The organism is Sphingopyxis sp. MC1, from assembly GCF_000371385.1.
GTDB classification, from domain to species: Bacteria; Pseudomonadota; Alphaproteobacteria; order Sphingomonadales; family Sphingomonadaceae; genus Sphingopyxis; species Sphingopyxis terrae.
This window is the reverse complement of sequence record NZ_AOUN01000008.1, coordinates 115,344-168,795: the sequence shown is the minus strand read 5'-3', so window position 1 is coordinate 168,795 and position 53,452 is coordinate 115,344. Positions and strand designations below refer to the sequence as shown.

At 66.1% G+C, this 53,452-nt stretch carries 60 protein-coding genes, 1 tRNA gene and 1 pseudogene (2 of these 62 only partly in view); 34 read left to right on the top strand and 28 right to left on the bottom strand.

Going from position 1 to position 53,452, the window contains the following annotated elements:
• The 4 genes from ribD to EBMC1_RS11805 form a co-directional block, all read right to left on the bottom strand.
• A protein-coding gene (ribD, locus tag EBMC1_RS11820) for a bifunctional diaminohydroxyphosphoribosylaminopyrimidine deaminase/5-amino-6-(5-phosphoribosylamino)uracil reductase RibD (RefSeq protein ID WP_040590257.1) crosses the window boundary here: on the bottom strand, window positions 1–505 show its 5' portion. The gene continues 446 nt to the left of window position 1, outside the view; only the first 505 of its 951 coding nucleotides appear in the window; it begins with the start codon at window positions 503–505; the stop codon falls past the left edge of the window.
• A gap of 26 nt (window positions 506–531) precedes the next feature.
• A complete protein-coding gene (locus EBMC1_RS11815; RefSeq protein WP_156001182.1) occupies window positions 532–996 on the bottom strand; it encodes a hypothetical protein in 465 nt (154 codons plus the stop codon).
• A 276-nt stretch (window positions 997–1,272) separates the two neighbouring features.
• Window positions 1,273–1,734, bottom strand: coding sequence for an acyl-CoA thioesterase (locus tag EBMC1_RS11810; RefSeq protein WP_003046807.1), 462 nt, complete (start codon window positions 1,732–1,734; stop codon window positions 1,273–1,275).
• A 10-nt stretch (window positions 1,735–1,744) separates the two neighbouring features.
• Window positions 1,745–3,571: an aminopeptidase P family protein gene (locus EBMC1_RS11805; protein WP_003046804.1), complete on the bottom strand. Its 1,827-nt coding sequence runs from the start codon at window positions 3,569–3,571 to the stop codon at window positions 1,745–1,747.
• Between the two features lie 70 nt (window positions 3,572–3,641).
• Here EBMC1_RS11805 and EBMC1_RS11800 point away from each other — a divergent pair, with 70 nt between their 5' ends.
• Window positions 3,642–5,798: a S9 family peptidase gene (locus EBMC1_RS11800; RefSeq protein WP_231292911.1), complete on the top strand. Its 2,157-nt coding sequence runs from the start codon at window positions 3,642–3,644 to the stop codon at window positions 5,796–5,798.
• A gap of 88 nt (window positions 5,799–5,886) precedes the next feature.
• On the opposite strand, the gene EBMC1_RS11795 is transcribed toward EBMC1_RS11800, so the two are convergent.
• From EBMC1_RS11795 to EBMC1_RS11770, 6 genes are all read right to left on the bottom strand, one after another.
• The gene (locus tag EBMC1_RS11795; RefSeq protein WP_003046799.1) at window positions 5,887–6,495 is read right to left on the bottom strand and encodes an HAD family hydrolase; all 609 of its coding nucleotides are present in this window, start codon (window positions 6,493–6,495) and stop codon (window positions 5,887–5,889) included.
• 94 nt (window positions 6,496–6,589) lie between these two features.
• Window positions 6,590–6,715, bottom strand: a complete 126-nt coding sequence (gene ykgO / locus EBMC1_RS11790; protein ID WP_003046794.1) for a type B 50S ribosomal protein L36 — start codon at window positions 6,713–6,715, stop codon at window positions 6,590–6,592.
• Window positions 6,716–6,907: 192 nt separating this feature from the next.
• Entirely contained in the window at window positions 6,908–8,362 is a 1,455-nt protein-coding gene (rpoN, locus tag EBMC1_RS11785) for an RNA polymerase factor sigma-54 (RefSeq protein ID WP_003046764.1), read from the bottom strand.
• Window positions 8,363–8,376: 14 nt separating this feature from the next.
• Entirely contained in the window at window positions 8,377–9,189 is an 813-nt protein-coding gene (gene lptB, locus EBMC1_RS11780) for an LPS export ABC transporter ATP-binding protein (RefSeq protein WP_003046761.1), read from the bottom strand.
• Window positions 9,190–9,433: 244 nt separating this feature from the next.
• Complete coding sequence (gene pgmG, locus EBMC1_RS11775; protein ID WP_040590214.1) at window positions 9,434–10,828, bottom strand: phosphoglucomutase/phosphomannomutase PgmG; 1,395 nt, start codon at window positions 10,826–10,828, stop codon at window positions 9,434–9,436.
• A 25-nt stretch (window positions 10,829–10,853) separates the two neighbouring features.
• Window positions 10,854–11,663, bottom strand: coding sequence for a division plane positioning ATPase MipZ (locus EBMC1_RS11770; RefSeq protein WP_003046756.1), 810 nt, complete (start codon window positions 11,661–11,663; stop codon window positions 10,854–10,856).
• Window positions 11,664–11,747: 84 nt separating this feature from the next.
• Here EBMC1_RS11770 and panC point away from each other — a divergent pair, with 84 nt between their 5' ends.
• Window positions 11,748–12,587, top strand: a complete 840-nt coding sequence (gene panC, locus EBMC1_RS11765; protein WP_003046753.1) for a pantoate--beta-alanine ligase — start codon at window positions 11,748–11,750, stop codon at window positions 12,585–12,587.
• Window positions 12,588–12,729: 142 nt separating this feature from the next.
• Entirely contained in the window at window positions 12,730–13,044 is a 315-nt protein-coding gene (locus tag EBMC1_RS11760) for a sel1 repeat family protein (protein ID WP_003046750.1), read from the top strand.
• Window positions 13,045–13,048: 4 nt separating this feature from the next.
• Here EBMC1_RS11760 and EBMC1_RS11755 read toward each other — a convergent pair whose 3' ends face one another.
• The 4 genes from EBMC1_RS11755 to EBMC1_RS11740 are packed head-to-tail and all read right to left on the bottom strand — an operon-like array spanning window position 13,049 to window position 15,608.
• Window positions 13,049–14,197, bottom strand: coding sequence for a GNAT family N-acetyltransferase (locus EBMC1_RS11755; RefSeq protein WP_003046747.1), 1,149 nt, complete (start codon window positions 14,195–14,197; stop codon window positions 13,049–13,051).
• A gap of 7 nt (window positions 14,198–14,204) precedes the next feature.
• Window positions 14,205–14,669, bottom strand: coding sequence for a RidA family protein (locus tag EBMC1_RS11750; protein ID WP_003046743.1), 465 nt, complete (start codon window positions 14,667–14,669; stop codon window positions 14,205–14,207).
• A 28-nt stretch (window positions 14,670–14,697) separates the two neighbouring features.
• Complete coding sequence (locus tag EBMC1_RS11745; RefSeq protein WP_003046740.1) at window positions 14,698–15,339, bottom strand: hypothetical protein; 642 nt, start codon at window positions 15,337–15,339, stop codon at window positions 14,698–14,700.
• Window positions 15,336–15,608, bottom strand: a complete 273-nt coding sequence (locus EBMC1_RS11740; protein ID WP_003046737.1) for a DUF3572 family protein — start codon at window positions 15,606–15,608, stop codon at window positions 15,336–15,338. The genes EBMC1_RS11745 and EBMC1_RS11740 overlap by 4 nt, the downstream gene beginning before the upstream one ends.
• 89 nt (window positions 15,609–15,697) lie before the next feature.
• Here EBMC1_RS11740 and EBMC1_RS11735 point away from each other — a divergent pair, with 89 nt between their 5' ends.
• Window positions 15,698–16,060 (top strand): response regulator, encoded by a 363-nt coding sequence (locus tag EBMC1_RS11735; protein WP_003046733.1) that lies wholly within the window; start codon window positions 15,698–15,700, stop codon window positions 16,058–16,060.
• A 2-nt stretch (window positions 16,061–16,062) separates the two neighbouring features.
• Here EBMC1_RS11735 and EBMC1_RS11730 read toward each other — a convergent pair whose 3' ends face one another.
• Window positions 16,063–17,571 carry a YifB family Mg chelatase-like AAA ATPase gene (locus EBMC1_RS11730; RefSeq protein ID WP_003046729.1) on the bottom strand — a complete coding sequence of 503 codons (1,509 nt, stop codon included), beginning with the start codon at window positions 17,569–17,571 and terminating at the stop codon, window positions 16,063–16,065.
• A 150-nt stretch (window positions 17,572–17,721) separates the two neighbouring features.
• On the opposite strand from EBMC1_RS11730, the gene EBMC1_RS11725 reads away from it, so the two are divergent.
• The 19 genes and pseudogenes from EBMC1_RS11725 to EBMC1_RS11640 all read left to right on the top strand — a co-directional run bounded on the left by EBMC1_RS11725 (window position 17,722) and on the right by EBMC1_RS11640 (window position 28,962).
• A complete protein-coding gene (locus EBMC1_RS11725) occupies window positions 17,722–18,363 on the top strand; it encodes a TetR/AcrR family transcriptional regulator (RefSeq protein WP_003046725.1) in 642 nt (213 codons plus the stop codon).
• A gap of 33 nt (window positions 18,364–18,396) precedes the next feature.
• Window positions 18,397–18,828: a VOC family protein gene (locus EBMC1_RS11720; RefSeq protein ID WP_003046723.1), complete on the top strand. Its 432-nt coding sequence runs from the start codon at window positions 18,397–18,399 to the stop codon at window positions 18,826–18,828.
• Window positions 18,825–19,043 (top strand): DUF4287 domain-containing protein, encoded by a 219-nt coding sequence (locus tag EBMC1_RS11715; protein ID WP_003046720.1) that lies wholly within the window; start codon window positions 18,825–18,827, stop codon window positions 19,041–19,043. The genes EBMC1_RS11720 and EBMC1_RS11715 overlap by 4 nt, the downstream gene beginning before the upstream one ends.
• Before the next feature lie 4 nt (window positions 19,044–19,047).
• The gene (locus tag EBMC1_RS11710) at window positions 19,048–19,716 is read left to right on the top strand and encodes a glutathione S-transferase family protein (RefSeq protein ID WP_003046717.1); all 669 of its coding nucleotides are present in this window, start codon (window positions 19,048–19,050) and stop codon (window positions 19,714–19,716) included.
• Between the two features lie 35 nt (window positions 19,717–19,751).
• Window positions 19,752–20,048 (top strand): annotated as a pseudogene (locus EBMC1_RS18815) (DUF1428 domain-containing protein); the annotation flags it as partial.
• A gap of 69 nt (window positions 20,049–20,117) precedes the next feature.
• Complete coding sequence (locus EBMC1_RS18810; RefSeq protein WP_231292920.1) at window positions 20,118–20,471, top strand: DUF1428 domain-containing protein; 354 nt, start codon at window positions 20,118–20,120, stop codon at window positions 20,469–20,471.
• A 43-nt stretch (window positions 20,472–20,514) separates the two neighbouring features.
• Entirely contained in the window at window positions 20,515–21,315 is an 801-nt protein-coding gene (locus tag EBMC1_RS11700; RefSeq protein WP_040590255.1) for a VOC family protein, read from the top strand.
• 22 nt (window positions 21,316–21,337) lie between these two features.
• Complete coding sequence (locus EBMC1_RS11695; protein WP_003046708.1) at window positions 21,338–21,751, top strand: VOC family protein; 414 nt, start codon at window positions 21,338–21,340, stop codon at window positions 21,749–21,751.
• Window positions 21,748–22,251 (top strand): VOC family protein, encoded by a 504-nt coding sequence (locus EBMC1_RS11690; RefSeq protein WP_040590212.1) that lies wholly within the window; start codon window positions 21,748–21,750, stop codon window positions 22,249–22,251. Before EBMC1_RS11695 ends, EBMC1_RS11690 begins: the two co-directional genes overlap by 4 nt.
• Window positions 22,229–22,693 (top strand): hypothetical protein, encoded by a 465-nt coding sequence (locus EBMC1_RS11685; protein WP_003046703.1) that lies wholly within the window; start codon window positions 22,229–22,231, stop codon window positions 22,691–22,693. The genes EBMC1_RS11690 and EBMC1_RS11685 overlap by 23 nt, the downstream gene beginning before the upstream one ends.
• Window positions 22,660–23,349, top strand: a complete 690-nt coding sequence (locus EBMC1_RS11680) for a glutathione S-transferase family protein (protein ID WP_231292910.1) — start codon at window positions 22,660–22,662, stop codon at window positions 23,347–23,349. The genes EBMC1_RS11685 and EBMC1_RS11680 overlap by 34 nt, the downstream gene beginning before the upstream one ends.
• A 105-nt stretch (window positions 23,350–23,454) precedes the next feature.
• Window positions 23,455–24,285 (top strand): hypothetical protein, encoded by an 831-nt coding sequence (locus tag EBMC1_RS11675; RefSeq protein ID WP_003046698.1) that lies wholly within the window; start codon window positions 23,455–23,457, stop codon window positions 24,283–24,285.
• Window positions 24,286–24,443: 158 nt separating this feature from the next.
• Window positions 24,444–24,752 (top strand): PGPGW domain-containing protein, encoded by a 309-nt coding sequence (locus EBMC1_RS11670; RefSeq protein ID WP_051066415.1) that lies wholly within the window; start codon window positions 24,444–24,446, stop codon window positions 24,750–24,752.
• 128 nt (window positions 24,753–24,880) lie between these two features.
• A complete protein-coding gene (gene rpmH, locus EBMC1_RS11665) occupies window positions 24,881–25,015 on the top strand; it encodes a 50S ribosomal protein L34 (protein WP_003046693.1) in 135 nt (44 codons plus the stop codon).
• A 41-nt stretch (window positions 25,016–25,056) separates the two neighbouring features.
• Window positions 25,057–25,395 (top strand): ribonuclease P protein component, encoded by a 339-nt coding sequence (gene rnpA, locus EBMC1_RS11660; protein ID WP_003046690.1) that lies wholly within the window; start codon window positions 25,057–25,059, stop codon window positions 25,393–25,395.
• 195 nt (window positions 25,396–25,590) lie between these two features.
• Window positions 25,591–25,803: a membrane protein insertion efficiency factor YidD gene (gene yidD / locus EBMC1_RS11655; protein ID WP_003046687.1), complete on the top strand. Its 213-nt coding sequence runs from the start codon at window positions 25,591–25,593 to the stop codon at window positions 25,801–25,803.
• 42 nt (window positions 25,804–25,845) lie between these two features.
• A complete protein-coding gene (gene yidC, locus EBMC1_RS11650; RefSeq protein ID WP_003046684.1) occupies window positions 25,846–27,597 on the top strand; it encodes a membrane protein insertase YidC in 1,752 nt (583 codons plus the stop codon).
• A complete protein-coding gene (gene yihA / locus EBMC1_RS11645) occupies window positions 27,594–28,244 on the top strand; it encodes a ribosome biogenesis GTP-binding protein YihA/YsxC (RefSeq protein ID WP_003046680.1) in 651 nt (216 codons plus the stop codon). The genes yidC and yihA overlap by 4 nt, the downstream gene beginning before the upstream one ends.
• A 46-nt stretch (window positions 28,245–28,290) precedes the next feature.
• Entirely contained in the window at window positions 28,291–28,962 is a 672-nt protein-coding gene (locus tag EBMC1_RS11640) for a glutathione S-transferase family protein (protein ID WP_003046677.1), read from the top strand.
• 21 nt (window positions 28,963–28,983) lie between these two features.
• On the opposite strand, the gene EBMC1_RS11635 is transcribed toward EBMC1_RS11640, so the two are convergent.
• The 3 genes from EBMC1_RS11635 to EBMC1_RS11625 form a co-directional block, all read right to left on the bottom strand.
• A complete protein-coding gene (locus EBMC1_RS11635; RefSeq protein ID WP_003046674.1) occupies window positions 28,984–30,357 on the bottom strand; it encodes a glutamate--cysteine ligase in 1,374 nt (457 codons plus the stop codon).
• A gap of 40 nt (window positions 30,358–30,397) precedes the next feature.
• Window positions 30,398–32,317 carry a proprotein convertase P-domain-containing protein gene (locus EBMC1_RS11630; protein WP_003046671.1) on the bottom strand — a complete coding sequence of 640 codons (1,920 nt, stop codon included), beginning with the start codon at window positions 32,315–32,317 and terminating at the stop codon, window positions 30,398–30,400.
• Between the two features lie 156 nt (window positions 32,318–32,473).
• Window positions 32,474–33,220, bottom strand: coding sequence for a 16S rRNA (uracil(1498)-N(3))-methyltransferase (locus EBMC1_RS11625; RefSeq protein WP_003046668.1), 747 nt, complete (start codon window positions 33,218–33,220; stop codon window positions 32,474–32,476).
• A 204-nt stretch (window positions 33,221–33,424) separates the two neighbouring features.
• Here EBMC1_RS11625 and EBMC1_RS11620 point away from each other — a divergent pair, with 204 nt between their 5' ends.
• The 4 genes from EBMC1_RS11620 to ubiA all read left to right on the top strand — a co-directional run bounded on the left by EBMC1_RS11620 (window position 33,425) and on the right by ubiA (window position 37,670).
• A complete protein-coding gene (locus tag EBMC1_RS11620; RefSeq protein WP_003046665.1) occupies window positions 33,425–35,401 on the top strand; it encodes a TadE/TadG family type IV pilus assembly protein in 1,977 nt (658 codons plus the stop codon).
• A complete protein-coding gene (locus tag EBMC1_RS11615; RefSeq protein WP_003046663.1) occupies window positions 35,398–35,994 on the top strand; it encodes a TadE/TadG family type IV pilus assembly protein in 597 nt (198 codons plus the stop codon). The genes EBMC1_RS11620 and EBMC1_RS11615 overlap by 4 nt, the downstream gene beginning before the upstream one ends.
• Window positions 35,985–36,677: a TadE/TadG family type IV pilus assembly protein gene (locus tag EBMC1_RS11610; RefSeq protein ID WP_003046660.1), complete on the top strand. Its 693-nt coding sequence runs from the start codon at window positions 35,985–35,987 to the stop codon at window positions 36,675–36,677. The genes EBMC1_RS11615 and EBMC1_RS11610 overlap by 10 nt, the downstream gene beginning before the upstream one ends.
• Before the next feature lie 72 nt (window positions 36,678–36,749).
• A complete protein-coding gene (gene ubiA / locus EBMC1_RS11605) occupies window positions 36,750–37,670 on the top strand; it encodes a 4-hydroxybenzoate octaprenyltransferase (protein WP_003046657.1) in 921 nt (306 codons plus the stop codon).
• Between the two features lie 9 nt (window positions 37,671–37,679).
• Here the strand turns inward: ubiA and smc are convergent, their stop codons facing one another.
• The 4 genes from smc to EBMC1_RS11585 all read right to left on the bottom strand — a co-directional run bounded on the left by smc (window position 37,680) and on the right by EBMC1_RS11585 (window position 43,360).
• Window positions 37,680–41,123, bottom strand: a complete 3,444-nt coding sequence (gene smc / locus EBMC1_RS11600; protein WP_003046654.1) for a chromosome segregation protein SMC — start codon at window positions 41,121–41,123, stop codon at window positions 37,680–37,682.
• A gap of 143 nt (window positions 41,124–41,266) precedes the next feature.
• Window positions 41,267–42,013, bottom strand: coding sequence for a thioredoxin domain-containing protein (locus EBMC1_RS11595; RefSeq protein ID WP_003046652.1), 747 nt, complete (start codon window positions 42,011–42,013; stop codon window positions 41,267–41,269).
• Between the two features lie 37 nt (window positions 42,014–42,050).
• A complete protein-coding gene (locus EBMC1_RS11590; RefSeq protein WP_003046649.1) occupies window positions 42,051–42,770 on the bottom strand; it encodes a DsbA family protein in 720 nt (239 codons plus the stop codon).
• Between the two features lie 17 nt (window positions 42,771–42,787).
• Window positions 42,788–43,360: a DUF721 domain-containing protein gene (locus EBMC1_RS11585; RefSeq protein ID WP_003046645.1), complete on the bottom strand. Its 573-nt coding sequence runs from the start codon at window positions 43,358–43,360 to the stop codon at window positions 42,788–42,790.
• Window positions 43,361–43,398: 38 nt separating this feature from the next.
• On the opposite strand from EBMC1_RS11585, the gene EBMC1_RS11580 reads away from it, so the two are divergent.
• Genes EBMC1_RS11580 through nudC form a run of 3 tightly spaced genes read left to right on the top strand, consistent with a single transcriptional unit; the run spans window position 43,399 to window position 46,576 of the window.
• Window positions 43,399–44,427: an A/G-specific adenine glycosylase gene (locus EBMC1_RS11580; protein ID WP_003046643.1), complete on the top strand. Its 1,029-nt coding sequence runs from the start codon at window positions 43,399–43,401 to the stop codon at window positions 44,425–44,427.
• On the top strand, window positions 44,424–45,707 hold the full coding sequence (locus EBMC1_RS11575; protein WP_003046640.1) for a serine hydrolase domain-containing protein: 1,284 nt from the start codon (window positions 44,424–44,426) through the stop codon (window positions 45,705–45,707). The genes EBMC1_RS11580 and EBMC1_RS11575 overlap by 4 nt, the downstream gene beginning before the upstream one ends.
• Entirely contained in the window at window positions 45,707–46,576 is an 870-nt protein-coding gene (nudC, locus tag EBMC1_RS11570; protein ID WP_003046637.1) for an NAD(+) diphosphatase, read from the top strand. Before EBMC1_RS11575 ends, nudC begins: the two co-directional genes overlap by 1 nt.
• 3 nt (window positions 46,577–46,579) lie before the next feature.
• Here nudC and EBMC1_RS11565 read toward each other — a convergent pair whose 3' ends face one another.
• The 3 genes from EBMC1_RS11565 to EBMC1_RS11555 form a co-directional block, all read right to left on the bottom strand.
• The gene (locus EBMC1_RS11565; protein ID WP_003046634.1) at window positions 46,580–47,023 is read right to left on the bottom strand and encodes a DUF2497 domain-containing protein; all 444 of its coding nucleotides are present in this window, start codon (window positions 47,021–47,023) and stop codon (window positions 46,580–46,582) included.
• A 74-nt stretch (window positions 47,024–47,097) separates the two neighbouring features.
• Complete coding sequence (locus tag EBMC1_RS11560) at window positions 47,098–48,582, bottom strand: TolC family outer membrane protein (protein WP_003046631.1); 1,485 nt, start codon at window positions 48,580–48,582, stop codon at window positions 47,098–47,100.
• 32 nt (window positions 48,583–48,614) lie between these two features.
• Window positions 48,615–49,277 carry a protein-L-isoaspartate O-methyltransferase family protein gene (locus tag EBMC1_RS11555; protein ID WP_003046629.1) on the bottom strand — a complete coding sequence of 221 codons (663 nt, stop codon included), beginning with the start codon at window positions 49,275–49,277 and terminating at the stop codon, window positions 48,615–48,617.
• 267 nt (window positions 49,278–49,544) lie between these two features.
• Here EBMC1_RS11555 and EBMC1_RS11550 point away from each other — a divergent pair.
• Both EBMC1_RS11550 and EBMC1_RS11545 read left to right on the top strand, forming a co-directional pair.
• Window positions 49,545–49,618: transfer RNA gene (locus tag EBMC1_RS11550), tRNA-Cys, on the top strand.
• A gap of 87 nt (window positions 49,619–49,705) precedes the next feature.
• Complete coding sequence (locus tag EBMC1_RS11545; RefSeq protein ID WP_156001174.1) at window positions 49,706–51,109, top strand: DUF4189 domain-containing protein; 1,404 nt, start codon at window positions 49,706–49,708, stop codon at window positions 51,107–51,109.
• Window positions 51,110–51,156: 47 nt separating this feature from the next.
• On the opposite strand, the gene EBMC1_RS11540 is transcribed toward EBMC1_RS11545, so the two are convergent.
• On the bottom strand, window positions 51,157–51,540 hold the full coding sequence (locus tag EBMC1_RS11540) for a DUF4189 domain-containing protein (RefSeq protein ID WP_003046623.1): 384 nt from the start codon (window positions 51,538–51,540) through the stop codon (window positions 51,157–51,159).
• Between the two features lie 181 nt (window positions 51,541–51,721).
• On the opposite strand from EBMC1_RS11540, the gene EBMC1_RS17885 reads away from it, so the two are divergent.
• Window positions 51,722–52,273 carry an ankyrin repeat domain-containing protein gene (locus EBMC1_RS17885; RefSeq protein ID WP_081611196.1) on the top strand — a complete coding sequence of 184 codons (552 nt, stop codon included), beginning with the start codon at window positions 51,722–51,724 and terminating at the stop codon, window positions 52,271–52,273.
• Window positions 52,274–52,360: 87 nt separating this feature from the next.
• On the opposite strand, the gene EBMC1_RS11530 is transcribed toward EBMC1_RS17885, so the two are convergent.
• Window positions 52,361–52,621, bottom strand: a complete 261-nt coding sequence (locus tag EBMC1_RS11530; RefSeq protein WP_003046618.1) for a hypothetical protein — start codon at window positions 52,619–52,621, stop codon at window positions 52,361–52,363.
• The gene (locus EBMC1_RS11525; RefSeq protein ID WP_156001172.1) at window positions 52,618–53,277 is read right to left on the bottom strand and encodes a hypothetical protein; all 660 of its coding nucleotides are present in this window, start codon (window positions 53,275–53,277) and stop codon (window positions 52,618–52,620) included. Before EBMC1_RS11525 ends, EBMC1_RS11530 begins: the two co-directional genes overlap by 4 nt.
• Here EBMC1_RS11525 and EBMC1_RS11520 point away from each other — a divergent pair.
• A protein-coding gene (locus EBMC1_RS11520; RefSeq protein WP_040590210.1) for a hypothetical protein crosses the window boundary here: on the top strand, window positions 53,276–53,452 show its 5' portion. It continues 567 nt past the right edge of the window; 177 of the gene's 744 nt are visible here — the first part of the coding sequence; it begins with the start codon at window positions 53,276–53,278; the stop codon falls past the right edge of the window. The two genes, EBMC1_RS11525 and EBMC1_RS11520, sit on opposite strands and share 2 nt — an antisense overlap.

The window sequence follows — 53,452 nt, the reverse complement described above, 5'->3', positions numbered from 1 at the left end:
CGCCGGTGATCCAGCGGCTCGACCCGTCGGCCATCGCGATGCAGCCGTCGAGCGAGGTCGCGAGTTTCAGCGTGACGAACGGCTGGCCGCGCGTCGCGCGTGACCACCAGGGGGCCATCGCCGCCTGCGCTTCGCCGGAAAGCAGGCCGGTCTCGACCGCTATTCCGGCCGCACGCAGCCGGGCGATGCCCTGTCCGTCGGTGCGCGGATCGGGATCCTGCGCGGCGACAACGACGCGTGCGACGCCCGCGGCGATCAGCAGATCGGCGCAGCACGGGCCGCGGGTGCTCGCATGGGCGCAGGGTTCCAGACTGACATAGGCGGTTGCGCCGTGCGCGGCGTCGCCCGCCGCCGCCAGTGCCATCGCTTCGGCGTGCGGCCGGCCCCCCGCCTGCGTCCAGCCGCGCGCGACGACGCGGCCGTCCTTGACGATCAGGCAGCCGACATTGGGGTTGGGGGCGGCCTCGGGGCGCCCGCGCTGCGACAGCGCGATCGCCGCGGCCATCCAGTCGGCGTCGGCGCGCACCGGGGTCAGGGCTTGGTCGCGGGTGCCGCCGCGCCGCGCGCTGCCCGCTCGGCGAGCGTCGAGCGCTTCGGCGGCTCGGGCTTCTTTTCGATGGCGTCGGCTTCCTTGCCCAGCGTCTCGCGCGTCACCTTCTCGGCTTCGCTGGCGTCATACTCGACCCCCATCATGTCGGCGAGCCGCTGGAATTCGGCGCGGCGCTTGGCGTTGGCGCGCGTCGTTTCCTTGGCGCGCGCCACCCAGTCGGCGCGTATCTCCGCTTCGCTGCGGTCGGCCTTCCAGTTTTCGAAATAGATGATCTGCGGCTTGGGCCTTTCATAGGGCACAAGATATTTGGAAAAGCCGTAGAAGATCAGCAGCGGCAGCACGATCGCGAGGCCCCACACCGTCCAGCGGTGCGGGCGCGGTTCGCGGATATAGGCCCAGAAATCCGACAGGCCGCCGCCGACATCCCAATTTTTGAGCATAGACATGGCGCCAATCTAGGCGATGTCGCGCCCATTTGCGAGGGGGGTGCGTGCGGGAGTGGGATTGCATGCTTTGCATGCTATCGATGCCAATGATTGCAATTTTTGCAATGCCGGATGCTTATTTCGCAGTTGCACAATCAATTGTGCAGTGCAATATCACACTTGCCTTTTAGGCATCCTCTCCCAAAAACTTTCAAGGGTCGCCCTCGGGCGGCCCTTTTTTTCGACCTTTTTGGTGGAGAAACGCGAATCGGCGGCGTTCGCCGCGAATCGCCCGGCCTAATCCTGCACCGGCAGACGCGTTTCGAATCGCCGGACTTCGGCGATAAAGCTGCCCGGAAGCGCGGTCGGCTTGCCCGTGTCGAGGTCGAGATGGGCGTAGCTGATCTCGATATCGGTCAGCCGTTCGGCGCCGCGAAATATCGCACAGTGCAGCGTGAAACTCGTCCGCCCGAAGTGGCTGACGCGCGCCGCGATGGTGATCAACTCGTCGAGCCGGGCCGGCGCGTGATAGTCGATTTCGCTATGCACTTCGCGGATATCTGTACCATATTGGTGAAAATAGGGGCCCGGTTGTCCCTCGCCCAGCGCGCGAAAATATTCGGTCACGCCGATGTCGGCGTAGATCAGATAATTGCCGCTGAAGACGATATTCTGGCCGTCGATCTCGTTGAAGCGGACGCGCACATCCTGCTGGACGCGAAAATCGTCGCGCGGGACAGCCCAGTTGGCCTGATCCATGCCGCGTCCCTCAGGCCGCGAGCGCGGCGACGCCGCGATCGATCGGCGCGCAGGCGGCGGCCAGCCATTCGCGGTCGGCCGCGACCATCCCGGGCGACAGCTTCTCCACCACCTCGGCATGATAAGTGTCGAGCCAGCCGGCTTCGGCGGGCGACAGCATCGCCCCGACGATCAGGTTGCGCGCGATCGGCGCGAAGGTGATCGTTTCAAAGCCCAGCATATCCTCCTCGGCCCCCTCGATGCGGACGGGTTCGACCACCACCAGATTCTCGATGCGGATGCCGAAATGGCCGGCCTTGTAATAGCCGGGCTCGTTCGACAGGATCATGCCCGCGTGTAGCGGCTCCTCGGTTCCCGCCTGGCCGCCGGCGGGCTTGGCGATGCGCTGCGGCCCTTCGTGAACCGCCAGATAGGCGCCGACGCCGTGGCCGGTGCCATGCGCGTAATCGACCCCGTCGGCCCACAGATATTGCCGCGCGAGAATGTCGAGCTGGCTGCCGCGCGTTCCCTTGGGAAAGCGCGCGGTTGCGAGCGCGATATGCCCTTTCAGCACCTGCGTGAAGCGGCGGCGCATTTCGGCGCTGGGTTCGCCGATCGCGATGGTGCGCGTGATGTCGGTCGTGCCGTCGGCATATTGCCCGCCCGAATCGACGAGATAGAGCGTGCCCGTCTCGATCGCGCGATTGGTCGTTTCATCGACCTTGTAATGCGGCAGCGCGCCGTTGGGACCGGCGGCCGAGATGGTATCGAAGGACAGATCCTTCAAAACGCCGCTTTCGTCGCGAAAGGCCCGCAATTTCGCCGCCGCGCCGAGTTCGTCGAGCCCGCCCTGCGGCGCGACCTCTTCCATCCATTTGAGGAAGCGCGCGACCGCGACGCCGTCGCGGACGTGCGCGGCGCGGGTGCCGGCAAGCTCGGCGCTGTTCTTGATCGCCTTGGGCAGCACCGCCGGGTCGCGGTGGCGCGCGATCTTTGCGCCCGCACCTTCGAGCGCGGTAAAGATCCCCGCGACCGCGCGGTCGGGATCGACCGCGACACGCTTGCCCGCCAGCGCCGCGAGCGCAGGCTCGAAGGCGGTGCGGTCGTGGATGCGCACGCTGTTGCCGAGATGCGCGCGCACTGCGTCGGTGATCTTTTCGGGCGCAACGAACAGGTCGGCGGTGGCGTCGTCATGGAGCAGAGCAAAGGCAAGCCCGACGGGCGTGTGGCTGACGTCTTCACCGCGGATGTTGAAGGTCCAGGCGATCGAATCGAGCGCGGTCATCACCGTGGTGTCGAGCCCCTGCGCCTTCAGCCAGTCGGCGATCACGCCGCGCTTGTCGGCCGCCGACTGCCCCGCCTGCTCGGTATCATAGACCGCGATCGGCGCGGCGCTCGGCGCGGGCTGGTCGTCCCACACCGCGTCGATGGGGTTGGTGTCGACCGCAATCAGGCTGGCGCCCTTCGCGGTCAGCGCCGCCGCCAGGCCGCGCGCCCAGTCGATGCCGTGCAGCCACGGATCATAGCCGATCTTCTGCCCGGCGCTGACATTGGCGCCCAGCCATTCGGCGACGCTCGACTGCGGCACCCCGATATAGTCGTAAAGCGATCCGTCGACCTGGTCGCGCACCTGCACCGTATAGCGGCCGTCGACGAACACCGCCGCCTTCGCCGGCAGCACCGCGGCGGTTCCGGCCGATCCGCCGAAGCCGGTCAGCCACGCCATGCGCTGCGCATAGGCGCCGACATATTCGCTCATATGCTCGTCGCTGATCGGCACGACAAAGCCGTCGAGGCCGCGGCGCGCGAGTTCGGCGCGCAGGCGGGCGAGGCGATCTGCATGGTCGGGGGTGGACATGCGCTGTTCCTTGTTCCTACATCGCAGCCAATTCCTGCCCGATCGGGGCGATGCTGCGGGGGTTTTCTTGATGCGCGCTATTTGGATGTTTCTGGCCGCAATTACCACCCCGCTTGTCGCGCCCGGCAGCGCATTCGCCGAAGAGAAAGAGACGATATTGACCACCAGCCCCGCCGCTCCGGTCGCCGACAAACGGCCGCACCAAATCACGCTGCACGGCAAGACGCTGTCCGATCCCTATTTCTGGCTCCGCGACCAGAGCTATCCGGTGATCGATGACGCGGACATCCTCGATTATGTGAAGGCCGAAAACGCCTATTTCGATGCGGCGATGAAACCGCACGCCCAGCTGGTCGAGACGTTGTTCCAGGAGATGAAGGGGCGGATCAAGGAAGCCGATTCGTCGGTGCCCCAGAAGGACGGCGACTGGCTCTATTGGGTCGAATATGAAGAGGGCGCCGAATATAAGAAATGGTACCGCAAGCCCGCGTCCGGCGCGGGCGAGACCCAGCTGATCCTCGACGAGGTCGCGATGGCGGAGGGCAAGGAATATTTCCGCCTCGCCGAACTGTCGATCAGCCCCGACGGCAGGCTGATGGCCTATTCGTTCGACGACAATGGCTCCGAACGCTTCGAGGCGCGCGTGCGCAATCTGGAAACGGGCGAACAACTGCCCGACGTTATCCCCGGAACGCTGTCCTCGCTCGTCTGGACGTCGGGGAATGACGCGATCCTCTATGGCCTCGCGAACGAGAATTGGCGCACCGACAATGTCCGGCTGCACAAGCTCGGCACCCCCGTCGCCGACGACAAGCTGCTCTACAAGGAGCCCGACATCGGCTTCGGGGTCGGGATCGGCAAGACCGCCGCCGACAATTATATCGTGATCGCGACGGGCGATAACGAGACGAGCGAGGTCTATCTTCTCCCCGCCGACAATCCGGAGGCGCCGATGCAGCTCGTCTCGGCGCGCCAGAAGGGCCGCGAGTACAGCGTCGATGAGCGCGACGGCACGCTCTATATCCACACCAATGACGAGCATCCCAACTTCCGCATCGCCACCGCGAGCGTGAAGGATCCGGGCAAGTGGACCACGCTGATCCCCGGATCGGACCATAGCTACATCACCGGCCTGTCGATATTTCGCGACTATTTCGTCATCGAAGCGCGCGAGGACGGGCTCGATCAGGTCGATATCCGCCGCTATGACGCGCCGCTGACCCCCGGCCGGATCAAATTTCCCGAGGCGACTTATGTCGCGGGCCTCGGCGACAATCCCGAATATCATCAGGACAAGCTGCGGCTCGATTATGAATCGATGGTCACCCCCGACACGGTCTATGATTATGATCTGGCGAGCGGAACGCTCGAAACGCTGAAGGTGCAGGAAATCCCTTCGGGTTACGATGCCACGCAATATGTAACCGAAAGGGTTAATCTTCCGAGCCGCGATGGCAAGACGCTGATCCCCGCCTCGCTCGTCTACAAAATGGGCACCAAGCTCGACGGCAGCGCGCCGATGCATCTCTATGCCTATGGTTCGTACGGCTATCGCGTCCCGCCGGGCTTTTCGACCACGCGGCTCAGCCTCGTCGATCGCGGCATGATCTATGCGATCGCGCATGTCCGCGGCGGCGACGACCTCGGCCGCGGCTGGTATCTTGCGGGCAAGACGACCGAGCGCAAGAACACGTTCAACGACTTCATCGACGTCGCGCGCGGGTTGATCGCGAAGAAATACACCAGCGCCGGCAAGATTTCGGTCGAGGGCCGCTCGGCGGGCGGGCAGGTGATGGGCGTGATTTATAACGAGGCGCCCGAGCTGTGGGGCGCGGTGCTCGCGGGCGTGCCCTTCGTCGACGTCATCAACACGATGGTCGACGAAACGCTGCCGCTGACCCCCGGCGAATGGCCCGAATGGGGCAACCCGATCACCGACAAGGCCGCGTTCGACTATATGTTGAGCTACAGCCCCTACGACAATGTCACCGCAAAGGCCTATCCGCCGATGCTGGTGTCGGCGGGGCTGAACGACCCGCGCGTGACCTATTGGGAACCCGCCAAATGGGTCGCCAAGCTCCGCGCGACGCGGACGAACGACGCGACGCTGCTGCTGCGCACCAACATGGGCGCGGGCCACGGCGGCAAATCGGGCCGCTGGGGCGCGCTCCACGAAGATGCCGAGGAATATGCCTTCGTGCTGACGCAGTTGGGGGTGGAGAAGTAGGAACCCCTATTCGTCATCCCCGCGAAGGCGGGGATCCAGCTCGCGCCGTTGAAAGCTGGATCCCCGCCTTCGCGGGGATGACGAATGGTTATGCCAGATAGCCCCGCGCGACCAGCTCGCGCTCCAGCGTTGCCGCATCGACGAACTGGTGCCCTGCAATCCCCACCGATTCGGCGCCCGCGATATTGTGCTCAACGTCGTCGATGAAGAGCGCGCCATCGGGATCGATGCCGAATCGCTCGATCGCGAGGGCGTAGATGGCGGGGTCGGGCTTCATCAGCTTCTCGGTACCCGAGACGACAATATCGCGGAAGCGGTCGAACACCGGCTGGGTCGGGCGGAAGCCTTCCCAGAATTCATGCCCGAAATTGGTGATCGCAAACAGCGGCACCCCCGCCGCGTCGAGCCGCTCGACCAGTTCGAGGCTGCCGGGCATCGGCCCCGGAATCGTCTCGTTGAAGCGCGCCGCATAGGCGTCGATCAGGGGCGCATGCGCCGGATATTCGGCCTTCAGCTCGGGCAGCATGTCGGCGAGCGGCCGCCCCGCGTCGTGCTGGAAATGCCACTGCGGCGTGACGACGTTGGTCACGAACCATTCGAGCTCGCCCGCATCGTCGATCAGCTTGGCGAACAGATAGCGCAGGTCCCAGTCGAACAGGACGCGGCCGACATCGAAAATGACGCTCTGGCGAATCATGGCTGCTCCGGACACGCGAAAGCGCCGCCGGAAGCATCCGACGGCGTTACGCTTACTCGCAAATGCGCGGGGACACGCGGTCCCGGCAAGGCGTTTAGCCTTGGCGCGCCTTGAAGCGGCGGTTGGTCTTGTTGATCACATAGGTGCGGCCACGACGACGGATAACGCGGTTATCCCGGTGGCGGTCCTTCAGCGACTTCAGGCTGTTGCGAATCTTCATTGGTCTGTTCCGTAAATCTTGGCGTTGTTACGCGAAGCGGCGCAACTATGGGGAAGCGGGTGAAAAGTCAACCGGGTCCCACCCTTATTTCGTCATTCCGGACTTGATCCGGAATCCATTGCCGCGCCGAGGTCGTGGACCCCGGATCAAGTCTGTCCTGAGCTTGTCGAAGGGTCCGGGGTGACGACAGTTTTATCCCGCCAGCGCCTTCTGCCGTCGCCTTTGCACCGACGAGCCATAGCCCATTGCCTCGCGATATTTGACCACGGTGCGCCGCGCGATGTCGTGGCCTTCGGCCGACAGCTTCTGCGCGATCGTCTCGTCGGACAGGATCGCCTTGGGATCTTCGGCCTCGATCATCGCCTTGATCCGGCTCTTTACCGCTTCGGCCGACACCGCGCCGTCGCCCTCTGTCGCCGAAATCCCCGACGAGAAGAAATATTTGAGTTCGAACAGGCCGCGCGCGCACGACAGATATTTGTTGCTGGTGACGCGGCTGACGGTCGATTCGTGCATCCCGATCGCCTCAGCCACCTGCCGCAGCGTCAGCGGGCGCATATGCGCGACGCCGTGGAGGAAAAAGCCCTCTTGCTGCTTCACGATCTCGCTCGCGACCTTGACGATCGTGCGCTGGCGCTGGTCGAGCGCGCGCACCAGCCAGTTGGCCCCCGCGAGCTGTTCGGACAGCCACGCCTTGCTCTTGGCCGCGGCGTCCTTTGCCAGTTCGGTGTAATAGCGGCGATTGACGAGCAGCCGCGGAAGCGTGCCGCTGTTCACCTCGACCGCCCAGCCCTTCGCCGTCTGGCGGACATAAAGGTCGGGCACCACAGCCTGCGTCGCGGTGCCGCCGAAGCGCAGGCCGGGCTTGGGGTCGTAGGCGCGCAGCTCGCGGATCATGTCGGCCAGATCCTCGTCATCGACGCCGCAGATACGCTTGAGCTGCGGGAAAGCGCCCTTTGCGACGAGGTCGAGATGCGCGATCATCGTCGCCATGGCGGGATCGTAGCGGTCGGCCTCGCGCGCCTGGATCGCGATACATTCGGCGAGGTCGCGGCCGCCGACGCCTGAAGGGTCGAAGCTCTGGACGCCCGCGAGCACGGCCTCGACCAGCGCGAGCGGCACGCCGAGCCGCTGCGCCAGCTCGGCGAGATCGGCGCGCAGATAGCCCGCCTCGTCGATCAGCGCGACGATCTGTTCGGCGACCATCGCCTCGATGCCCGAGAATCGCTCGCCGACCTGGGCGAGCAGATGGTCGTAAAGCGTGCCGTCGTCGCCCGCGAAGCTGTCGAAATCGATGCCCTCGCCGTCGCCCGACAGCCCCACCGAATCGCTCGCGCTATCGTGGTGGAACCGTTCCTCGGCAAAATCGACGTCGAGATCGTCGGCGGTGCCCGCTTCGGACGACAGCGCCAGGTCGGTGTCGGCGGGCGGGCCGTCGGACGGCGGCGCTTCGTCGCCCCCCTCGTCATCGCCGGGTTCGCGGTCGCCCGGCGTCGCATCGAGCAGCGGATTGCCTTCGAGCGCCTCGGCCAGATAGGCTTCGAGTTCGAGGTTCGACAGCGCGAGCAGCTTGATCGCCTGCTGCAGCTGCGGCGTCATCACCAGCGATTGCGACTGGCGTAAATCGAGGCGTGGACCCAACGCCATCGGCGACTACCGCATCAAAGCGAAAAGCCCTCGCCAAGATACAGGCGGCGGACCTCTGGGTCGGCCACCAGCTCGGCGGGCGATCCGGCAAGCAGCACCTTGCCGTCGTAGATGATGCAGGCGCGGTCGACGAGGTCCAGCGTCTCGCGCACATTATGGTCGGTGATCAGCACGCCGATGCCGCGTGTCTTGAGGTCGGCGACAAGGTCGCGGATATCGCTGATCGAAATGGGGTCGATGCCGGCGAAGGGTTCGTCGAGCAGCATGATCGACGGGTTGGCCGCGAGCGCGCGCGCGATTTCGGCGCGCCGCCGTTCGCCGCCCGACAGCGCCATCGCCGCCGCGCTGCGCAGCCGGGTCAGGCCGAATTCGTCGAGCAGCTCGTCGAGCCGCTGCTGGCGCGCGATCTTGTCGGGTTCGGCGAGTTCGAGCACCGCGGCGATATTCTGTTCGACCGTCATGCCGCGAAAGATCGAGGTTTCCTGCGGCAGATAGCCAAGGCCCAGGATCGCGCGGCGATACATGGGCAGCGCGGTGATGTCGGCGCCGTCGAGCATGATGCGTCCGGCGTCGGGTTTGACCAGCCCCATGATCGAATAGAAGCAGGTCGTCTTGCCCGCGCCGTTGGGACCGAGCAGGCCGACGACCTCGCCCTTGGCGACCGACAGCGACACGTCCGACAGGACGGTGCGCTTGTCATAGCTTTTGGCGATCGAAATGACCGCCAGCCCGTTGCCCGCCGCCGCGTCCTGCTGGACGTGCGCGGTATGCTCGGCGACGCCGTGATCGGTGTCGGAAAGCGTGCCGGCGGTGGATTGGTCGGTCATAGGATCTTCGGTTCCGTTCTGGGTTCCTGACGCTGCCCCCAATGCGCGCGTTACCCCAGCGACGCGGCGGAGGTCAATCTGGCAAGATTTTTGCAGGGATCAATGGAGAAGCCATCAGGGCGATAAAAAGGTCGGGTGCTAAAAGGAGCGTGTGCACCCGCGAAGGCGGGTGCCCATCTCCGACCGGTTCAAACTGGCACTGGCGGGAGATGGATTCCCGCCTTCGCGGGGACACGCGCCATAATCAATGCGCCGCCTGTGGCCCGCGCACGACGCCCGACGCCGCAAGCTGATCGTCGATCGCGGCCATCAGCCGCGCAAGCGCCGCTTCGTCCTTCGCCTCGGCGCGCGCGACGAGAACGTCCTGCGTGTTCGATGCGCGCAGCAGCCACCAGCCGTCGTCGGTCAGCACGCGCGCGCCGTCGGTGCGGTCGACCGTTGCGCCCGCCGCGGTCAGCCGCGCCAGAACCTCGTCCACAATGGCGAATTTGCGCACCTCGTCGACCTGGAAGCGCAGTTCGGGCGTGTTGACCATCGCGGGCATCTCGCCGCGCAATTGGGTCACGCTCTTGCCAAGCTTCGTCGCCGCCTCGATCAGCCGGACCGCCGCGTAGGGCGCGTCGTCATAGCCATAATAATGGTCGGCGAAGAAGATATGCCCGCTCATCTCGCCCGCCAGCGGGCTGCCGGTTTCCTTCATCTTTGCCTTGATCAGGCTGTGTCCGGTCTTCCACATCAGCGGCTTGCCGCCGAGTTCGGCGACCCGGTCGAACAGCGCCTGACTGGCCTTCACGTCGGCGATCACCGTCGCCCCCGGCCGTTCCTTCAGCACTGCGGCGGCATAGATCTGCAGCAGCTGGTCGCCCCAGATCACCCGGCCTTCGCCGTCGATCGCGCCGATGCGGTCGCCATCTCCGTCGAATGCGACGCCGAAGTCGAGCTTCTTCGCGGCGACGAGCGCCTTCAGGTCGGCAAGGTTCTTTTCCTCGGTGGGATCGGGATGGTGGTTCGGAAAATGACCGTCGATATCGGTGTAGAGGAGATGATGTTCGCCGGGCAGGCGCGCGGTGAGCTTTTCGATCACCGTGCCCGCGGCGCCGTTGCCCGCATCCCAGCCGATGCGGAAGGCGCCGCCGGCGAATCCTTGGACCAGCCGGTCGACATAGGCATCGACGATATCGATGCTCTGCGCCGTGCCTTCTCCTCCCGGGTTGACGGCTTCCCAGTCGCCCGCGGCGGCCATTTCGCCGATCCGCTGGATATCGGCGCCGAAGAAGGGGCGGCCCTGAAACACCATCTTGAAGCCATTATAGTCGGGGGGGTTGTGGCTGCCGGTTATCTGTATGCCGCCGTCCACATCTTCGGTTGATGCGGCATAATAGAGCATCGGCGTCGGCCCCAGCCCGACATTGAGCGCGTCGATGCCCGCGGCATTGATCCCGGCGATCAGCGCGTCGGCGAGCATCGGCGACGACAGCCGCCCGTCGTAACCGACCGCCACCCGCTTGCCGCCGGCACGTGCGATCAGCGTCGCGAAGCTGCGCCCGATGGCATGGGCGTCCGCATCGGACAGCGTGTCGCCGACCACCCCGCGAATATCATATTCGCGCAGCATGGTTGGGTGGAATCGATGGGTCATGGATGCCTCTCGGGAGGATGGAGGGTCAGGCGACGGCGAACAGGTCGCCGTCGGGGTGGAGTCGTTCGCGCTGCGGCAGGTTGAGCCCCGCCATCGCCTCGCGCAATTCCTGTCGCGCGACGACATGGCCGATCCCCATGCCGCCGAGATGCGCCTTGTCGAGCAGGGTGAGGCCGGCCGGGAACAACTCGCGATAGATCACGCGCTCGCCCAGCCCCGGAATGACGCGAAAGCCGACGCGCCGCGACAATTGGTTCAGCGCTTCGCCAACGCGGCGCATATTGTGCGCGTCGACATGCTGCAGACGGTTGCGCAGGATGATCCAGTCGATCGTCCGCCCGTCGCTTTTCGCTCGCGCCTTGCGCGTGTCCCAGATCAGTTCGGAATAGAAGCTGGGGCGGGTGACCTGAAAGGTTTCGGGGTCGACCTGACCGATGAGGTCGAAATCGATGAAGCTGTCGTTGATCGGGGTGACAAGCGTATCGGCGGTGGTCGCAAGGTGGCGGGCGAACACATCGTCGCGGCCGGGCGTGTCGGCGACGAAATAATCGACCCCGTCGGCCAGCCGCGCAACCTGTTCGTCGAGTTCCTCGACGGTCGAGCCTTCGAACACCTCGAACTGTGGCATCGGCAGGTCGATCCCGCGGCGCTTGGCGGTGTTGGTGCGGTTTTCGAGATAGCGGTGGAAGGTGCGCTGGCGCGGGTCGAGGTCGATCCCCGCGACGCGCCAGCCCTGGCTCGCCAGCGCGACCGCGAAATGCACCGCGCAGGTCGATTTGCCCGTGCCGCCCTTTTCATTGGCGAAGATGATCCGGTGCGGGGGGGCTTTGGTCATGACCGTTGCGATTTTCCTGTTGGCGCGGCATGGCGGCCGCATGAAGGGCGTATTGGCGCCGCCAATATCGGAGGCAGGGCAAGCGTGCAAATCATCCGTGACATCGCCACGCTCCACCGCGCGGTCGCAGCGCTGAAGCAAGGCGGCAAGAGCGTCGCGCTGGTGCCGACGATGGGCGCGCTGCACGCCGGGCATCTGTCGCTCGTCCGCATGGGCCGCCGCGTTGCCGACCATGTCGTGGTGTCGATCTTCGTCAACCCGACCCAGTTCGGCCCGAACGAGGATTATGCCGCCTATCCGCGCGACGAGGCGCGCGACGCCGCGCTGCTGGTCGAGGAAGGCGTGGCGCTGCTCTGGGCGCCCGATGTCGCGACCATGTATCCGGGCGGCCATGCCACGCATATCGAGGTGGCCGAACTCGGCGCCGACTATTGCGGCGCGGCGCGGCCGGGGCATTTCGACGGCGTCGCGACCGTCGTCGCCAAATTGTTCAACCAGGTGCGCCCCGACGTCGCCATCTTCGGCGAAAAGGATTGGCAGCAGCTGGCGATCATCCGCCGCATGGCGCGCGACCTCGATTTCGCGCTCGATATATTGGGCGCGCCGATCGCACGCGATGGCGACGGGCTCGCGCTGTCGTCGCGCAACGCCTATCTGTCGCCCGAACAGCGCGCCGCCGCGGCGGCTTTTCCGGACGCGCTCAAGGCCGCGGTGGCGGCAATCGCGGGCGGCGCCGATGTCGCCGAAACGCTCGCCGATGCCGAGGCGGCAATCATCGCGGGCGGGTTCGACAGCGTCGATTATGTCGCGCTCGCCGACGCCGACAGCCTCGAAAGATTGACGATATTCCGCGTGCAGGCACGTCTTCTGGCGGCGGCGCGGATGGGGAAAACGCGCCTGATCGACAATTATGCGGTCGATTGATCAAGCGAAAAATTGGCGGATTTCTGTCGTTTGCGCCGCTTATCCCCAAAAAAATCACCGCGCCGTTAACGCTTTGTTGACCATAAGCCGCAAGGTTTGACCCCGAAGTCTCCATGTGGGGTGGAGACGACAGGGGGTTATCATGGCTAACAGTCTGAAGTCTGCCCAGTATCTGATCGAAAGCCGGCTGCTCGATGCGGCGCGCGGCGATGCCAATGCCTATTTCGACCTTGGCGTGGCCTTCTCGACCGGCACCGGCGGTGTCGATGTCGATCTGATCCAGGCGCATAAATGGTTCAATCTTTCGGCGCTCGGCGGCAATATCGAAGGCCAGCAGTGCCGCGCCGACGTCTCGGCCGAAATGAGCCGCGACGAGATCGCCGAGGCGCAGCGCCAGGCGCGCGCATGGCTCGACGAAACCGCCCGCCGCCCGGCGGCGCGTCGCTACGCCGCCTGATTCCTCAGCCGCTTCGCCGGAACGGCATCTGTCCTTCCAGCCATTGCATTTCGGATTCCTCGGCCGCCCGTTCGCGTTCCAGAAAGTCCGCGACCGCGCGGCGGAATCCCGGATCGGCGATGAAATGCGCCGACCAGGTCGCAACGGGGGCATAGCCGCGGGCGAGTTTATGCGCGCCCTGTGCGCCGGCCTCGACCCGCGCGAGACCGCGCGCGATCGCAAGGTCGATGGCGCGGTAATAGCATAGCTCGAAATGCAGATAGGGAATGTCGATCAGGCATCCCCAATAGCGGCCATAAAGCGTGTCGGCGCCGATCAGGTGCATCGCGCCCGCCACCGGCCGCCCGTCCTGCCACGCGATGCTCAGCAACACCTTGTCGGCCATGCGCGCACCGATCATGTCGAACGCCGCGCGCGTCAGATAGGGATGTCCCCATTTGCGCGCGCCTGTGTCCTGATAAAAGGCCCACATCGCGTCCCAATGTTCGGGGCGGATCGCGTTGCCGCTGACATCCTCGATTCGCAGACCCTGGACCGCACGCGCGCGTTCCTTGCGAAGCTGCTTGCGCTTTGCCGAGGTCAGCGTGGCGAGGAAATCGTCGAAATCGCGATAGCCGCGATTGGCGAAATGGAACTGGATGTCGCGGCGGAGCAGCCAGCCCGCCGCCTCGAACAGCGGCATCTGTTCGGGCGCAACAAAGGTCGCATGCGCCGACGACAGGTCGTTCTGCCGGACCACCGCCTCGGCCGCGCGCAGCAGCAGCGTCGCATCGTCGATCTCGGCCGCGAGCAGCCGCGGTCCGGGTACCGGGGTAAAGGGCACCGCGATCTGAAGCTTGGGATAATAGGCGCCCCCGGCGCGCTCCCACGCGTCGGCCCATATATGGTCGAAGACATATTCGCCCTGACTGTGCGTCTTCAGATAGGCGGGCGCCGCGGCGACGAGCTGGCCCGCGCCATCCTCGACCAGCAAGGGCGCGGGCTGCCATCCGGTTCCCGGCCCGACGCTCCCCGATTCTTCGAGCAGCGCCAGAAAGGCATGGCCGACGAAGGGATTGCCGCCGCCTGCCAGCGCGTCCCACGCCGCCGCCTCGACCGCGGCGACGCCGGTGCCGAGCGACAGGGTGCGGGCGGGCGGGTCTGCCTCGGCCACGATGGGCTTACGCGGGCTTCACCGCGACGATCGCGTCGACTTCGACCGCCGCGCCGAGCGGCAGGACCGACACGCCGACGGCGCTGCGCGCGTGGCGACCCGCTTCGCCGAACAGTGATTCCATCAGCTCGGAAGCGCCGTTCGCGACCTTGGGCTGCTGCGTGAAGGCGGGATCGCTGTTCACAAACACGCCCAGCTTGACGATCTTTTCGACCCGCGACCAGTCGCCGTCCAGCGCCTTGCCGATCTGGGCGACGAGCATCAGCGCACAGCGCCGCGCGGCGTCATAGCCGCTTGCCTCGTCGGTGTCGGCGCCCAGCCGTCCGGTCACGACCTGCCCGTCGCGGAAGGGAAGCTGGCCGCTGATATGCAGCAGCCCGCCGGCCTCGACGACGGGGACATAGGCGGCAACCGGCGCGGCGGGTTTGGGAAGCTCGAGGCCGAGGTCGGCGAGCTTGGCGGCAATATCCATGGTGATTCCTTCTGTCTCGATTGGGGGATTATACGGCCTGCGGCGCCGGGGCCGGAGCCTTTTCGGCAAGCCGCGCCAAAATCCAGTCCTGCGCCGCTGCCCAGTCGTCTATGCGGACATGGGCATGGCGCGCGGCGGGTATCTTGTCCGCGATCGCGGGCTCGCCGACCATGTGCAGGCGCCACACGTCGGGCGCCTCGATCGCGACCGAATGATGATGGTTCGCAAGGTCGTCGATGAACACCGCGACCGGCGGCCGGCGCTCCTCGATCAGCGCGCGCACCGGCTCGCCCTTGCCGCCGCGGCTGCCGATCACCGGTGCGTCGAAGCCAAGGGCCGCAAGCTGCGCCATGCGCGCCGCCTGATGGTCAGGGCCGACATTGGTCAGCACGACGATGTCGGCATGGCGGGCGATTTCGGCCATCGCGGAAAGTGCGCCGGGAATCGGATATTGGCGCGGCATTTCGGTGCGGAAAAAGCCGTCGAGCAGCGGCCAGACCTCGGCCGCTTCCAGCGGCGTGCCGCATTCCTTGCGCTTCAGCGCGCCGGCGAAACTCGTGTCCTCCATCCGAAAGATCACGCCATGTTCCTCGTCGACCCACTGCGCAAAGGGGACGACCATGTGCATCAGCACCTCGTCGCAATCGGTGATGACGAGCGGGCGGGTCATGGCATTGGTCCTTCCAGTCCTTCGAGGCGGCGCGCGGCAGCGGCCAAGGCTTCGGCGTCTATATCGAGTGCTTCGGCGCAGGCGACAAGGTCGGGTTCGTGCGCGGCAAGAAAGCCGAGGATCGCCGCCAGCGTCGCGCGATCGCCGAGCGAGGCGCGCAGACCTTCGGGCGACAGGCCGGTCATGCCGAGCAGCCGTTCGGCCCGCGGCTCGTCGGCCAGAATCCAGCCGAGCGCGTGCAGCGCCAGCGCCGCGTCGCCGTCATTCACGCCGAAAATCCTTCCCTGCGAAGCAATTGTGTCGCGCCGCCGATTCGCCTAAACCGGCCGCGGACGCAAGCGGGGAAAGCTTCAACATCATGGGAAAGACCGTTCTGGTCGTCGAGGATAACGAGCTTAATCTGCGCCTGTTCTGCGACCTGCTCAACGCCCATGGCTATAGCGCGCATCCGGTGCGCGACGGCCGCGATGCGCTTGCCAAGGCGCGCGAAATCGCGCCCGACCTCATCATCATGGACATCCAGCTGCCGCACGTCAGCGGGCTCGAATTGATCGGCCAGATGAAGGCCGACCTGACGCTGCGCGCAGTGCCGATCATGGCCGTCACCGCCTATGCCGGGAAGGGCGACGAGGAACAGATTCGCGCCGCGGGCGCCGAGGCCTATGTCTCGAAACCGATCTCGGTCATCAAGTTCATCGAAAGCGTCGGCGCTTTCGCCTGACCCTAATTCCGCGGCGCCTGCCGACGGTAGCTCAGCGCTTCGGCAATATGGACGCGGCCGATCGAATCGGCGCCGGCAAGATCGGCGATCGTCCGCGCGACGCGCAGCATGCGGGTATAGCCGCGCGCCGACAGCCGCATCGCCTCGGCCGCCTGCGCCAGCAATTGCCGCCCCGGTTCGTCGGGGGTCGCGACCGCTTCCAGCAACTCGCCGTCGATCTCGGCATTGGTGCGCACCTTGTGTGCGGCATAGCGGGTGGTCTGGACCGCGCGCGCCGCGGCGACGCGCGCCGCGACTTCGGCGCTGCCCTCGGCGGGCGGCGGCAACGTCAGGTCGGCGGCGCTCACCGCCTCGACCTCGACATGCAGGTCGATCCGGTCGAGCAGCGGTCCCGACAGCTTGGCCTGATAATCGGCGGCGCAGCGCGGGGCGCGGCTGCAGGCAAGCGCCGGGTCGCCGAGATGGCCGCAGCGGCACGGGTTCATCGCCGCGACAAGCTGCACGCGCGCCGGAAAGGTGACATGGGCATTGGCGCGCGCAACGCTGACCTCGCCGGTTTCGAGCGGCTGGCGCAGGCTGTCGAGCACGCCGCGCTGGAATTCGGGCAGTTCGTCGAGAAACAGCACCCCCAGATGCGCCAGGCTGACTTCGCCCGGGCGCACGCGCAGCCCGCCGCCGACCAGCGCGGGCATCGACGCCGAATGATGCGGCGCGCGGAAGGGTCGCGCGCGCACCAGCCGCCCGCTTTCGAGCCCGCCCGCGACCGAGGCGATCATCGACACTTCGAGCGCTTCGGCGGGGGTCAGGTCGGGCAGGATGCCGGGCAGGCACGCCGCCATCAGCGATTTGCCCGCACCCGGCGGCCCGCTCATCAGCAGATTGTGCCCGCCGGCGGCCGCGATTTCGAGTGCGCGCTTGGCGGTTTCCTGCCCCTTGACCTGCGCCAGGTCGGCGGTGCGCCGCGGCGGCTCGACTTCGCCGGGAACGGGCGGGGAAAGCGTCGCGGTGCCGCGAAAATGGTTGAGCAGCGCGAGCAGGTCGGTCGCCGCCAGCACCTCGACATTGCCCGCCCATGCCGCTTCGGGGCCTTGCGCCGCGGGGCAGACCAGCCCGCGATCGACGCTGCCCGCGTGCAGCGCGGCGAGCAGCACGCCGGGCGAGGCCGCGACCCGTCCGTCGAGCCCCAGCTCGCCGACGACGACATAGGCGCCCAGCGTCTCGGCATCGACGACGCCCATCGCGCCGAGCAGCGCCAGCGCGATCGGCAGGTCATAATGCGACCCCTCCTTAGGCAGATCGGCGGGCGACAGATTGACGGTGATCCGCTTGGGCGGCAGCGCGAGGCCGATCGCCGACAGCGCGGCGCGCACGCGTTCGCGGCTCTCGGCGACCGCCTTGTCGGGCAGGCCGACGACCGCGAAGGCGGGCACGCCCGGTGCGATCTGGCACTGCACCTCGACGCCCCGCGCTTCGAGCCCGAGATAGGCGACGGTAGAAACGATCGCGACCATTTTGCCCCCATAGTGGCGCAGATTGTGCCTGCTTTGTTCTGCGTTCCGTCATAAGCCAAGTGCCGGAAAGGTCGAGTCCTTTCGGCGCCATCCTGGATGCGTCCCCCGTACCTCTTTACAACATACCGACCAGTTGGTATGTAGGCATTCATGACCGCGACTCACTCATCGTCCGACCCGCTTCCGGCCCCTCGCGCACCGCGCGGCAGTGCGCGCGACAAGCTGATCGCCGCCGCGCATCAGGAGGTGCGGCGTCAGGGCTATGCCGCGACCACGGTCGACCAGATCTGCGCCGCCGCGGGCGTGACCAAGGGCGCCTTCTTCCATCATTTCGAATCGAAGGAGGCGCTGGCGGTCGCCGCGGCCGAGGCCTGGACCGAACGCGCGCGGCCAATGTTCGACATGCTGCCGCACACGAAGCTGGACGATCCGCTCGACCGGCTGCTCGGCCATATCGATTTCCGCTTTTCGCTGCTGCACGGCCCGGTCGATGGCTTCACCTGCTTCATCGGGACGATGGTGCAGGATGCCTATGCGACCAGCGAGCCGATCCGGTTGGCGTGCGAGGCGAGCATCGCCGCCTATTGCGAAGCGCTCGCCCCCGACATCGAAGCCGCGATGCAGGCCTATGGCGCGCCTGCGGGGATGAGCGCGCTCGATCTCGCGCGGCATATCCAGTCGGTGCTGCAGGGTGGCTTCGTTCTGGCCAAAACCACCAACGACCCGGCGATTGCCCGGGAAAGTGTCGCGCATCTGACGCGTTATGTCCGCATGCTGTTCGGGCGGACCTGACGAAAAATCCCCCCAGGAAGAGGAGTGCCACCCATGTCCAAGATGATCTTCGTCAACCTGCCGGTTCGCGACCTCGCGAAATCCATGGCCTTCTATGAAGCGCTCGGCTTCACCAACGAACCGCGCTTCACCGACGAGACTGCGGCGGCGATGGTCTGGTCCGACAGCATCTTCGTGATGCTGCTGACGCACGACAAGTGGCAAAGCTTCACCGATCGCCCGATCCCGCCGACCAGCGCCAGCGAGGTGTCGCTCGCGCTCGCGATGGACGACCGCGCGGCGGTCGACGCGATGATCGCCGCCGCCGCGGCGCACGGCGGCACCGCCGACATCAACCCGGTGCAGGATCATGGCTTCATGTACGGCCGCGACCTCCTCGACCCCGATGGCCATGTCTGGGGTCCCTTCTGGATGGACCCCGCCGTCGCGAACGGCGAGGCGGCGGTGCCCGAGGTCTCGCAATGAGTTTCCAGGCCTATCTCGACAATGTCGAGGCCAAGACCGGCAAGTCGGCCGAGGCGCTGCGCGCGCTCGCCGTCGAGCGCGGCCTCGCCGACGCGGGCGGGCTTGCCGCGGGGGTCAAGGCCGGCGCGGTGGGCGATTGGCTGAAGCAGGATTTCGACCTCGGCCATGGCCACGCCATGTCGATCGTCGCGTTCATCAAGGGCAAGAGGGAGTAGGGCCATGGGCGTCAAATCCGATGCGGCGATCGAAATCACCGCTTTCGACTGGGTTCCCGATTTCGCGCAGGGCTTCGTCCGCGACCTGCGTCCGCGCTGGGCGTGCGAGGAAATGGGCGTCGATTATGCCGAGCGGCTGATCAGCGCGGTCAACCGGCCGGCCGATCATTATCGCGACCAGCCGTGGGGGCAGGTGCCGGTGCTGCGCGACGGCAATGTCCGCCTGTTCGAAAGCGGCGCGATCCTGCTCCATCTCGCCGAACAGGACGCCGCGCTGCTGCCGCGCGACCCGCAAGGGCGCGCCACGGTGACGAGCTGGCTCTTCGCCGCCTACAACAGCGTCGAACCGCTGATGTTCGAACTGTCGAACATAGAGATTTTCGCCGCGGGCGAGGAATGGGCGCGACTGCGCCGTCCCGGCCTGCTTGAATTTCTTCGTACCCGGCTCGGCAAGCTTGCGGAGGCGCTGGGCGACCGGCCCTATCTCGCGGGCGACTTCAGCGTCGCCGATATCGCGATGGCAACGGTGCTGCGCGAAGGGATAGAGGCGGGCGTCGTTGCCGAACATCCGCGGCTCGAAACCTATCTCGCGCGCTGCCTCGACCGCCCCGCCTTCGGCCGTGCGCTCGCGGCGCAGCTCGCCGCCTTCACCGAGGAGCCGAGCGCCGCATGACCTGATCCCCCTGGAAAGAAAAATGGAGAGAGACGATGACCTATGTCGAAGGCTTTGTGCTGGCGGTGCCTGCCAATGCGAAGGACGCCTATCGCGAGCATGCCGCCGATGCGGTGGCGCTGTTCAAGGAATTCGGCGTTCGCCGCCATGTCGAATGCTGGGGCGATGACGTCCCCGTCGGCAAGGTCAACGACTTCCGCACCGCAGTGCAGGCAAAGCAGGGCGAGGAGATCGTCTTTTCCTGGTTCGAATATCCCGACCGCGCGGCGCGCGACGCCGCGACCGAAAAGATGATGAGCGATCCGCGTATGCAAGCGATGGGTGCGGCGATGCCCTTCGACGGCCAGCGGATGATCGTTGCGGGCTTCGCCTCGATCGTCGAGGAAGGGCTGGGCGGCCCGATGGGGTATACCGACGGCTTTGTGGTCGCGGTTCCGACCGCCAATCGCGACGCCTATCGCGCGCTCGCCGAAAAGGCCGCGGTCGTCTTTCTCGACCATGGCGCGACGCGCGTCCTCGAATGCTGGGGCAACGATGTGCCGGACGGCAAGGTCACCGACTATCGCCGCGCGGCCCACGCCGAAGCGGACGAAAATATCGTGTTCAGCTGGATCGAATGGCCCGACAAGGAAACGCGCGTCGCGGGTTGGGACAAGATCATGGCCGACGACCGTATGCGGCACGACCCGGCCGACCAGTGCTTCGACGGCAAGCGCATGATCTACGGCGGCTTCGCGCCGATCCTCGACGCCTGACCTCAGGGCCCTTCCTTCCCCAGATACGAAACGGAGAATGATGATGACGAACCCCAAGGGCAGCTTCATCTGGTACGAACTGATGACTGGCGATCCCGATGGCGCGGCGCGCTTCTATGGCGCCGTCGTCGGCTGGACGATCGCGGGCACCGCCGATCCCGCGGCGCCCGGCGGGGTCGATTACCGCATGATCGGGCGCAGCGACGGCGGCAATGCCGGCGGCATGCTGGCGCTCAATGCCGATATGCTCGCGGGCGGCGCGCGGCCGGGCTGGCTCGGCTATCTCTACACGCCCGATGTCGATGCGGCGGTCGCCGCGATCACCGCCGACGGCGGCAGCGTCCATATGCCCGCGACCGACCTGCCCGTCGGCCGCATCGCGATGGTCAGCGATCCGCAGGGCGCGCCCTTCTATATCATGAACCCCGTGCCGCCGCCGGGCATGGAGGGCATGACGAGCGACGTCTTTTCGGTGACGGAAGCGCAGCATGTCCGCTGGAACGAGCTGTCGACCGACGACCCCGACGCCGCGATCGCCTTCTACCGCCGCCACTTCGGCTGGGGGCAGGAGGGGGCGATGGATATGGGCGCGATGGGCAGCTACCGCTTCCTGCAGCTTGGCGACATCGGCATCGGCGCGGTCATGCCGCGCATGCCGCAGATGCCGGTGTCCGCCTGGACCTATTATATCGGCGTCGACGACATCGACCGCGCGCTGGCCGCCGTTGCCGCCGAGGGCGGGCAACTGCTCAGCGGCCCGCATGAAATCCCCGGGGGCGAATTTTCCGCAACCGGGCTCGACCCGCAGGGCGCCGCCTTCGGCCTCGTCGGCCCGCGCCGCTGAACCGAAAGAAGGGAGAGAGACGATGGAGAATCAAGGGCCGACCGGCGGACTGACCCCGCATATCGCGATCGCCGACAAGCGGGCAAGCGAGGCGATCGAATTCTACAAACAGGCGTTCGGTGCCGTCGAACAGGTGCGGATGCCGGCCGAGGACGGCGTGCGGCTGATGCATGCGCATCTGCTCGTCAACGGATCGTCGCTGATGATGCACGATGATTTCCCCGAATATTCGGGCCAGGCGATGGCCGCGCCGTCGGGCGTGACGCTGCACCTGCAGGTCGACGATGCCGACCGCTGGTACGACCGCGCGATCGCGGTGGGCGCGACGTCGGTGATGGCACCCGAAAATATGTTCTGGGGCGATCGCTACGCCCAGGTGAAGGACCCGTTCGGCCACCTCTGGTCGATCGGCCATCCGCTGAAGGGAGAAGGATGATGCGCAAGCCCCCCGTGACGCTGTGCCTCTGGTACGACAAGGATGCCGAAGAAGCGGCGCAATTCTACGCCGCGACCTTTCCCGACAGCGCGGTCGGACCGGTTCACCGCGCCCCCGGCGATTTTCCCGGCGGCAAGCAGGGCGATGCGCTGACGGTCGAGTTCACCGTTCTGGGTATCGCGTGCGTCGGGCTGAATGGCGGCCCGATCTTTCCGCACAGCGAGGCTTTTTCCTTTCAGGTGTCGACCGAAACGCAGGAAGAAACCGACCGCTATTGGAACGCCATCGTCGGCAACGGCGGTACCGAAAGCGCGTGCGGGTGGTGCAAGGACAAATGGGGCCTCAACTGGCAGATCACCCCGCGCGTCCTGATCGAAGCGACGACGAGCAGCGACAAGGGCGTGGCGAAGCGCGCCTTCGATGCGATGATGACGATGAAAAAGATCGACATCGCTGCGATCGAGGCCGCGGTGCGGGGTGACGCCGTTGGCGCGGCGTAGCCCCTTCCTCTTCGCCTGGGCGCTCTGCGGCACGCTCGACATCCTCTATGCTGCGGTGTGGAGCGTGCTCGCGGGCAGCGATCCCGGGCGGATGCTACGCGGCGTCGCCAAGGGCCCCTTTGGCGACGGTGCTGCCGACTGGGGCGCGGCGGGCGCGCTCGCGGGGCTCGCTACCCACTATGCGATCATGGCGGCGATGGTCGGCGTCTGGTTCGCCGCGGCGGCGCGAATCCCCGCGCTGCGCAGGCCGTGGTGGCTCAGCGGCACGCTTTACGGCGTCATCCTCTATCTGGTGATGAACGCGATCGTGCTGCCGCTGCGTTTCGGCGCACCCTTTCCGCCTGCCGATCTCGCCAAGGGCGCGATCGCATTATTTCCGCATATCGCTTTCATCGGCCTGCCGCTTGCGTGGCTGTCGATGCGGCAGGAGAACGACCGATGATCCTCTATGGCCACCCCTTTTCCTCCTATACGTGGAAGGCGCAGATCGCCTTTTACGAAAAGGAGGTCGCGCACGAATTCCGCGCGATCGAGACCGAGCCGCCCTTCACCCATTATGACGAACTGCGGGCGCATTGGCCGGTCGGGCAATTTCCGCTGATCGTCGATGACGGGCGCCCGCTGTTCGAGGCGAGCATCATCGCCGAATATCTCGATCAGCGCTCCGACGCCGGCCCGCGGCTGGTTCCCGCCGATCCGCAGGCGGCGCTTGAGGTGCGCTTTCTCGACCGGATATTCGACAATCATTTTCAGGCGCGCTTTCAGGCGGCGGTGGCCGAATATCTGCCCTTCATCACCGAAACGCCCGATCTGGCCCGCGTCGCCCGCGCGCGCGATCAGCTCGAACAAGTCTATGGCTGGCTCGAGGCGCGGCTCGGCGATGGCGACTGGGCGACGCCCTATGGTTTCACGCTGGCCGATTGCGCCGCGGCCCCGGCGCTCTTCTATGCCGACTGGGTGCATCCGATCGACCCGGCTCACGCCAAAGTGCGCGCCTACCGCGCCCGCCTGCTCGCGCGGCCGTCGGTGGCGCGCTGCGCCGAGGATGCGCGGCCCTATCGCAGCTATTTCCCGCTGGGCGCCCCCGACCGCGACTGAGCCTCCGCGTTCCGAACTGACTGGGGGCGTCCCGATATGCGGTTAACGCCGCGCTGACGGTGGTGCTTTGCCATTTGGGAACCGCGCGCGCGCGAAGGCGAGGCGATGGTTTCGCCTGCCGCCCCCGCCGCGCTTCTCCGGACGCTGCTCGTCGCGTTGTTCGCGGCGCTGCTCGCCTTCGCGCCGGCGCAGGCGCGGGCGCAGCAGCTCGTGACAATCACGACCACGGTGACGACTACCGTGACATGGGTCGATGATGACGCGCCCGATGCCGGGGATGCGGACGCCGACGAAGCCGACGCGGTCGCGGTCGACGACGACACCGCCGCCCTGCTCGACGATGCCGCGGTTGCGGGGGCGGCCGATCTGGGGGCGACGCGGCGCTACGCCCCCGGCGCCGGGCTGGCGACGCGCGGCCCGGCGAAGGCGCGCTTTGGTCCCTTTGCGGTCGTCGACGGCACGACGGCGCGAATGAGCGGCGATGTCGACGGTACGACGCCGCGCCAGTTCGCCGCGATGCTCGCGGCCTTTCCGGGCGTGAGGCGGCTCGAGATGATCGACTGCCCCGGCAGCCTCGATGAAGAGGCCAATCTGATTCTCGCCCGCGCGATTCGCCGGGCGGGTCTGGAAACCGTCGTCCCGAGCGGCGGTTCGGTGCGGTCGGGTGCGGTCGAGCTCTGGCTCGCCGGTTCCACCCGCCGCGCCGCTCCCGATGCCGAATTCGGCGTCCACAGCTGGGCCGACGAATATGGGCGTGAGGCAAAGGACTATCCCGCCAGCGATCCCGTCCATGCCGAATATATCGGCCTCTACCGCGAAATGGGCATGGACGATGCCCATGCCCGTGCCTTCTATGCGCTGACCAACGCCACCCCCTTCGATCAGGTGCGCTACCTGACCCGCGACGATATGGCGCGCTTCGTCCCGCTGAACTGAGTATCGCCGTCGCTCCATTGGGAAGGGCCGGTTGCGGCCGTATTTTGCCATATCCATCATCGTCATGCGGGACTTGATCCGGGATGACGAAAAAGGCGTTGGCGCGCCAAGCTGCCTTACCCTTGCAACACGCCTCGACGCTCCCCACATCGCCCGCCATGGCAAAGCGCGGCTTATACCAGCGATTGCGATCGAACGCGCAGGTGCGCAGCGCGCTGTTCTGCCTCGGCGGGCTGCTGATGATCGTCGCGGTGCTGATCGGCCCGCTGCCCGGCCCCGGCTTCATCATCCTGTTTCCGGTCGGACTGATGCTGGTCCTGCAGAACAGCGCCTGGGCGAAACGCCGCTATGTCCGCTTCAAGCGCCGCCATCCGCGCTATGGTGCCTGGACCGACCGCGTCATGCGCCGGGTCAGCGCCGCGCGCCGCCGCGCCCGCGCCGCGCTCGAGGCGCTCGATGCGGATTGATCGCGATCGGGCGTCGAGGGCGATTGACTTTCGCCCGACTCTCGCTTATCCGCGCCTCGATCAGCGGCCGCCCTCGCTTGGCGGCCCTTTTTCGTTGCACCGATTGAAGAGAATTTGGGGATACCGCGATGAAGCGCACCTATCAACCGAGCCGCCTCGTGCGCAAGCGCCGTCACGGCTTCCGCGCCCGCAAGGCGACCGTCGGCGGCCGCAAGGTTCTCGCCGCCCGCCGCGCACGCGGCCGCAAGAAGCTGTCGGCCTAATCGCCGACGCTTCGCCGCCAGCCCAAAAGGAGCTGGGGCTGGTGCGATCGCTTTCCAAACGCAGCGAATTTCTGGCCGCCAACCGCGGCCTTCGCTTTCCCATGCCCGGCTTTGTCCTGCTCGTGCGTCCGCGCGGCGACGGCGACGATGCGCCGGGCATCGGCTTTACCGTCAGCAAGAAGGTGGGCAACGCCGTCACCCGCAACCGGATGAAGCGCCGTTTCCGCGCGCTCGCCCGCGCGGCGATCTCCGCGCGGGGAATCGCCGGCGCCGACCATGTGATGATCGGGCGGCCGGGCGGCAACGACATCGCTTTTGCCGAGCTGGGTGAGCATCTCGATTCGGCGCTGCAGCGCGCGGCAAGGAAGCTGGCGAAATGACCGGCTGTCCTACATTGTTCCGATGGCATAGCGTCCAGACATGACCCCATCCGTTTCACGCCGCAAACCGCGAATCGCGAATGAAGTTGCGCAGTTTTCTGCGGATATGCGCTCCGTGCCCCTTCCCGACCCGGGTCATGGCGCCGCAATTGGTGCAAGCGCGTGTGAAGTTGCGCATTTTTCCGGGCGTTTTCCATGATTGCCCGCTTGCTCATCCTGATCGCCCGTGCCTGGCAATTGGGCCCGTCGCGCATCCTGCCGCCGACGTGCCGCTATGCGCCGTCGTGCAGCGAATATGCGATCATCGCGCTGAAACGCCATGGTGCGATCAAGGGTGGCTGGCTGGCGACAAAGCGGCTATTGCGCTGCCATCCTTGGGGCGGGCACGGCTACGACCCCGTACCTTGATGCGGCATTTCCCCACATTGACCAGAAGAGAGACCGAAGAGCGTGGACGACAAGCGTAACCTGATCGCGGCAATTTTACTGTCGGTGGCGATCCTGCTCGGCTGGAATTTCGTTTCGGAGAAATTCTTTCCCACCCCGGCAAAGCCCGACGTGACAAAGACCGTCGCCGGCGCGCCCGGTGCGACTCCCGCGGCGTCACAAGGCCAGCCCGCCAGTGCGCCCCCATCCGGCACGCCCGCGGTCGCGGCACCGGTCGCCAAGACGACGATTCTGCCGGTCGAGGCTGCGCTGGCCACGGGCAATCGGGTGCCGATCGAGACCCCGTCGCTTGCAGGGTCGATCAACCTTGTGGGCGCGCGGATCGACGACATCACGTTGACCAAATATCGCCAGACGATCGAAAAGAACGCGCCGCCGGTGCGCCTGTTCGCGCCGGGCAACAGCAAGGCCGCCTATTTCGCGAGCGTCGGCTGGTCGGCGCAGGGGATCGAGGTTCCGGGGCCGACGACGCTGTGGACTGCCAGCGGCACGAAGCTGACCCCGGCGACCCCCGTGACGCTCAGCTGGTCGAACGCGACCGGCCAGACCTTCCGCGTCGAATATAGCATCGACGACAAGTATCTGATCACCGCCAAGCAGACGATCGCGAACGCGGGCAGCGCGCCGGTCGCGGCGAGCAGCTTCGCGCTGATCGACCGCCTCGGCAAGCCGACCGACCCGCACGAAAAGGACAGCTGGACGATCCACGTTGGTCCGACCGGCTATCTGGACGGCAAGTCGGTGTTCGATGTCGATTACAAAAATCTCGATGAAGGCGGCGCCTTCAAATATAATTCGGCGGCGTGGCTTGGCTTCACCGACAAATATTGGCTCGCTGCGGTGATCCCGGCGAAGGATGAGCGCGTCACCGCGTCGATCACCGCGCCGGCCGCGGACAATTATCAGACGCTGTTCGCGCGCGACTTCAAACAGGTGGCGCCGGGAACGCAGGTGTCGACCACCAGTCGTATCTTCGCCGGCGCGAAGGAAGTCAGCATCCTGTCGCATTATCAGGACCAGCAGGGCATCACGCGCCTGTCGAATGCGATCGACTGGGGCTGGTTCGAATTTTTCGAGGTGCCGATCTTCAAACTGCTCGACTGGCTGTTCCGCCAGATCGGCAATTTCGGCGTCGCGATCATGCTGCTCACCGTCATCATTCGCGGCTTGATGTTCCCGATCGCGCAGCGTCAGTTCCATTCGATGGCGCAGATGCGCCTCGTCCAGCCCAAGATGAAGGCGCTGCAGGAACGTCACAAGGACGACAAGCCGAAGATGCAGCAGGAGCTGATGAAGCTCTACAAGGACGAAAAGATCAATCCGCTCGCGGGCTGTCTGCCGATCGTCATCCAGATTCCGATCTTCTATGCGCTCTATAAGGTGCTGATGCTGACGATCGAAATGCGGCACCAGCCCTTCGCATTGTGGATTCGCGACCTGTCGGCGCCCGATCCGCTGCACTTCCTAAACCTCTTCGGCCTGCTGCCCTTCACGCCGCCGTCGCTGCTCGCGCTCGGGCCGCTCGCGCTGCTCTTGGGCATCACCATGTTCCTGCAGTTCCGCCTCAATCCGCAGGCGACCGATCCGGTGCAGCAACAGGTGTTCAAGATCATGCCGTGGATGTTCATGTTCATCATGGCGCCCTTCGCCGCGGGCCTGCTGCTTTACTGGATCACCAACAACTGCCTGTCGATCGCGCAGCAGCAGTGGATGTACCGCAAATTCCCGCAACTCCGGGCGGCGCCGGTAAAGTGAGCGAGATCGATCCGGCGGCCGAAGATCGCGGCGAACGCGCCCGCAAGCTGTTTGCGGGTCCGATCGCCTTTCTGAAATCGGCGCCCGCACTCCAGCATCTGCCCGCGCCGAGCGTGCCGGAGATCGCCTTTGCCGGCCGCTCGAACGTCGGCAAATCGTCGCTGCTCAACGCGCTGACCAATCGCAACGGGCTTGCTCGCACCTCGGTCACGCCGGGGCGCACGCAGGAGCTCAACTATTTCGACGTCGGCAATCCGCTGGTGTTCCGCCTTGTCGACATGCCGGGCTATGGCTTTGCGAAGGCGCCCAAGGATGTTGTCAAGAAGTGGCGTTTTCTGGTCAACGACTATCTGCGCGGGCGTCAGGTGCTCAAACGGACGCTGGTGCTGATCGACAGCCGGCACGGCTTCAAGGATGTCGACCGCGAGGTGCTCGAAATGCTCGACACCGCTGCGGTCAGCTACCGTGTCGTGCTGACCAAGGCCGACAAGATCAAGGCGAGCGAACTCGCTGCGGTCCACGCCGCCACCGAGGCGGAGGCCCGCAAGCATCCCGCCGCGCACCCCGAGGTGATCGTGACGAGCAGCGAAAAGGGCATGGGCATCGCCGAGCTGCGTACCGCGGTGCTGGAGGCGGTAGAGAGTTGACGAAATGTCTCCCCTCCCGCAAGCGGGATGGGAATATGGAGACCGCATGAAACTCTTCATCGGGAACAAGGCCTATTCGAGCTGGAGCCTGCGCGGCTGGCTCGCCGCCCGGCACAGCGGTCTGCCGTTCGAGGAAGTCACGGTTCCGCTCTATGACGAGGACTGGAATCGCCGCCGCGAGGGCGATGAATTCGCGCCGTCGGGCGGCAAGGTGCCGATCCTGTGGGACGGCAGCGATATCGTCGTCTGGGACAGTCTGGCGATCATCGACTATCTCAACGAAAAAACGGGCAGCGCGCGCGGCTATTGGCCCGCCGACATGGCGGCGCGCGCGATGGCACGGTCGATGGCGGCCGAAATGCACGCCAGCTTCTCGGCGCTGCGCCGCCACCACAGCATGAATATCCGCCGCATCTATCCCGCCGCGGAGCTGTTGCCCGAGGTGCAGGCCGACGTCGTCCGCATCCTCCAGATCTGGGCCGAGGCGCGCGCGCGGTTCGGGGGCGAGGGTGATTATCTGTTCGGCGACTGGTCGGCCGCCGACATGATGTTCGCGCCGGTCGTGACGCGCTTCATCACCTATTCAATCCCGTTGCCGCGCTTTGCCCTGCCTTACTGCCAGGCGGTCGTCAGCCATCCGCATATGCAGGAATGGATCGGCGGCGCGCAGGCCGAAGACTGGGTCATCGAGCAGTTCGAAGGCGCGCAGCAGGACTGACGCACCGACCCGGCAGTGCGCTCAGAAACTCTGCTCGTCGTAGATTTTCGACAGGTCGTGATGCCAGGCACCCTCGTACCGGTCGAGCAGGTCGTGGGCGGGCGATTTGCCGCTCTTGGCGATACGCCGCAGCGGTTCGAGGAAGCCGACCTCGTTATCGCCCATCGAATTGACCTCGCCCCGCGCCGCCAGGCCCGCGGCCGCGATATCGAGGACGCGGTGCGCAAGTTCGCCGAGCGTCCCGCCGCCGGGCGCCGGCGCGTCGAGGCCCTCGCTGGGCACCGCATCGCGCAGCGCCTGCTGTTCTTCGATGCTCCAGCCCTTGACCAGATCCCATGCGGCATCGAGCGCGCCCTGATCGTAGAGCAGCCCGACCCAGAGTGCCGGCAACGCGCAGATGCGGTTCCACGGGCCGCCGTCGGCGCCGCGCATTTCGAGAAAGCTCTTCAAACGCACTTCAGGGAAGGCGGTCGACAGATGGTCGTTCCAATCGGAAAGCCGCGGCAATTCGCCCGGCAGGACCGCCAGCTCGCCCTTCATGAAATCGCGAAAGCTGAGGCCCGCCGCGTCGATATACTGGCCGTCGCGGAAGACGAAATACATCGGCACGTCGAGCATGTAATCGACATAGCGTTCATAGCCGAAGCCATCCTCGAACACGAAGGGCAGCATACCGGTGCGCGCCGGATCGGTGTCGGTCCAGATATGGCTCCGGTACGACATGAAGCCGTTGGGGCGACCCTCAGTAAAGGGCGAGGAGGCAAAGAGCGCGGTCGCGAGCGGCTGAAGCGCCAGGCTCACCCGGAACTTCTGCACCATGTCGGCCTCGCTCGCATAGTCGAGGTTGGTCTGTATGGTGCAGGTGCGCAGCATCATGTCGAGCCCCATGCTGCCGACGCGCGGCATATGGTTCAGCATGATCTTGTAGCGGCCCTTGGGCATGACCGGCAGTTCGGCGCGCGTCTTGTCGGGCCACATGCCGACGCCGAGGAAGCCGAGCCCGAGCTCGGCGCCGACTTCCTTGACCTGCTTCAGGTGGCGGCCGGTTTCGGCGCAGGTCTGATGCAGATTTTCGAGCGGCGCGCCCGACAGTTCAAGCTGGCCCGCGGGTTCCAGGCTGACGGTGCCGTCGCTACCCGCGAGCGCGATGACATGACCGCCCTCGATCACCGGCTCCCAGCCGAAACGCGTGAGCGCCATCAGAAGGTCGCGGATACCTCCGGGTTCGTCGTAGCTCGGCGCCCGGTGATCGCTGGTGCGATAGACGAATTTCTCGTGCTCGGTGCCGATCCGCCACCGCTCCTTGGGCTTTTCGCCCTTGATCATGGGGGCCGCGAGCTGGTCGCGGCTTTCGATGATGGGATCGTTTTGATCTGAAACCTGCCGCGTGCTCATGGCAGCGCATGTAAGCGGCCTCGCGGCATCTTGGAAGGGGTCAGTTGACGGTTACGTCGAAGACCGTTGCAAACGCGCTGCCGGGGCCGAGCGTCGCGGTCGAGGCCGACACCGTCGTCCCGGCGATCGCGGCCCCAAACGGGTCGCTTTCGTCGGCCCCTGTCGCATTGTCGTCCTCGACCGTCGTCGCTCCGGCACAGCTCGTGCCGCTGCGCAGCGAACCGGGGACGAAGCTGGTCGTCGCGGGCAGCGGGTCGGCGACGTAGATCGCCGTCGCGGTCGCGCTGCCGCCGTTGGTCACCAGCAGGCAATAGCGCATGGTGGCACCGGGAATCGCCTTGGGATTGGTCGTGCCGTTGACCGGATCGCTGACGATGCTGCTCGTCTTCGCGATCAGCAGATTGGCGACCGGACGGCAGAAATTGATGTCGTGAATCGCCATGCCCTGCTGCCCGGGATTTGCCGGGGCAAGGCTGTGGCTGCCATATTCGATGGTGATGGTGTCGACCGGCGCGGCAAAGGTGACGACGACATTGCCGTTGGCGCTGCCGTCGGCGGAGGTGGCGTCGCCATAGGCGCTGTTGCCGACGACATAATTGGCGACGCCGTTGGTCAGCGTTGGATAGACGATGGTGCCGTTGAAGCTGCCGGTAACGGTCACGCGGTCGGCGAACTGGCCCGAGGCATAATCGATGTCGAACAGGGTGAATTGGGCGCCCGGCACTGCGGTCGGCAGACTGATCGTCGATGAGACGACGCCCGCCTGGCTTGTGAAGTCGACGATCTCGAAGATCGAATATTGCGCAGGCGACAGCCCGCCGGTGACGACATTCTGCCGTGTCGGCGACTGGCCGCCATAGGTGGCGTTGCTCAGAAAGCTGCCGCCGCTGATCGCGATGTTGAAGTTCATCGTGCCGATGGCGGTCAGCGCATAGCTGCCGCTCGTCGTGCCGGCGGACCAGCTCACGCTGTCCCAATCGTGCAGCGTCGATCCGGCCGGGCAGATCAGCACCGGCGGCACGCCCGCGACGCGGCTGCCCGAGACGGTGAAACTGGCTGCGGCATAATCATCTTCGCCGGTCGCGCCATTGCCCGGCGTCGAATCGATGTCGGGTGCCGAGGAGGCGGTGATTTCGGCGCTGTTGAGGATCGTCGCGCCCGATGTCGCGTTGACCGTGCCGCTGATCGTCAGCGTGCGGGTCGCACCCGGCGGGACGCTGCCGACCGTCCAGACGCCGGTCGTACTGTTATAGCTGCCGAATCCGGTCGCGCTCGTGAAGCTGAAGCCGGCCGGCAGCGTGTCGAGCACGGTGACGCCGGTCGCGGTCGCCGGCGATCCGCTCGCATTGGTGACGGCCAGCGTGTAGCTGATGCTCGATCCCGTCGCCGGAGCCGCACTGCTGACGCTCTTGGCCAGCGACAGATCGGCATAGTTGGCGGGCAGGCTGGTCAGATACAGGTCGGCGCGGACGAAATTGCCGTTGTCCGCCTGCGGATATTGATCGCAGATCTCGAGCCGCCATGTACCTTGCGCATTTTCGCCGTTGAACGCCGACAGCGGCGAATTGGGGCTGAAGTCGTTTTGATAGGGCGGCGCACTGGTCGAATGGGTTGCGGTGTTGCCGTCGGTGTTGACCGTCTGCGCGCCGCCGTCGTTCAGCCGCACGTTGAAATTGTCGCCCGAAATATTGTTGGTGTCGCCATTCACAAGCTGGACCCGCGTGCCCGCCGGCGACTGCAATGTGATCCTGAGGTCGCCGCGCCACGTATGGGTTGCGAGGACGCCAAGATCGACGTCGCCGACGATATAGCTGGTCGATACCGTGAAATTGCGGACGAGCGGCGATGAACAGGGGGTGCCGCTATTGATCGCGCCGCCGGTCGTGTTGCTGTATGTCGTGGTGGTCTGCGCACGGGCAGCGGGTGCAACGACGAGCGCCATCGCCAGCCACAGGAGCATGGTCCATGCCCTGATCGGCAGCGTCCGCTGGCCCCCACGCCAGCGTCCTCGGCTTTGGTCCCGCCGTTGCATGGCGACCCTCTGCCCGCGACATCCCTAATTTGGAGTTAATAACTGCCAGTTTGGCAGCATTCTTGTTTCAATATGAAACAGCTTCTAACCGCCGCGCCAGTCGCCATGCTGCGCCATCCATAGCGCCGTTGCTGCAATCGCGGCCGTTTCGGCCCGCAAAATGCGCGGTCCCAGCGCGATACGCTTCACGGAATCATGGTCGATCAGCATCGCGCGTTCGCGGTCGGTGAAACCGCCTTCTGGGCCGGTCAGAATGGCCGCGGGCGCTGGCGCCGCAATCGTAGCGAACGGAGCCCCGCCCGCTTCGTCGGCGAACAGCAGCGCGCGGTCGGTCGGCCAGTCTTTCAGCAACTGCGGCAATTTGACCGGATCGGCGAGGTCGGGGAGCGCGGTCCGGCCGCATTGTTCGCAGGCCTCGACAATCTGTGCAGCGAGCCGCTCCTGCTTCACGCGCTCGACGATCGTGCGTTCGGTGATGACGGGCTGGAGCCGCGCGACGCCGAGTTCGGTTGCCTTTTCGATGATCCAGTCGAGCCGCGCCTTTTTCACCGGCGCGAAGCAGAGCCAAAGATCGGGCACGCGTTCGATCGGGCGCATCTGGTGTTCGATGCGGATCGAAAGCGCCCGCCTCGACGCTTCGGCGACCGCGCCGAGCCACTCGCCGCTGCGATTGTCGAACAGCAGCAGCGGATCGCCCGGCTTCGCGCGCATGACGTTTAGCAGATAATGCGCCGCCGGTCCGTCGAGCGCCACCATCGCGCCGGCGGCAAGCGGCGTGTCGGTATAGAGTCGGGGCGTGCTGGCGGGCGGCCAGGCAGGTGTCGCGGGCATGGCTGGGCGATAGCAGAGGCACAATCTTCGCGCATCTTTTGCTTTGCGCGGGTTCGATTGTTCCGTTTCGGGCCAGAATCCCCGAAAAACCGCCATTCCCGGTCAGGCCGATTAGCGATTTGGTAAGCAGTTTCCCCCTAGGTGCAAGGCTACCAGCCGCGCATCTGGTGGGTCGCGCGGCCGGGCCAAGAGGGGTTTTAGACCATGCGAGGGACCGTTTTCAGCCGCCTGCGGGCCGGCATCTCGACCATCTGCCGCGATACGCGCGGCAACACGATGATGCTGACGGCGGGCGCGCTCGTTCCGATCGTCGCGCTCGTGGGGTCGGGCGTCGATATCGGCCGCGCCTATATGGCCGAGCTTCGCCTGCAACAGGCGTGCGACGCGGGCGTGCTCGCGGGACGCCGCGCGATGCAGGGCGGCGACTATGATTCGAACGCCGAAGGCGAAGCGAACAAGATGTTTGCCTTCAACTTCCCGTCGGGCATGTACGCGAGCAGCGGCGTCGATTTCAAATCGAAGGCGCAGGGGACGTCGAACGTCGTCGGCGAAGCCAAGGTTACGCTGCCCACCGATATCATGAAGATATTCGGGACCAAGCAATTCGACCTTGCGGTCAACTGCACCGCGAAACTCGAAATCTCGAACGCCGACATCATGATGGTGCTCGACGTTACCGGATCGATGGCGACGACCAATTCGGGCGACTCGGTCAACCGCATCAGCGCGCTCAAGACCGCGACGATGAACTTCTTCGACACGCTGACCACCGCCGATGTCGGCGATGGTCGCCTGCGTTTCGGCGTCGTGCCGTACAGCTCGAGCGCCAATGTCGGCTCGATTCTCTATGCGAAGAATCCCGACTGGCTGTCGAACAATGTGCTGCTGCCTTCGCGCACGCCGATCTTCAAGATCACCTACGGTAATGGCCAGACCGTCGAAAACGGCTCGTCAACGGGCAGCGTCACCTACGGCAATTGGTCCAACGTCAGCACCGTCAGCGGCCAGAACAGCAGCAGCTGCGGCAATCTGGAGCCGCCGGCCGACACGACGCCGTCACCGAGCGGGTCGCCGACCGTCAACCAGACCGGGCAGACCTTTGATAGCGACGGCAACCGCGTCACGACCAACAACAACTCGCAGACTTATACCTATTATAATTACCAATATACCTGGTCGAGCAGCAAGTGCCGCCTTCAGCGCCGCGTTGCGACCTATACGCGCACCTCGACAACGACGACGACCGAAGAGCCGATCCAGACCTTCGATAATAAATATCGCTACGAAGATCGCGTTTTCGACGTCACGCAGGCGAAGGCGGGCTCGGCGATTGTCACCGACACGGGCGACAGCGGCACCAACTATTCGGCCACCTGGGGCGGATGCGTCATGGAGCGCGAAACCGTCGCCTTCGGTCCGACGCAGACCGCGCCGGCCGGCGCCCGCGACATGGATGTCGACAGCGCACCGACGAGCGACGACGGGACCAAGTGGAAAGTGCTGATTCCCGAAATCGCTTTCCCGCGCGCCAAGAATCCGTCGTCGTCGGGAACGACGAGTTCGCTCAATGTCAACAGCAGCAGCGTGTCGAGCGACAGCACGTCGGGCGGCAGCTGGCAGCGTTACTCCAAATATTGGAGCAGCGGCTGGGGCGTCTGCCCTGCGCCGTCGATGAAGCTGACGACGATGACGGCGAGCGACCGTTCCAGCTTCAACACCTACATCAACGCCTTGCAGCCCGTCGGCGGCACCTATCTCGATTCGGGCATGGTCTGGGGCATCCGCCTCTTGTCGCCCGACGGCATGTTTGCCGACGAAAATGCCGAAGCGCCGAACAAGCGCCCGATCAGCCGCCATATCGTTTTCATGACTGACGGCGACATGTCGGCGAATATGGGGAATTTGAGCTTCCAGGGCTATGAATGGACGATGCAGCGTGTCGGCGGAACCAACGACAGCAATCTGACCGACCGGCACAACAACCGCTTCCTCCAGCTTTGCGAAAAGGCGAAGGCGAAGAATATCACCATCTGGGTGGTCGGCTTCGGCACCTCGCTCAACACCCAGCTCACGACCTGCGCGACGCCGGGCAAGGCCTATGAAGCCTCCAACGCTTCGCAGCTCAACGACAATTTCCAGGCGATCGCGCGCCAGATTTCGAAGCTGAGGCTCTCGCAATGATCCGGATACCGTCGCTCCTCCGCCGCCTTCGCCGCCACCAGCGCGGCACGGCGATCCTGGAATTCGCGCTGATCGCGCCGGTCTTCATCCTGCTGTTGATGGGCCTGTTCGATTATACGTGGCAGATGTACGCCAAGCAGGTGCTGCAAGGTGCCGTCAGCAACGCGGCGCGGGCCTCGACCCTCGAAACGGCGGCGTCGAGCCAGACGCTGATCGACGCGGCGGTGCGCGATCAGGTTCAGAATGTCTTTCCCGGCGCCCCGGTCACTTTCACCCGCAAATCCTATGAAAGTTTCAACGACGTCGGCAAGCCCGAGCCCTTCACTGATGCCAACAACAACAACCGCTATGATTCGGGTGAATGTTTCGAAGATCGCAACGGCAACAATAATTGGGATGCCGACCAGGGTGCGAACGGCAACGGCGGCGCCGAGGATGTCGTGCTCTATACCGCGAAGATGAAGTTCGAGCGCATTTTGCCGGTGTGGCGCATGCTCGGCCAGCCGCCGGAAACCTATCTCTACGCGACGACCGTGCTCCGCAACCAGCCGTATAACGTCAATACCGTGACGAGTAAGGTGATATGCAACTGACCCGCATCCTTGCCCACGCCCGGCGCAGCACCGCCCGGCTGGTGCGCTTCGCGCGCGACGACAAGGCCGTCGTGCTCATCGAAACCGCCTTCACGATGCCGCTGCTCGTGTTTCTTGGCTTCGGGGGGCTGGAGATCGCCAATCTGACGCTGGCGAACACGCGCATCAGCCAGGTGGCGCTGAGCGCCGCCGATAACGCATCGCGTATCGCCTATGGCAGCGACCTGTCGCTGCCGCGGGTGCGCGAAGTCGATATCAATGAGGTCTTCGCAGGCGTCGAGGAGCAGTCGCGCGGGCTGGACTTCAAGGCGCACGGCCGCATCATCCTGTCGAGCCTCGAGCGCAACTCGAGCGGCGGCCAGTGGATACACTGGCAACGCTGCTATGGGAATTATCCGGTGAATTCGGCCTATGGTCTGCAAGGGACCGGCAAGACGGGCACCGCATTCAAAGGGATGGGCAAACCGGGCGCGGAAGTCACCGCATCGACCGGGACCGCCGTGATGTTCGTCGAAGTCACTTACCAATATCAGCCGCTTGCCTTTGCCGCCTGGCTCGGGCCGCGCGTCATCCGCACGACCGCGGCTTTCAATATCCGCGAAGGCCGCGACCTGCAGGGCCCGGCGGGCGGCGACGGCGTCTATAATCCGTCCCCCGCGGCCACGAAGATGACCTGCACCTGATCGACCGGGGCACGGCCGGACGCCGATGCCCCATTTATTGTCGCCGCGCCGCCTGCTATCGCGCGGGCGGCGATGACAGCGACGCATACCCCCGACAGCCAGCATCAGGGCTTTCTGGCGATCCTGCCCGCAGGCATGCGCCCCTATGCGCTGCTTGCGCGCTTCGACCGGCCGATCGGCTGGTGGCTGCTCTACTGGCCCTGCGCATGGGGACTGGCGCTGGCGGGCGGGGCCTGGTCGCATTGGCCGCTGCTGCTGTGGATGCTGCTCGGCGCGATCGTGATGCGCGGCGCGGGCTGCGTCTATAACGACATTGTCGACCGCGATCTCGACGCGAAGGTGGCGCGCACCGCGGCGCGTCCGGTCGCGAGCGGCGAAGTGTCGGTGCGCAACGCCCTGATGTGGACATTGCTGCTGTCGATGATCGGGCTCGTTGTACTGCTGCGCCTGCCCCTGCCGGCGCAGATCGTCGCGGTGGCGAGTCTCGCGCTGGTCGCCGCCTATCCCTTCATGAAGCGGATCACCTGGTGGCCGCAGGCATGGCTCGGCCTTGTCTTCAGTTGGGGCGCGCTCGTCGGCTGGATCGCGGTCGGCGGCGGCGCGAACGATCAAGGCGGGCTGGCGCTGCCCTTCCTCTATGCGGGAACGATCGCCTGGGTGATCGGCTATGATACCATCTATGCGCTTCAGGATATCGAAGATGACGCGCTCGTCGGCGTGAAATCGAGCGCGCGCGCGATGGGGCGGCATGTGAAGGCCGGCGTCGCGCTCTGCTACGCCGTAGCGCTTGGCGGCTGGGCGGGGGCGCTCTGGAATGTTCGTCCCGATGCCCTCGTGCTTGTTGCCTTGATCCCCGCCGCGCTGCACCTGACGGGGCAGGTCGTCACGCTCGACCTCGACAATGGCGCCGACGCGCTCGCCAAATTCCGCAGCAATCGTTTTGCGGGGTTGCTGGTCTTCGCGGCGATGCTGGTGGTCGGCAGCGCGCCCTGACGCGGGCGCCTATTCGGCCGCAAGCAGTTCTTCGGCGCCGCCAAGGTCGACCGAGACGAGGCGGCTGACGCCCTTTTCGATCATCGTCACCCCGAACAGGCGATGCATGCGCGCCATCGTCACCGCATTGTGGGTGACGATCAGATAGCGGGTCTTCGTCTCGCGCGTCATCCGGTCGAGCAGGTCGCAGAAGCGTTCGATATTGGCGTCATCCAGCGGCGCATCGACTTCGTCGAGGACGCAGATCGGCGCCGGATTGGTCAGGAAAAGGCCGAAGATCAACGCGACGGCGGTCAGCGCCTGTTCGCCGCCCGAGAGCAGGGTCAGCGTGCCGAGGCGCTTGCCCGGCGGCTGCGCCATGATCTCCAGCCCGGCCTCGAGCGGATCGTCCGAATCGACGAGTTCGAGATGCGCCTGCCCGCCGTTGAACAGCGTGGTGAACAGGCGCTGGAAATGTTCGTTCACCGTCGCGAAGGCGGCGAGCAGGCGAACGCGGCCCTCGCGGTTGAGGTTGCCGATCGAGCCGCGCAGCCGGTTGACCGCTTGTTGCAGCTCCTCGATCTCGGCGGCGCTTCGTTCGCGTTCGACGTCGAGTTCGGCAAGCTCGTCGGCGGCGACGAGGTTGACCGGCCCCAGCCGCTCGCGTTCGCCGATCAGCCGGTCGTGCGCGGCCGACTCGGCACTTGCATCGTCGACGCCATCGCTCTCGAACCCGACCTTCTGCGGTAGCAAGGGGGGCGGACATTCGAAGCGCTCGCCCGACAGGCGCCCCATCTCGATGCGGCGCAGCTCGGCATTTTCGGAGCGTGCCACCGCGCCGGCGCGTGTCTCGCGCGCCGCGGCGACGCGCTCGCGGATCGTCGTCAGCGCCGCTTCGGCTTCGCGCAGCGCCGCTTCGGCTTCGCGCTCCTGCGCCTCGGCGGCGCCCACCTTGCCGCGCACCTCCGTCTGCCGGGCCGCCGCGGCTTCGCTATCGGCGGCGAGCTTTTCGGGCAGGCCCGCAAGCTTCGCCGCTTCGGTTGTCAGCGCTTCTGCGCGCTTGTCCATTTCGGTCACACGCCGTGCCGCTTCGCCCGCGCGCGCCTTCCAGCTCTTGATCTCGGCGCCGACGACCGCGTGCCGCTCGCTGAGCCCGGCGAGCGCGCGCTCATGATCGGCGATCGCGTCGCGTGCGCCATTGGCGTCGCTGCGGGCGCGGTCGGTTGCACTTTCTTCACCCTCAAGCGCCGCGCGCGTGAGGCTGTCGTCGGGGAGCGCGGCGAGCGCCGCCTCCTTTGCGGCAAAGTCCGCAGCGGCGTCGCTCCCGGCCGCCGCAATTTCGGCGAGCCGACGGTCGAACAGCGCGGCGGCGTCGCGGTGACGGTCGCGCGCGGCCTGCGCCTGATCGGCGGCACGCAGCGCGGTGCGGCGTGCCTCGTCGGCGCTCGCGAGCGCCCTGCGCGCCGCGGCGGCGGCGTCGGTTCGCGCGGCAAGCTGCGTTGCCGCAGTATCGCGGCGATCCTGTAATTCCTGCACGCCGAGTTCGACTTGCGGGCGCTGCGCGGCGAGCGCGTCGAGGCGATTCTGCCGTTGCAGCCGCTCGGTCGCCGTCGCGCCGTCGCCGCGCGTGACGAAACCATCCCAGCGGCGCATCACGCCGTCCAGGGTGACCAGCCGTTGGCCGACCGCGAGCGGTTGGCCGGTGTCGCGATCGGCAACTGCAATCTGCGCGAGCCGCCGCGCGAGCGCCGGGGGCGCCTGGACAAAGGCTGCGAGCGGCTGCGTGCCTGCCGGCAGCGCCGGGTCGTTCTTGTCGGTATCGGCGCCGCCCCAGCTGCGCGCGGAGTCGCGGTCGGTCCCGGCGTCGAGATCGTCGCCGAGCGCGGCGGCGAGGGCCGCCTCGTGGCCCGGCGTCACGCGCAGCCGGTCGAGGATGCGGTCGTCGTCGGTGCGGGCGGCGGCGAGCGCGCGTTCGAGCGTTGCCGCCTCGCCGTCGAGCGCGGCGAGCGCGGCGCGTGCCTCGGCAAGACCGGCATTGATTGCGCCAAGATCGGCCGCGATCGCTTCGCGGTCGGCCTCGGCCTCGTGCAGCGCGCTTTCCGCAGCAGCTATCGCGGCTTCGGCTTGTTGGGCGCTGCGGGCGCTTTCGGCCTGGGTTGCGGCGAGTGCGGCGCTGTCGCCCAGCGCGGCAATTTCGGCCTCGACCCGCTGACGGTCGCCGGCGATACGCCGGACGGCGGCTTCGGCTGTCTCGCGCGCCGACACCGCGATGCGGCGGTCGGCGGCTTCGCTCGCCGCCTTCGCTCGTGCCTGCGCGAGTGCGACCTCGGCATCGCGGAGGCGTGCCTGCGCCGCCTGATGCGCCTCGACCAGCGCCGCCTTGCCCGCGTCGTGCGCGGCAATGTCCTGCGTCAGGCGCTTCACTTCGGCGTCGAGCGCGGTCAGGGCGGCATGGGCGTCGCGCGCCAATTCGCCCTCGCGCGCCCGGTCCTCGGCGAGCCGCGCCTGCTGCGCCGCCAGATCGTCGAGCCGTTGCCGCGCGGCACGTTCCTCGCCCTGCAGGCGGACAAGCGTCGCGGTCGCCTCGGCGAGCGCATCGCGCTGTGCCTGCGCCTCGGCGCGCGCGCTACCGACGCGCGTCGCCACTTCGACCTGTGCGGCGGAAACGGTTTCGAATTCGGTCTGCGCGGCCTTCACGGCAGCTTCGGCGGCATCGGCGTCGCGGCGCGCCTGATCGGCGGCGGCGGCGGCATCGCGCCAGCGCGCGTAGATCAGCCGGCCTTCGGCGATACGGATATCGTCGCTGAGTTTGCGATATTTTTCCGCCGCCCGCGCCTGACGGCGCAGCGCATTTGCGCGCACTTCCATGTCGGCGACGATTTCGGACAGGCGATTGAGGTTGGTTTCGGTCGCGCGCAGCTTTTGCTCGGCATCCTTGCGGCGGACGTGCAAACCAGCGATGCCCGCCGCTTCCTCCAGCATCGCGCGGCGGTCGGTCGGCTTGGCGGCTATGACGTTCGCGATCTTGCCCTGACTGACGAGGGCGGGGCTGTGCGCGCCGGTCGCGGCGTCGGCAAAGATCAGCGCGACATCCTTGGCGCGGACGTCGCGTCCGTTGGCGCGATAGGCGCTGCCCGAGCCGCGTTCGATACGGCGGATGATCTCGAGTTCATGCCCTTCGCTCGCGTCGGACAGGCCCGCGACGACATTGCCTTCGGTATCGCAATGGATGGCAACCTCGGCAAAATCGCGCGGCGGGCGCTGCGATGTGCCGGCGAAGATCACATCCTCCATCCCGCCGCCGCGCATCGATTTGGGGCTCGATTCGCCCATCACCCAGCGGATCGCTTCGAGCAGGTTTGATTTGCCGCAGCCGTTCGGACCGACGACGCCGGTCAGCCCGGGTTCGATCCGCAATTCGGTTGGCTCGACGAAGCTTTTGAAACCGGTCAGGCGCAGGCGTCTTATCTGCACGAAGCCACCTCGTGCAGGTCAGCGAATCGGAGCCGGTGCAACCTTGCTGTCACATATCCCCCTGACACCGTCATGGCGCGTGGGCGGTCGAGTCGCAAGGGGTGCCGCCTCCCCGTCGCGGGCGGCGGGGAGGACTATTGCCTTTAGCGGGCGCCCATGGTGCGCAGGCGGTCGCGCAGCGGGCCCCAGGTGGTGATGCCTTCGGCGACCTGGCCGTTGATGACGAAGGTCGGCGTGCCCTGGATCTTGAACTGTTCGATGCCCTTGTTGGTCATCTGCTCAAGCTTGCTGATATTGTCGATGTTCGACAGGCAGGCGTTGATCTGGTCGGCGGTTACGCCGCGCGACTGGAAGAACTCTTCAAGCTTCCAGGCTTTGGCGAGCGCGGGAAAGCGCTGCGCGGGGGGCAGCGCCATCGCGGCTTCGCCGCCCTTGGGATTGGCCTGCGCGCCCGCGAACAGCTCGGCTTGCGAGGCAAAGACGTTTTCCTGTAGCGGGAAATAGCGATCGACCGGGCTGCAATGCGCGACCGCCGCGGCCATCGCGTCGAGCGGATCGCGGATGAAGTTGCGCACTTCCAGGCTGACACGGCCGCTGTCGATGAAGTCGCGCTTGATCTCTTCGTGGCTTTCCTTCGAGAAATCGGCGCAGTGCGAGCAGGTCAGCGACGCATATTCGATGATCTTGATCGGCGCGTCGGGGTTACCCATCAGATAGCCGCCCTCGGCGGTCTTGGTGACCGTTGTCGACCATTGCTTGCCTGCGGGTGCCGCGACCTTGGCGACGACCGCCTGTTCCTTCGACTGGTCGGTCGTGCCCTTGCCGCAGCCGGCGAGCGCAAGGGCGCCGATCGAGGCGAGAAGGATCGGGCGAAGGGGCAATCTGGTCATTGGGGATAGTCTCCGGATAATTCGCGTGAACGGGCTTTTACGAGGCCTTCAGCGCCGCGTCGAGTTGCGTTTTGATCGCGGACCAGACGGTCACATCGACATGGCGTCCGTTGATGAAGAAGGCCGGCGTGCCGCGCACATGGTCGGCACCCAGGCCGATATTGGTCATGCCTTCGAGTTCGGCGCGCGTGACCTCGCTATCGAAACAGGCGTTCATCTGCGCCTGGGTGTAGCCGCGCTTCGCCATCAGCGCGCCGAGCCCGGTGTCGGCCGCGATCTTGCGCGCGCGTTCGCTCTCGGTGCCGACATACCAGCTCTTGACCATGGCTTCGGGCGCCTTTTGCACTTTCGCCAGCCAGACCGGCTGCGCCATGAAGATGGCGTGGTGGTTGGCCGCGAAGGTCTTGGCGCCGCCGCAGCGCGCCAGCAGCGCTGCGGTCAGGTCGACCGGGTCGCGGACGAGGTTGCGATATTCGAAGACCACCAGTCCCTTGTCGATATATTGGGTCTTGAGCGGGACGTCGCCGTCACGGGCAAATTCGCCGCAATGGCTGCACGTGTAGCTGAAATATTCGACCAGACGCACCTTGGCGGCGGGGTTTCCGACGATATAGGCGCCGATCGCGCTGGTGCTGATCTTCGACGACCAGGCCGGCGCCGGAGCGGCGGGCGCGGCGGCGACCAGCGACAGCGCGGCGATCGACAGGGCGCCGATGGCGGTGCGGCGGGACAGGGTGCGACCGGATATCTTGGGCATGGACGTGCCGTCTTCCTTCAACTGATGCGCGGGAGTTTCGGCGCGCTGGCGAGCCCGGCGGCCATGCGTTCGAGCACGGTCCTGAGTTCCGGATCGCCGATGTCGCGCAGGCTATCCCCCAGTTCGGCGGGTACCGGCTTCAGCATTGCCGGCTGCTGAACGGGGGCGGGGGCGGGCGTGACCTGACCATGCGTCATGCGGACGCTCGCGATCGCGGCATAGCCGAAGAAGCGATTGACCGCCGCGACGATGTCGGGGGCGACATGCTGCAGCATGGGTGCATGCGCGCCGCTGATCGTCAGGTGCAGCGTTCCGCCCGCCTTTTGTCCGGCGGGGAAGCGGATCATCGCGGGCTGGGTGACATCGGCGAGCCGGTCGCCGACGATTTCGCGCCAGCGGCTGACGACCGACGACTGGATGAAGCCGAATTTGCGAAAGGCGGTCCGGCCGATTTCTGGAACCATATCGGCGATCGCGCGCGCCTCGCCGCCGCGCGGCCGCTCATAGCTGCGCGCCGGCGCCTTTTTGGCACCCTTCTTCGCGCGCGCTTTAGGGGGCTTGTCGCCGTCGCTGGAGCCTGCTTTCGCCATCGCCGCCGCCATGCCATAGGCGGGGGGTGAGCGTCCAGATGCCAGACCCCGATATCGCGGCCGTCGCGGATTTCGCGCCGCGGCTGCTCGCCTGGTACGACCATGCGGCGCGCATCCTCCCCTGGCGTATCGCGCCGGGCAGCGCGGCAACCCCCGATCCCTACCGCATCTGGCTCGCCGAAGTGATGCTGCAACAAACGACCGTCGCCGCGGTCGCAGGCTATTTCGCCCGTTTTACGGAGCGTTGGCCTAGCGTCGCCGATCTGGCGGCGGCCGACGATGCCGACGTCATGGCGGCGTGGGCGGGCCTTGGATATTATGCCCGCGCTCGCAACCTGCTGGCGTGCGCACGGACGGTGGTCGCCGATCATGGCGGCGTCTTTCCGGACAGCGAGGCGGGGTTGCGCGCCTTGCCGGGCGTCGGCGATTACACTGCGGCGGCGGTCGCGGCGATCGCCTTCGGCCGCCCCGCGGTTGTCGTCGACGCCAATATCGAGCGGGTGATTGCGCGCCACCGGCTGATCGCCACGCCGCTGCCGGCCGCAAAGCGCGCGATCCGTGCCGCGCTGGCGCCGCTCGTTCCGCGCGATCGCCCCGGCGACTTCGCGCAGGCTCTCATGGATCTGGGCGCAACGATCTGCACGCCGCGCAGCCCCGCCTGCACCCGCTGTCCCGTCGCCGCCGATTGCGTTGCATTTGCGGCTGGCACCGCCGAATCACTCCCGGTCAAGCCGCCCAAAAAGGCGAAGCCGCAGCGCCACGGACGCGCCTGGTGGATCGAATCGGATGCGCGGCTGTGGCTGGTACGGCGCCCTGACAAGGGGATGCTCGGCGGGATGCGGGCATTGCCCGGCGGTGCGTGGGACGAACCGCCCGCATCCGATGACGGAGCCGTCTCCGTGCGGCACGGCTTCACCCATTTCGACCTCACATTGACGCTCGTCCGGCGCGGAGTCGAGGATGCCGCAGGGGAAGGTGAGTGGTGGCCGATTTCGGCGCTTGACGCGGCGGGTCTGCCGACGCTGTATCGCAAACTGGTCGACAAGATGCGGGAGAGTGACCGATGACGATGATGATTTCGCGCCGCGCGCTGCTCGGCAGCCTGGCGCTGGGGGGCAGCGCGACGCTGTTGCCGCGCGCCGCCTTCGCCTGGACCAATGCCGAGGCGCTCTATCCAGCGACCTACGCCTTCATCAAGGGATTCGTGGACCGCCGCGAACTCGCCGGCGCTATCGCTGCGATCGGCAAGGATCAGGCGCCGCCCGACTATCTGGGCGCGGGCAAGCAGGCTATGGATTCGCAGCGCGCTGTGGCCCCGGACACGATCTGGCGGCTCTATTCGATGACCAAGCCCGTCACCGGCATGGCGGCCATGCTGCTGATCGAGGATGGCAAGATGACCCTCGACCAGCCGATCGCCGATTTCCTGCCCGCCTTCGCATCGATGAAGGTGCAAAACACCCCCGACGGGTCGATCACCGACGTTCATCCCGCGAAGGGGCCGATCACGGTCCGCCAGCTCCTCACCCACACCGCCGGGCTCGGCTACAATATTGTCCAGAAGGGGCCGCTGCGCGACGCCTATAACGAGGCTGGGATTTTGGGCGGGCAGGTCAGCCGCCTGCCGATTCCGGGCTTCCCGCCGACTACGCCGGCGCCGAGCCTGGAGGTTTTCGCCGACCGGCTCGCGACGCTGCCCCTCGTTTATGAACCCGGCACGCGCTGGAGCTATTCGGTCGGGCTCGACCTGATGGGCCGCGTGATCGAGGTCGCCTCGGGTCAGCCCTTCGACGCCTTTCTGAAGGCGCGCATTTTCGATCCGCTGGGGATGGCGAGCACCGGTTTTCGCGTCACCGGCGACGAAGAAGCGCGGCTGTCGACCAACTATGCGCCGCTGGGCGGCGTGCTGCTGCCGATCGATCCCGCGACGAGCTCGATCTACCTCGACCCGCCGCCGATGCCCTATGGCGGCGGCGGTCTCGTTTCGACGGCGCGCGATTACGACCGGTTCCTCGCCATGCTGCTTGGCGAGGGCGAAACCGGCGGCGTGCGGATCATGAAGCCCGAAACCGCGCGGCTCGGCATGTCGAACCTGCTTGCCGATTCGGTCGATCGCAAGAATACGTTCATCGACGGTGAGGGCTTCGGCGCTGGCGGACGCGTGTCGCTCGCCGGATCGCCGACCGGCGAGGGAGTTTACGGCTGGGGCGGCGCAGCGGGCACCATCGCCTTTGTCGATCGCCGCCGCGGCTATCGCGTCGGCGGCTATACGCAATATATGCCGTCGGAAGCGCTGCCCTTCCAACGCGACTTCGGCAAGGCCTTCTACAAGGATGTGATGGCCTGATGCCGCTGCCGCTCGGCTTTACCGGGGCGCGGCTTGACCGCGCCGACCGACTCCGCACCGATCCCGAGGCTTTCGCGGCGGCGATCGCCGATCCGCGCGCGACCTGCCTGCTGCTTGATGGCATCGATCCGGTGCCGGGCAGCGGCGGCGGGCTGATGTGGGAAGCGCTTGATCCGGCCGACGAGCGTGCGTTGTTGCTGCTAGGGATCGACGACAGCGGCGCGCCGCGCTTCGTGCGCGAGGCGCATGGCGGGGCGCGCGTCGATGCGCGTTCGCGCACCGTGATGCGGCTGCTCCCGATGCTATCGCCCGAAGAAGCGGCGCTCTATGGCGGTGCGCGCAGCCTCGTCGACTGGCACGCGCGGCACCGGTTCTGCGCCGTTTGCGGTTCGCCGACCGAATTGTTCAGGGGCGGCTGGGGTCGCCGCTGCGCTTCGTGCGGGGCGGAACATTTCCCGCGCGTCGACCCCGTTGTCATCATGCTCGCCGAATATGAGGGCCGCGTGCTGCTCGGCCGCCAGCCCGGTTTCCCGCCGGGCTTCTTTTCGGCGCTTGCAGGCTTCGTCGAGCCGGGCGAATCGCTTGAGGAAGCGGTGGCGCGCGAATTGTTCGAGGAAGCGGGCATCGCCGTGTCCGATGTATCCTATGTGGCGAGCCAGCCCTGGCCCTTCCCCTCGTCGCTGATGATCGGGTGCCGGGCGGTGGCGCGCGACGCAGCGCTGACAATCGACACCACCGAACTCGAAGCGGCGATGTGGGTCGACCGCGCGGAGGTGCGCGCGGCGCTCGCCGGCGACATGGGCGCGAGCTTCATGGCACCGCCGCCGCTGGCGATCGCGCGCTATCTGCTGGAGGATTGGGTGGCCTGAGCCTTAGAGGCGCTTGCCGGTGATGCGGCTGATTTCGCGCGCCACCATCGATTCGACCATCGCCGGCAGATTGGCGTCGAGCCATTGCTTGAGCATCGGCCGCATCGCATCGACGACGACATCCTCGAGGCTGCGTCCCCCGGCGGGCACCGTCGCGGCGGCCGCCGCGGCGGCTGGCGCCATCGCTGCGGTGAGCGCTTCGAGCGACTGGCGCGCGGCATCGGCGCTGGCGACCGACACCAGCTCTTCCTGCGCGGTCGCGGCGCCGCTGTCGTCAAGGGTCGATTCGGCGACGGCGTCGTCTTCCTCTTCGTTGAGGTCGAGAATATCCTCGCTCGGCGCCGCCGCACGCTGCGCGCGCGCGCCAGGGGCCTCGTCACGCGCGATGACGCGCCGGATCGACGACAAAATGTCTTCCATCGATGGCTCCCGCGACATGTCGCCCATGCTTGCCCCCTCAGTTCCGCCGGAAATACCGGTTAACCATGTTCATACCGGCGCGCGGGCGGGCTTGCCAAGCCTTATTGTTGGGGAAGCGGCTCTACGGCAGGCACGCTGGCATCGGCGGCGGGGATGCTGCGCGTGTTGGTGGCCTGCTGCTGCGGCTTCGGATCGTCGGCCCAATCCCAGATCTGACCGCGAACACGGCGATAATTTACCGCCGGATCATAGAGCGCGCCGCCCTCGATTCCCAGGTCGCGCGCTTCGGCCTTGCCCATCGCGGCGAGGACTGAGAAAGCCGCGACATAGCTGTTGCGTTTGGCCGAGACGAGCTGGACCTGCGCGTTCAGATATTCCTGTTCGGCATTCAATATGTCGAGGATCGAGCGCGTGCCGACGCTGTTTTCGGCACGCACCCCCTCGAGCGACAGGGCGTTCGCGCCCACCGCCTGCTCGGTCGCGGCGATGACGCGCTCGTTCGCCTGCCACGCGGCATAAGCGCCGCGCGTCTGCGCGATCACGTCGCGTTCGGTGGCAACATAGGTTTCGATCGCCTGGCTGCTGCGCGATTGCGCCTGGCGCACCTGCGCCGACGGGCGGCCGCCCTGAAAGATCGGCAGCGTCAGCGACAGGCCGGCGGCGGCGCTCTTAGTCGTATTCTCGGCCACGGTGTTGCCGGCGGGAATCGAATGAAGATTATTGTTGTAGCCGCCGCCTAGTGTCGCCGACAGCTTGGGCATGCGGGCGGCCCGCGCAGCGCCGATGTCGGCGCGCGATGCGTTGATGCGCTGGTTTGCTGCTTCGATATCGGGATTGTTGTTGAGCGCGATCGCGACCGCATCCTCAACCGATTGCGGGAGATTGGGCAGCGCCGGCGGCGGCTGGAGGTCGACCGGCGCATCGCCGACCAGCTTCACATAATTTTCGCGGCTGCGAATCAGATTGGCTTCGGCGCCGCGCAGGTCGCCCTCGGCCAGCGCAAGCCGGGCCTGCGACTGGGCGACGTCGGTGCGCGTCAGATCGCCGATCTCGAAGCGGTCGCTCGATGCCTGCAAATTGGTCTTGAGGACCGCGACATTCTTCTGGTTGAGCTGGACGATCGCCTGGTCGCGGATCACGTCCATATAGGCGCCCACGACTTGCGAGAAAATGCTCGCTTCGGTTGCGCGCAGATCGGATTGCCCGGCTTCGACGCGATATTCGGCCGCCTTCACCGCGTTGCGCACCGCGCCGCCCTGATAGATCGGCACGCTGAGTTGGCTGCCCGCGGACAGGACGCGGCCCGGCGACACGAAGCTGTTGCCCGGGATGACCAGATTTTCCTGATAATCGACGCTGGCACCGACCGAGGGCAGGCCCGATGCCTTCTGGATCGGAACATTCTCGTCGTTCGCGCGCTGTCCGGCGCGCGCCGCCGTCAGCGTCGGATTATTCTCATAGGCTTTGGCGAGCGCACCCTGCAGCGTCTCGGCCTGCGCCTGCGACGACAGCGCCAGCGCGCCGAGCGCCATGCCCGCCAGCCAGCGGGCGCGTCGTCCGGTCATTTTCGTGTCGATGTCGTGCATGATTTGGTTCAGCCTGAAGGGAGGGAGGGCTCTCAGAATCGAAAACCCGTGGGGGCCTCGAAACCCGGCAGCGCCGCGACATCCATGTCGGCAAAGGCGCGCAGCGCAAGTGTGCCGGCGGTCTTGACGCCCTGGACAAGCCGGGTGACGCTGCCTTCGCGGCGCGCCGCGACCAGCTTGCCGCCTTCGGCGAGCTGCGCTGCCAACGCGTCGGGAAGCTGTTCGATCGCGCCGTCGATCAGGATGCGGTCGAAGGGCGCTTCGCCGGGGGCACCGGCAGCGAGCGGGCCTTCGACCCAGCGAATCGCCGGATTGTCGGTTGCGGCGCGGGCGGCAGCAAGCAGATCGGCCTGCTCCTCGACCGCGACGACCGAGGCACCGAGCGCCGCGAGCAGCGCGGCGGTGTAGCCCGTCGCCGCACCGATGAGCAGCACGCGCTGGCCCGGCCGGATATCGGCGGCGACCAGCAGGCGGCCGGTGACGAGCGGCGCATTGAGCGCGCGGCCGTGACCCAGCGCGATCGCGCGGTCCATATAGGCGACGCTCGCCAACGCCGCGGGAACATGCGCCTCGCGCGCCACGCTGCCCATCGCCGCGACGACCGCCGGGTCGATCACGTCATTGGTCCTCAGCTGGCTGTCGATCATCGCAGCCCGCATGTCCGCAGCAGTCACTTCGTTCAATTTCGTCGCCATCAGCCTGTTTTCCGATTCTGGGGCCCTGAAGCTTGGGGCCGTTCTAGCCGAACCGATGCTGTGTTGCAATACTAATACAGCATCGCGCGGCGCTGCGTCGCGCATAGCTGGCCGCGGGAGTGGCGCCAACCCCGCATTGCGCGAAAATGCGTGCGAAATGGAGTGGGCCTTGGCGAATCCTTGACAAGCCCGCCAAAGCCCCGCACTAGCGGCGCCGTCCAACACCCGGCCCGGCCCGCGACACAGCGGCCGCGGCGTTCGGCGCGAGGCCCGATGGCGGAGTGGTGACGCAGCGGACTGCAAATCCGTATACGCCGGTTCGATTCCGGCTCGGGCCTCCATTCATCCCATCTAACCTTGCTGCCGACGCCGATCTCGGCATCGATTGTATCGGTATTGGCGAACCGTCAGGCCTCGCCCGATCGGCCATGTCGCTATCACCGGCATCTGTACTGGTACACCGCAGCCGTCGCCTTGCCGGCACGATCCGCTATCCAATGTTGATTTTCAGAATGAAAGATTCAGTAGGGATGACGCGCGTCGTGGACTGGAAACCTTTGATCGGCCGGATTTTTCCTACGCTATGCGCGGCGATCCTTTTCGGTTTCATGTCTCCGGCGGCCCATGCGGAAGGTGGCTGTCCCGACGGATTTTTCCCGATCGGCGGCGGGACGGGCGGATGGCAAGGGTGCGCGCCGATCCCCGGCTACGACGATGGCGGCACTGAGGAAGAGCCACAACAGCCGACGAGGTCGGCTTATGACAATTATTATGCGGCCGCCTGGCATCGTGATTCAAGCTGGGCCTGGCTCGTCACCGGCTATTCGAATCGAACGCGTGCCGATCGGGCGGCGCTGGCGGCCTGCAATGCGGCGATGGGATCGGGGTGCACAACGGCCGCCGGCGGTGCCAATGGCGCGCTTGTGATTTCACGCGGGGTCGAGGGCGATCTTTATGCCATGTCCGGGGCGGATAAGGGCAAAGCCGAAAAGGCCATGGCGAAATATTGCAAGGAAGCTAACGACGAGTGCGAGGAAATCCAGTGGGCCACGGCGCCAGCCTTGATCGCGCCCTCCGGTCAGAATGTACCCGAATCGCCCCGAATCTATGGCCCTGTGAACGATCCGCATCGCCGTTACGGGGCGCTCGCCTGGCCTGATGGCGGAGCCGATGCCGCGCTGACGCGCGAGGTCTGGATTGTGGGCGGGCGACCTTCGCCGGATAAGGCGGCGTCCGATGTGGTTGCGCGGTGCCAGGCCGACAGCGGCAAGACTTGCAGCGTCAAGCTGGCTGGTTCCGACGTCTATATTGCCCTGACGATGGGCGATGGCGTGATGGGTGGCGCGGCCAGCGCATCCTCGGTCGCGGCTGCCCAGAAACGCGCGCTCGATTTCTGCCGAAAAACGTACAAGCGATGCCGGGAGGCCGGCTTTTTCGACCTGGTTGCGGAGCAGGCCTTGCGGTACGATCCCGAGGCCTTCGGCAAGCCCTGGTTTACCGCGCAAAGCTGGACCAAGGGCGGCAAGGCACCGTGGCGCAATTCGGTGTGGTCGGTGTCCGGCGCGAAGGATATGGACAGCGCGAAAAAGGCGGCACTGGCTTCCTGTCACGCCGAAACCAAAGATGAGTGCGAGGTCGCGTCCTGGTCCTCGAACAGCAAGGTGGCGCTATCCGTCGACTCAACCGGAGCCGTACATGTGCTCTGGACGGCTTGGTCGAACGATCCTGCGAAGGTGGTCGCAAAAGACTGTGCGGCGCAATCTCTTGATTGCCGGATTGTAACCATCATCGATTCCCGCCTGCCTTCTACAGGACGAATCGACGTTGAATAGCTGCTACCCGAGCAAACGCTGGACCGTGCGTCCTTTAGCGGAGGGTGTCAGTTGAAGGATGATGCGGTGCTGCACGCCGCATATTGTATCTGGCAATGCTGCGCCGCCGCATTGCAACTGCGCATCGCCAATCGGTTCGCAGCGGCCATGGTCGCGGCATAAGCGATTCCGACTTGCCGGTCGTCCCCCGACGCATAAGCGGCGCATTGGTTTCGATAGGTCAGGCGCACCCGACATTCGCCTGCGCCGCCGCTTTCCTCGCATTGACGGATCGCGCCTGCCGTAGCGGAGCCTTCGCTCTGTCGGCCACGGACCGCACCAAAGCCGACGCCGCCAAGCGCTATTGCGCCCCATCGTGCTTCGGATTGGTCGGACGCCGCGGCGACCGGTGTGAACAAGCTCGCGAGCAGGATCGACGGAATCCATTTCATTTCGGCATGTTAAGGCAGGAAATACCGATCGCAGCCAAGCAAGCGTGCGTACCAGTGCATTTCCGGGTGGACCGCCCGCCGCCGCCTTGGCCCATGCCTGCCCGGCCAGGGAAGTGATCGAAAATGTACCGGTGTCGCAAGATTATCCCGGTGATCGGGGTCGGGATGTTAGCGTCGGCTAATGGATGCCTGCGGTCCGAAATCTACGCGAATGCACGCACGGCTTGTCGGCTGGGCTGGACTTATTTTGCTCAGTTCGGCCTGTGCGGTGCCGCCCTATGATCACGCAGCGAGCAATTGCGCGCGCGGCGTGTCTATTGAGGCGGTCATCCGCGCTTGCAATCCGTCGGCCTTGCGACGGTTGCTTACATATGGCGTCGATCCTGACCTTCCCGACCGTGCGACAGGGCATTCGCCTCTGGAAACGGCTATTCTGGCGGGACGGCGCGATCAGGTCGGGGTTCTGATCGCCGCCGGGGCCGGTCTCGACCGACCCGATCATGTCGGCAATACGGCGCTGCATATCGCCGCGCAGACAAATCAACCATGGATTGCGCTGGATCTGCTCAAGGCGGGTGCGCGACCGGACATCCGCAATGCGCAAGGGCGAACCTTTCGGACATATCTCGATTTGATGAGCGATGATCTGCTCACGCCCTATGCCCGTACGGGAAAGCGCGCGGTGGTCGATTGGGTCGCGCAGCGCGACAGTGCAGAGGGCGCCCTCCACTGACGAAGGCGGGGCTGCCCCGACGGTAGTCGGCGGACGACGATCGTTGCGCAATCCAGCGCGGCCGTCTGCCTGCTGGAGGGATATTTATTATTTCTTCTTGAAGAACAGTCTTTTGATCATCGCCCCCGCGCCGATGAAAACCGCTGCGCCAATCAGCGCTCCCGCCAGCGGAAAATAAGCGTGATCGCGGGTACTGTCGATCACCACCTGACCAAATCCGGCCGCCCGTAGCTTGTAGACGCGCCACTCGGTTGCGGCGATCTGCCACAGCACAAACAGCCCGATGAACAGCGCCGACAGGATGCGGGCACGCTTCTTTCCGGGCGACGTATTTTGCGGGTCGTTCATAGTCGCTCCGGTTCATGGGGGGCGCCCGGTTGCGTTTGCTGCGGCGGAGGCGCAGCGACCGGATCAAAGGTACTGAGCGTGTAGCCGACTTCGCCCGACATGGTCATGACCGCGCCGTCGCAGGTCCGGATGCGATGCTCGAAACTGTGGCTCGTTTCGGTTTGCTGCAGATCGATCCGAAGCCCGCCATTGTGGAACCAAAGCAGCGCGTCGTAGCGCGTCCGATTATCGTCGATGCGCTCGATCCCCTTGGTCGACAGGGTGCGTTCCACGGTGCGACCGTCGGCGTCCGTCGTTCGCGCCAGCACCTGTTTCAGATCTTCGGCATAGACCTCTTCGAGCGCCGCGACACAGGCCGCATGGGATTCATAGCTTTGCGGCAGGGCAAGGATCGGCATGACGCCGCTTGCCAGAACGGCCTGGCCGGGTGCAGCCGCCGCCAGGCCGAGGGCGGCTATTCCCAAATGATATCGACGTTGCGCCATGTCCAGCCTTGGGGCGATCACTCGCGAGCGGCCCGGGAGTCGGGCGCTTTCCGGCGAACTGTCGTCGCAGCAATGGTGATCGCGCCGCAGACCGCCGCCAACAAGCGTTGGCGTGCACCGGTACATCGTTTCGCTTCGCCCCGCGCTCGCTCGCCGCCAAATTGCCTGCATGACCCGAATCCTTGCCCTCCCGATCCTGTCGATCGCCGCGTTTCTTTTGGCGCAGACCGCATCGGCGGCCGCCGAACCACTGCCGACGCAGCGGGATATTCCTGCCGAAGAAAGTACGGTGATCTGCCCGGACGAGGCCGCGGGCCGGCGCCTGTTTGAAGATTATTACACTGCG

What these genes read in the sequence shown, in the direction of transcription:
- EBMC1_RS11815 (WP_156001182.1), bottom strand. Translation starts at nt 996, where the DNA reads ATGTCTATGCTCAAAAATTGGGATGTCGGCGGCGGCCTGTCGGATTTC.
- EBMC1_RS11810 (WP_003046807.1), bottom strand. Translation starts at nt 1,734, where the DNA reads ATGGATCAGGCCAACTGGGCTGTCCCGCGCGACGATTTTCGCGTCCAG.
- EBMC1_RS11805 (WP_003046804.1), bottom strand. Translation starts at nt 3,571, where the DNA reads ATGTCCACCCCCGACCATGCAGATCGCCTCGCCCGCCTGCGCGCCGAA.
- EBMC1_RS11800 (WP_231292911.1), top strand. Translation starts at nt 3,642, where the DNA reads ATGCGCGCTATTTGGATGTTTCTGGCCGCAATTACCACCCCGCTTGTC.
- EBMC1_RS11795 (WP_003046799.1), bottom strand. Translation starts at nt 6,495, where the DNA reads ATGATTCGCCAGAGCGTCATTTTCGATGTCGGCCGCGTCCTGTTCGAC.
- ykgO (WP_003046794.1), bottom strand. Translation starts at nt 6,715, where the DNA reads ATGAAGATTCGCAACAGCCTGAAGTCGCTGAAGGACCGCCACCGGGAT.
- rpoN (WP_003046764.1), bottom strand. Translation starts at nt 8,362, where the DNA reads ATGGCGTTGGGTCCACGCCTCGATTTACGCCAGTCGCAATCGCTGGTG.
- lptB (WP_003046761.1), bottom strand. Translation starts at nt 9,189, where the DNA reads ATGACCGACCAATCCACCGCCGGCACGCTTTCCGACACCGATCACGGC.
- pgmG (WP_040590214.1), bottom strand. Translation starts at nt 10,828, where the DNA reads ATGACCCATCGATTCCACCCAACCATGCTGCGCGAATATGATATTCGC.
- EBMC1_RS11770 (WP_003046756.1), bottom strand. Translation starts at nt 11,663, where the DNA reads ATGACCAAAGCCCCCCCGCACCGGATCATCTTCGCCAATGAAAAGGGC.
- EBMC1_RS11760 (WP_003046750.1), top strand. Translation starts at nt 12,730, where the DNA reads ATGGCTAACAGTCTGAAGTCTGCCCAGTATCTGATCGAAAGCCGGCTG.
- EBMC1_RS11750 (WP_003046743.1), bottom strand. Translation starts at nt 14,669, where the DNA reads ATGGATATTGCCGCCAAGCTCGCCGACCTCGGCCTCGAGCTTCCCAAA.
- EBMC1_RS11745 (WP_003046740.1), bottom strand. Translation starts at nt 15,339, where the DNA reads ATGACCCGCCCGCTCGTCATCACCGATTGCGACGAGGTGCTGATGCAC.
- EBMC1_RS11735 (WP_003046733.1), top strand. Translation starts at nt 15,698, where the DNA reads ATGGGAAAGACCGTTCTGGTCGTCGAGGATAACGAGCTTAATCTGCGC.
- EBMC1_RS11730 (WP_003046729.1), bottom strand. Translation starts at nt 17,571, where the DNA reads ATGGTCGCGATCGTTTCTACCGTCGCCTATCTCGGGCTCGAAGCGCGG.
- EBMC1_RS11725 (WP_003046725.1), top strand. Translation starts at nt 17,722, where the DNA reads ATGACCGCGACTCACTCATCGTCCGACCCGCTTCCGGCCCCTCGCGCA.
- EBMC1_RS11720 (WP_003046723.1), top strand. Translation starts at nt 18,397, where the DNA reads ATGTCCAAGATGATCTTCGTCAACCTGCCGGTTCGCGACCTCGCGAAA.
- EBMC1_RS11715 (WP_003046720.1), top strand. Translation starts at nt 18,825, where the DNA reads ATGAGTTTCCAGGCCTATCTCGACAATGTCGAGGCCAAGACCGGCAAG.
- EBMC1_RS11710 (WP_003046717.1), top strand. Translation starts at nt 19,048, where the DNA reads ATGGGCGTCAAATCCGATGCGGCGATCGAAATCACCGCTTTCGACTGG.
- EBMC1_RS18810 (WP_231292920.1), top strand. Translation starts at nt 20,118, where the DNA reads ATGGGGTATACCGACGGCTTTGTGGTCGCGGTTCCGACCGCCAATCGC.
- EBMC1_RS11700 (WP_040590255.1), top strand. Translation starts at nt 20,515, where the DNA reads ATGACGAACCCCAAGGGCAGCTTCATCTGGTACGAACTGATGACTGGC.
- EBMC1_RS11695 (WP_003046708.1), top strand. Translation starts at nt 21,338, where the DNA reads ATGGAGAATCAAGGGCCGACCGGCGGACTGACCCCGCATATCGCGATC.
- EBMC1_RS11690 (WP_040590212.1), top strand. Translation starts at nt 21,748, where the DNA reads ATGATGCGCAAGCCCCCCGTGACGCTGTGCCTCTGGTACGACAAGGAT.
- EBMC1_RS11675 (WP_003046698.1), top strand. Translation starts at nt 23,455, where the DNA reads ATGGTTTCGCCTGCCGCCCCCGCCGCGCTTCTCCGGACGCTGCTCGTC.
- EBMC1_RS11670 (WP_051066415.1), top strand. Translation starts at nt 24,444, where the DNA reads ATGGCAAAGCGCGGCTTATACCAGCGATTGCGATCGAACGCGCAGGTG.
- rpmH (WP_003046693.1), top strand. Translation starts at nt 24,881, where the DNA reads ATGAAGCGCACCTATCAACCGAGCCGCCTCGTGCGCAAGCGCCGTCAC.
- yidD (WP_003046687.1), top strand. Translation starts at nt 25,591, where the DNA reads ATGATTGCCCGCTTGCTCATCCTGATCGCCCGTGCCTGGCAATTGGGC.
- EBMC1_RS11640 (WP_003046677.1), top strand. Translation starts at nt 28,291, where the DNA reads ATGAAACTCTTCATCGGGAACAAGGCCTATTCGAGCTGGAGCCTGCGC.
- EBMC1_RS11635 (WP_003046674.1), bottom strand. Translation starts at nt 30,357, where the DNA reads ATGAGCACGCGGCAGGTTTCAGATCAAAACGATCCCATCATCGAAAGC.
- EBMC1_RS11630 (WP_003046671.1), bottom strand. Translation starts at nt 32,317, where the DNA reads ATGCTCCTGTGGCTGGCGATGGCGCTCGTCGTTGCACCCGCTGCCCGT.
- EBMC1_RS11625 (WP_003046668.1), bottom strand. Translation starts at nt 33,220, where the DNA reads ATGCCCGCGACACCTGCCTGGCCGCCCGCCAGCACGCCCCGACTCTAT.
- EBMC1_RS11620 (WP_003046665.1), top strand. Translation starts at nt 33,425, where the DNA reads ATGCGAGGGACCGTTTTCAGCCGCCTGCGGGCCGGCATCTCGACCATC.
- EBMC1_RS11615 (WP_003046663.1), top strand. Translation starts at nt 35,398, where the DNA reads ATGATCCGGATACCGTCGCTCCTCCGCCGCCTTCGCCGCCACCAGCGC.
- EBMC1_RS11610 (WP_003046660.1), top strand. Translation starts at nt 35,985, where the DNA reads ATGCAACTGACCCGCATCCTTGCCCACGCCCGGCGCAGCACCGCCCGG.
- ubiA (WP_003046657.1), top strand. Translation starts at nt 36,750, where the DNA reads ATGACAGCGACGCATACCCCCGACAGCCAGCATCAGGGCTTTCTGGCG.
- EBMC1_RS11595 (WP_003046652.1), bottom strand. Translation starts at nt 42,013, where the DNA reads ATGACCAGATTGCCCCTTCGCCCGATCCTTCTCGCCTCGATCGGCGCC.
- EBMC1_RS11590 (WP_003046649.1), bottom strand. Translation starts at nt 42,770, where the DNA reads ATGCCCAAGATATCCGGTCGCACCCTGTCCCGCCGCACCGCCATCGGC.
- EBMC1_RS11585 (WP_003046645.1), bottom strand. Translation starts at nt 43,360, where the DNA reads ATGGCGAAAGCAGGCTCCAGCGACGGCGACAAGCCCCCTAAAGCGCGC.
- EBMC1_RS11580 (WP_003046643.1), top strand. Translation starts at nt 43,399, where the DNA reads ATGCCAGACCCCGATATCGCGGCCGTCGCGGATTTCGCGCCGCGGCTG.
- EBMC1_RS11575 (WP_003046640.1), top strand. Translation starts at nt 44,424, where the DNA reads ATGACGATGATGATTTCGCGCCGCGCGCTGCTCGGCAGCCTGGCGCTG.
- nudC (WP_003046637.1), top strand. Translation starts at nt 45,707, where the DNA reads ATGCCGCTGCCGCTCGGCTTTACCGGGGCGCGGCTTGACCGCGCCGAC.
- EBMC1_RS11565 (WP_003046634.1), bottom strand. Translation starts at nt 47,023, where the DNA reads ATGGGCGACATGTCGCGGGAGCCATCGATGGAAGACATTTTGTCGTCG.
- EBMC1_RS11560 (WP_003046631.1), bottom strand. Translation starts at nt 48,582, where the DNA reads ATGCACGACATCGACACGAAAATGACCGGACGACGCGCCCGCTGGCTG.
- EBMC1_RS11555 (WP_003046629.1), bottom strand. Translation starts at nt 49,277, where the DNA reads ATGGCGACGAAATTGAACGAAGTGACTGCTGCGGACATGCGGGCTGCG.
- EBMC1_RS11545 (WP_156001174.1), top strand. Translation starts at nt 49,706, where the DNA reads ATGTCGCTATCACCGGCATCTGTACTGGTACACCGCAGCCGTCGCCTT.
- EBMC1_RS11540 (WP_003046623.1), bottom strand. Translation starts at nt 51,540, where the DNA reads ATGAAATGGATTCCGTCGATCCTGCTCGCGAGCTTGTTCACACCGGTC.
- EBMC1_RS17885 (WP_081611196.1), top strand. Translation starts at nt 51,722, where the DNA reads ATGGATGCCTGCGGTCCGAAATCTACGCGAATGCACGCACGGCTTGTC.
- EBMC1_RS11530 (WP_003046618.1), bottom strand. Translation starts at nt 52,621, where the DNA reads ATGAACGACCCGCAAAATACGTCGCCCGGAAAGAAGCGTGCCCGCATC.
- EBMC1_RS11525 (WP_156001172.1), bottom strand. Translation starts at nt 53,277, where the DNA reads ATGCAGGCAATTTGGCGGCGAGCGAGCGCGGGGCGAAGCGAAACGATG.